Consider the following 56849-nt stretch of genomic DNA (forward strand, 5'->3'; position numbering starts at 1 on the left):
ACAAGCGGTTAAAAGCTTACCCAGCAAAAACGGGCACATCAAAACCCGCCACAGGCCAAGCGTTTAAAAGTCCAGTCCACTCCAGCAACACATCAACATCAAACCCCACCACCCACCCCCTCCCCCTCCCTCCGGCCCCTCCCCTCGCCCAAATCCCTCATTTACCAGTAGAATCCTGCGGTTTAATACCAAGCCCGCTGCCGGGAAATACGCAATGCTGACCTTCCAGGAAATACTGCTCAAGCTGCAAAACTATTGGGGCCAACAGGGCTGCGCGCTGCTGCAACCCTACGATATGGAAATGGGCGCGGGCACTTCGCATACCGCCACCTTTCTGCGCTCGATCGGCCCGGAACCATGGAACGCCGCATATGTGCAGCCGTCGCGCCGCCCCAAAGACGGCCGTTATGGCGAAAACCCCAACCGGCTGCAGCACTACTATCAATTTCAGGTGGTGCTTAAACCCAACCCCGACAACATCCTCGAACTGTACCTGGGCTCGCTGAAAGAACTCGGCATTGATCCCACCGTGCACGACGTCCGCTTTGTGGAAGACGACTGGGAAAACCCGACGCTGGGCGCGTGGGGTATGGGTTGGGAAGTGTGGCTTAACGGCATGGAAGTCACGCAGTTCACTTATTTCCAGCAAGTCGGCGGCCTTGATTGCAAACCGGTGCTGGGCGAAATCACCTACGGCACCGAACGCCTGGCGATGTATCTGCAAGGCGTGGAAAACGTCTACGACCTGGTCTGGACGCAATTCCCCAACGGCCAGAAAGTCACCTACGGCGACATCTACCATCAAAACGAAGTCGAACAATCCACCTACAACTTCGAGCATTCCAATGTCGAGTTGCTGCTGAGCCTGTTCAACAGTTTTGAAGGCGAAGCGCGCAAGCTGATCGAAGCCGGTCTGCCGTTGCCCGGCTACGAAATGATTCTGAAGTCGGCCCACACCTTTAACCTGCTGGACGCGCGTGGCGCCATCTCGGTGACCGAACGCGCCGCATACATCGGCCGCATCCGCACGCTGGCACGCATGGTGGCGCAGGCTTATTACGATTCGCGCGAGGCACTCGGCTTTCCGATGTGCCGGACCCAGGACTAAGCCCGATGAGCCGGCTGCGCCTGACGCTGATATTGACCGCCGCGCTGTGCCTGGGCGCGTGCGGCAAATACGACGACGGCACGCGCGGGCCCGATCCGGTGCCCAAAGACGCGCAATGGCGCAGCTATGGCGATATGCCGGATTTTGAAGTACTGGCCGATATCGACTCCATCACGCACAACGTGCGCGATGCCGACGACGAATACACCTATGTCTGGATGCTGCAGCACTTCAAGCAAGACCAGATTGATGGCGTTTCCAAAGGCAAGTACCGCAAAAAATACATGCGCCAGGCCATCCACTGCCCCAGCGGCCGCATGGCGGGCACGGCAGTGGAAATGCGCGACGAAGAAGACGTACAGGTCGCGCGCTACGACGTTCCTGGATATCAGTGGGAATTCGAAACGCCGTCCCCCGACACCTATGGTGCCGACTTTGTGCGCCAGGTCTGCAAGATCATGGCCGACAAAGAGGCCAAACAAGCACAAGAGTCTGGCAAACGCTGAAGGCGCACGCTGCGCCCAGATGAACCCATCACGAGTAAAAAACGATGTCGCAAACCCTGTTGATTGAACTGTTTACCGAAGAACTGCCGCCTAAGGCGCTGCCTAAGCTGGGTGCCAGCTTTGCACAAACGTTGTTTGATGAACTGGCCAAGCTGGGCTTCGTCGACAAGAGCGTCGAATACTTTACCTTTGCCAGCCCGCGCCGCCTGGCCGTGTCGATTCCGGACGTGGTGCGCGTGCAGCCCGATCAGCAGATCGAAAAGAAAGGCCCGGCTGTGGCCGCCGGTTTCAAGGATGGCCAACCGACGCCCGCACTGGCCGGTTTTGCCCGTTCTTGCGGCGTAACGCCCGAGCAGCTGGAAAAAACCCACGACGGCAAGCAAGACATTTTTGTGTTTCGCAGCACCAAAGCCGGGGAAGAACTGGCTGCCGTGTTGGCCGGTTTGATTGAACTGGCGCTCAAAAAACTGCCCGCGCCGCGCATGATGCGTTGGGGCGATCGCGATGGCGCGTTTATCCGCCCGATCCACGGCCTGCTGGCTATGCATGGCGCGGATGTGATCCCGGCGCACGCGCTGCATCTCAAATCCGGCCGCGTTACGCAAGGCCACCGCTTTTTGAGCAAAGGCCCGATCGAACTGGCGCACGCCGATGAATATGCGCGCGCCTTGTACGAAGCCGGTTGCGTGGTCGCCAATTTCACCGCGCGCCGCAACCTGATCGAAGACCGCCTGACCACGGCCGCCAAAGACGTCAACGCCACCATCGCGCCGTCGGCCGGTTTGCTGGACGAAGTAACGGCACTGGTGGAATGGCCGGTGGTGTACACCGGCGAATTCAGCGCTGACTTCCTTAAGGTGCCGCAGGAATGTCTGATCCTGTCGATGCAGCAGCATCAAAAATACTTTCCGCTGCTGGATAGCAACGGCAAGCTGCTGCCCAAGTTCCTTGTGGTGTCCAATCTGGAAACCAACGACCCGTCGCACATCATCCACGGCAACGAACGCGTGCTGCGCGCACGTTTGTCCGATGCCCAGTTCTTCTTTGAGCAAGACCAGAAGACCAGACTGGAAAGCCGCGTCGGCAAGCTGCGTAATGTGGTTTATCACAACAAGATCGGCAGCCTTTTCGAGCGCATCGAGCGCCTGGTCAAACTGGCGGGCGAGATCGCTCATAGTCTGGGCGCCGATCGTGCGCTGGCCGAGCGCGCTGCCTACCTGGCCAAGGCCGATCTGGTCAGCGATATGGTCGGCGAATTCCCTGAGCTGCAAGGCATTATGGGCATGTACTACGCCCGTCACGACGGCGAAAACGAAGTGGTGGCGCAAGCCATCGAAGGCCATTACCACCCGCGTTTTGCTGGTGACACCTTGCCGGAAGGCCCGGTGGCGCAAGCGGTATCGCTGGCTGACAAGCTGGAAGCCATAGTCGGCATCTACGGCATCGGCCTGATCCCGACCGGCGATAAAGATCCGTTTGCCCTGCGCCGCGCTGCCTTGGGCGTGCTGCGCATGTTGCTGCAATTGCCGCTGGATTTGACCGCGCTGCTGAACGCCACCGCCGCCACCTTCCCGCAAGGCGTGGTGTCGGACAACGTGGCCGCAGGCGTGGCGGACTTTATGCAAGAGCGGCTGAAAAACTATCTGCAGGCCGAATACCCGGCCGCCGATATCGAAGCCGTGCTGGCCTTGCGCCTGAACCGTTTCGATGACGTGTCCAAGCGTCTGGACGCGGTCGCAACCTTCCGCGCCCTGCCGGAAGCCGCCGCACTAGCCGCCGCCAACAAGCGGATTCGCAACATCCTGAAGAAAGTCGAAGGCGAAATCCCCGCGCTGAACCCGGCGCTGCTGGTGGAAGACGCGGAAAAAGCACTGCACGCCGCGTTCGTCAGTGTGGCCCCGTCGGTGCAAACCGCGCTGGCGGCACAAGACTTTACCGGCGCGCTGAAGCAACTGGCCGCACTCAAGGCGCCGGTCGATGCCTTCTTTGATGGCGTAATGGTGATGGCAGATGATCTGGCCGTGCGTGGTAACCGTCTGGCCTTGTTGTCCGGCCTGGCCGGCATCATGAACCAGGTGGCCGAATTGTCGTTGCTGGCGGAATAAACACAGTGCCGGACTGGATGGTGACCAACATGAAACTGCTGATTCTGGATCGTGACGGTGTCATCAACGAGGACAGCCCGGACTACATCAAGTCGCCGGATGAATGGATACCCATACCCGGCAGCCTTGAGGCCATGGGCGAGTTGTCACGCGCGGGCTGGTCGCTGGTGGTCGCCACCAACCAGTCCGGTGTGGCGCGCGGTTATTACGATGTGCAGATGCTTAACCGCATCCATGCCCGCATGTATAAAGCCGCCAACGAAGCGGGCGGGCATATCGACGCGGTGTTTTTCTGTCCGCACGGGCCGGAAGACGGCTGTGATTGTCGCAAGCCGTTGCCCGGCATGATTATCGATATCGCGCGGCGTTATCACATGCAGGCTGGCGACTGCATCATGGTCGGCGACAGCTTGCGCGATCTGCAGGCCATTGCTGCAGCGGGCGGCCATCCCATCCTGGTCCGCACCGGCAACGGTGTAAGCACCGAAGCCGCTGGCAATCTGCCCGCGGGTACGCTTGTTTTTGATAACCTGGCCGCAGTTGCGCGCCATCTGCTGACGCATGAAACCGTGCGCAGCGCCTCTACCGCTGAGTAAAGATTCCATGGTTCTGTTGCGTTCTTTGATCTACTGGCTGGGCTTTGTGCTGATCACGCCGGTGTACGCCATTCTGTCGCTGATGGCGCTGCCATTTCCGCGTGTGCCGCGTTATCGCTTTGTAACCGGCTGGTGCAAGATCATGGTGTTTTTGCTGCGCGTGGTGTGCGGCCTTCACTACAAGGTCATCGGCCGCGAAAACATCCTGAAGCAGCCCGCCATGCTGATGAGCAAACACCAGTCCGCCTGGGAAACCATGGCGCTGACGCAGTTTTTTCCGCCGCTGGTGTATGTGTTAAAGCGCGAACTGTTCAAGATTCCGTTCTTTGGTTGGGGCCTGCGTGTGGTGTCGCCGATTGCGATTGACCGCAGCAACCGCGCCGAAGCGCAACGTTTGCTGATGGAACAAGGCCACGAGCGCCTGCGCGATGGTTTCTGGATCGGCATCTTTCCGGAAGGCACGCGGGTGGCGCCGGGCAAACGCGCGCAATACAAGCAAGGCGGCGCACGTCTGGCCATCAGCCTGGGCGTACCCATCGTGCCGGTGGCGCTGAACTCGGGCGAATACTGGCCCAAGAATTCGCTTAAAAAATATCCGGGCACCATCACCGTTTCGATCGGCCCGGCCATCCAGACTGCGGGCCGCAGCGCCGACGAGATCACGCGCGAAGTCGAAAACTGGATCGAAACCGAGCTGGCCCGCATCGGCGGCACCGGCCCCTGCTATCCGCGCGCATGACCCTGCTCCGCTACGCCGCCGGTGCCGCCAGTTTTGACTGGAAGCTGGCGCGCAGTGCGCGCCGCCGCTCCATCGGCCTGAAGATTGATCGCGAAGGTCTGACCGTCGTGATCCCCGCGCGCGGCACCCAGGCCGACGCTGAAACCGCCATCCGCAACAAGCTGGGCTGGATACTCAAGCATCTGGCCCAGCGCGAAACGCTGACGCAAACCGCACCGCCGCAGCTGGAAAACGGCAGCGAAGTGCTGTGGCTGGGCGTGCCACACGCCATAGCCAGCCACGCCCCGCGCAGCCGCGTGGAAGAACCGTGGCTGCATCTGCGCGGTGAAAACCCCGAGCAATTGCTGGCCGCGTTTATCCGCTTTAGCCAGGCCACGGCGCGCGGCTACTTTGCCCTGCGCACGCAAGAATTTGCGCCACGTCTGGGCGTTAATCCGCGCCGCATTCTGCTGACTTCAGCACGATCACGCTGGGGCTCTTGCACCAGCCGCGGCGATATCCGCCTTAACTGGCGCCTGATGCAAGCACCCGCCAGCGTGATCGATTACGTCATCGTGCATGAGCTATGCCATTTGCTGGAGATGAACCACTCCGCCCGTTTCTGGGCGCATGTGGCCAGCATCTTTCCGCATTGGCAACGTGAGCGCGACTGGCTCAAGGCACACGGCCACCGTTTGATCGGCCCGGATTAAGGCCGGACGGCGCTAAGGCAGCAAGCGGATCGCCAGCGAAGCCGAGCCCGATTTCTGCCAGCAATCCGCCGCGGCGTCATACGCGTGCGCACCCTCGCCTGCGCTAACGCCGCTACGGATTTGCCCGCTATGCGGCAAGCCATCATCAAACTGCTGATCCAGCGCGCAGACGTAACGAATATCCACCGCCGCCGTCCCCGCTTGTTGCGCCACCAGCCAACTGCTATCGGCATCGGTGCCACCCACGCCTGTCTCACCCGGGGCCACCGCCCATGCGGTACCGGTGGGCATTTTGCGATCGCTGCTGACCAGCATGCCGCTTTGCTCACTCAACATGCGCCAGAAACTGCTGGCCTCAGCAGCGTTATCGATCAGGCCATTGCGGCCCCCGCCCGCGCTGCCTTCGCATTGCGTCGGCGTGCTGGCCTCGGCAGCGCAGCCGTCGCCTGGCCACGCGCCATAACGCTCGAAGTAAACCTGCATTGCGTTCTGTATTTTGTTGGCACTGGCATAAATGCTTTTGACGCGCGCGCCGTCGATCAAGGCGCGGCCTTTGAAGGCCATGCCCAGCAGCAGGCCAACAATCACCAGCACGGTCGCCATTTCGACCAGGGTAAAGCCGCCGGCGCGACGGTAAGGGGTGGGACGGACATGCATAAGGCGTTCTCCAGGTTAGGGGCAAACACCGATGCGGTAGCTCGTGGATGCGGGCGCTCGTCATGGCAAGCGTCCTGCGCGCAAGGCGATTTCGACCAGGCGCTCGTTATTGATCCAGAACAGCAGATCGTCAAAGGGCTCGTCGGGCGCTGCGCCGACGATAAATTCGCTGCCAACGCGGGCGTTGCGGGCCTGCCCGCCGTCGCCACCGCCGGACAAAGCACCCGGCCCGTGCGCGCCGTGTGCAATCAGCAAAAGCGGTATGCGCTGGGCAATGACATTGCCCGCCGCCACGTTATCCAGCAGCGTGATGTCCCCGCTGGAACACAACATAAAGCTCATCCCGGCGGGCGGTTTGGCATTGGGCGCGCAACTATCGCCCGGCGAGCGCGGTGCCAGATCGGCAAAGCTGGCGCTGACGCGATAGGTATAAGGGCGCTGCCACGCATCGACGCGCGCCACGGCCAGCGTCCGCCATGGCAGCGTGCCTTGTAAGGCGCTGCAGCGACCATCGGCATCGCGCGCTTCCAGCCCTTGCCGCCCCAGCGACACGGCCAGGGCGGCCGGGCAAGGCAAATGGCCATTGCGTACGGCAAAGGCCAGCAAGGTCTGGCCGATCTGATCTTGCTGGCGTCGCTCGGCCCGGCGCAGTTCGCCCTGGCGCAGCGTCTGCACCGCGCCAAGCATGCCCTGCAGCATCAGTCCGATGATCACCAGCACGATGGCCAGTTCAACGAGTGAGTAGCCATTGCGGCGCATCGCGGCTGCCCTCCGGTGTGGTCCAGCGATAAACCACGCGGTCTGCGCCAGCGGCGAAGGTATAAGCGCCTGCGCGCACATCCGCGGCCAGCGGGGGATGCGTGCTGAGGATGGCGGCCGCATCCCACTGGCGGCTACCGATGCGCAAGCGCAATGTGCGGGCGCAAGTGGCCAGCCCCGCAGTGGCGCTGGTGGCGTAATACAGATGGGCGTGCCAGCGGTTGCGATAGAGCCAGGCGCTGTCGACCAGCAGGGACGCGGGCACACGCCCGGTCAGGCGTTCAACCAGCAGATTCGACGCCAGCGGCGCACCGGCGCAAGCGTCGTCACCCGGCGTGGGCAAGCGGCCAAAGGCGCTGTGCCATGCACTGAGCAATTGCATGCTGTGACGCACGGCCCTGGCGTGCAAAGGTGGCATCAGGTCGCTGCGGCGGATGACGGCGATGCGGTCGTTCAAAAGCACCCGCCCGCGCGCATCGACCACGTCGCCCTGGGTGAAGGGTGCGGCCGTCAGCTCGATATTGCTGTACCTACGCCCGGACTGGGCAAGTGCTTCCAGATAGTTAGCCGGTTTGAGCAAGGCGGCCGCAGCATGACGCGTTTGCCCGGCGAGCGCATGGCCCGGGGCCAGCAGCACCGCCACCACCGGATCATCGCGGCTGGCCAGTGCCACCCCCGCCACCAGGTCATAGGCATCAAGCCATACGCCCGCGGTTGCCGGATTAAGCGGTGTGTTGTTGCCGTCCTGGTAGGGCTCGGCCAGCGCCAGCCATAAGGTCTCGCCCGCACTATCCGGACGCGCTTGCTGTTGCAGGCTGCGCCACGGCACCCGGCCCAGTCTGGACCCGGCACTGTTGCAGCTGGCGGTTTTGTCATTGCCCACGTACCCCGCCGCGGCGCTGCCCGGAATATGCAAATCCGGGCAGGGCAATGCCCCGGGACGAGCCAGATTGCTGACGCCGTTGCCACTTACACCGCGCCGTTGCACCGCCCAGTCGATCAGAATCTGACGCGCTTGCTGCAGCGCTTTACGCGTGGTGGCTTCGCGCGCCGCCACCGGCGTTTGCCGGGGCAGGCCCGCCACCTGCCATCCTGCCAACAGACTGAGCAGCAGCAAGGCCAGTAGCGCTACCGCACCGCGCTGATACCTCGGCGCTTGCGTCATGGTTGCAAGCTCCAGCTTTCGCCCACGCGCACCTCGATGGGCGCGCTGGCCACCGCCGTGCCATCCACCCAGCAGCGACGCAAGCGCGGCGCGTGCACGCAGGCACTAAGGCGCCAGCGTTGCTGTAGCGGCGCTTCGGCCTGCTGGCGCTGGGCCTCATCCGAAAACAGGCGTCCCCACGGCAGCGACTGGCTGGCCGTGGGCATCGCCACGAGCAGCAAGATCAACAAGACGGGCTTCATGATTTGGCCTCCAGCCGGGTGACGCCGTGCCAGTTCACTACGCAGCGCACTTGCAGTGCATAGGGAGTCGGCTCCATCGCACAATCCGACCAATGCAGCGCGCCGGGCCATTGCTTGAGCCAGGGCTCAAGTTGATCGAGCGCGGTTTCATCGTGTAATTCCAGCGCGAGCGTGGCTTCGATGTGCTGGGCGACCCAACCTTGCGTGGGCTGGCCGCGCACCTCGCGCAGCGCGACTTCAGTCAGCCGCCAGCTTGAGCCAGCCTGCGCAGTGAGTTCGCGCTGCCAACGCTGCAGATCGAGAACCTGCAACGCCTGGCGCTGCGCCAGGTAGTGCAGCCAGTTTTGCTGTTGCAGCGTTAGCCTGGCGGGTGTGCGCGCCAGCAGCGTGCCTGGCGGGTCCGGTCGGGTCGCCACGGCAATCGCCAATAACAAGGCCGCGCCGTGTAGCAACAGGTGGCTGGCCAGATCAAGCCGGCCGTTCATGGCGTGGCCTCCGCGCGTATCTGCAATTGCCACAGCGCCCGGTTGGAGGCTGGCAGCAATTGCCATGGCGTTTCGGCAAACCATGCGGCATCGGGCTCGAGCGCCCCGGTCATGCCGTTATCCACATCGGTGCTGAAGCTGAGCTGCACATGGGCCTGCCTGCCCCAGCTCTGCTGCCATTCCAGCCGCTGTACCGCCTGGCCTGGATGTTGTGCCAGCACCAGCGAAAGCTGGCGCAAGCGCTCCGGCAGCGCGCTGTCCTGGGGTGGCAACTGTTGTAGCACCGCGCGCGCAATGTCGGTTTCAGTCCAGTCCGGCATCGTGCTGAGCGGCGCTGGCCGGTGGGTGTGCCAGGACGCGCCCGCGTAGAGCAATGCCAGCAAGCCCAGCGTGGGTGAGGCCCATGCAGCCAGGCGCCGCGTGCGCGTCAGCCAGCAATGGCGCGCGACAGCGCTGGGGCGCGGGTACTCGCTGGCATCATCGCGCCATGCTTGCACGCGCGCGGGCGTGGCAGCTTGCCATTGCAGCTGGGGATAGCGCGCCAGCAAGGCCGGTTCAAGCGGCACTTCGCTGCGGCATGGCAGCGGATCGCGGCCGTTCCACCAATGCTGTTCCTGCAAATGCTGCAGGGTGGCTTCGAGGTCGATATGGGCTTGCGCGCTATCGGCCGCGCCTGGGCACAAGCGGGTAAAGCGCAGCACATCGGTGGACAACCACAGGTGGCGGGTGCCGTCGATCAAACCCGCTGCGATATATAACTGCGCACCGCGCGCAGCGGCCGCCAGCGCCAGCGTGTGGCTGTGACATGCCTGCACCGCGTGCCCCGCCGCCAGCAAGGCGGCCACCAGTTGATTAAGCAGCGCCGGACTCTGCAATTGCAGCAGCAAAGCCGGCGCGTCCGCCCCATCGCCCGGATTGAGCCAGCGGCCCCAGCCCGCTTCTTGCGCGCCCGGGGGTTGAATCCGCGCGGCCATCAGCTTGCGCTGGTCGCGCACGCGTTGGGCGCGCAGCGGGCTGGCCACCACTTGTTCGTCGGGCCGATCCAGCCATACCGCCACCGGCCCCGGCGGCAGGCTGCGCAACAGGCCATCAATCGTGGCGACCGTGGCGACGGCCTCATGCAGCAAATGCGGGCCGGACCACGCTTGCCAGCGCTGGGCGCCGATCAGGATGCGCGTGCGTTGTTTCATCGCAATCCACCCAGGCTGTCAAACACCGGCCCCAGCACCGCCAGCATGACCCACGCCAACAATCCGCCCAGCACCAAGGTGAGCAGCGGCTCGATCATTGCTTGCATGCGTTCGGTTTGCTGCCGCACCGCTTGCTCGCAACTGCTGGCCAGCTGCTGCAACGCGCTGCCGAGCTGGCCCGTGGTTTCGCCAGTCCGCAGCAAACCGGCCAACAAAGGCGGTGCCGGCTGGATCTGGCCCAGCGCCGCGGCGAGGGTCTGGCCTTGTTCGATCTGCTGCCGCGCGCGGTGCAGGGCCAGGCGCAGATGCCGATTGCCGATGCCCGCTTCGGCCAGCGCCAGCGCCTGCAGCACGGGCACCCCGGCGTCATAGAGCAAGGCCAGGCTGCGGGCGTACTGTGACCATGCGTTGTGGCAGTGCAAACGACCGCTCACGGGCCAACGCAAGCGCGCCAGCGCGAGTGTGGTCTGGAGCGTGGGTGATACACGTCGCGCCAGCATCAATGCCGTCAGCGCCAGCGCGCCGCTGAGTAAAACCACCAGGCCCCAGCGCTGCACCCCATCGGCCAATATCAGTAAAGCGCGCGTCGCCAGCGGCAAGGGCGCGCCGGTGCTGGCGACAAAGTCGCGCACCTGCGGCAGCAAATAAACCAGCAGAAAAGACATCGCGCCCAACAGCACTGCCCCCGCGAACAGAGGGTAGGCCAAGGCTTTGCGGGTCTGGCGTTGCATTTGCTGGCGCCAGGCAAAGTGGCGCTGCAGATCGGCCAGCACTGCCAGCAACTGGCCGCTGGCTTCGCCCGCCGCCACGCCTTGCAATAGCAGCGGATCAAAACTGGCCGCGTTGGCTTGCATGGCCTGGGTCAGCGTTGCACCGCGCTGCAAGTGCTGGTGCAACTGGCGCAAGGGTGCGGCAAGCGCGGCATCGGTGCTGCCCGTACTCAGCTCGGCCAAGGCATCAAGCAGAGGCACGCCTGCGGCCAATAGTTGGTGCAGCTGAAAACACAGCACACCGTGCGCCGCCAGCGGCAGCTGCCGTGGCTTGCGCACCCGCACCGGCCGGGCCCGTAACAACACCAGTCGGGCATCCAGTAATTGCTGTTGCAGCTCGGCGACCGACCTTGCGTCTTGCTGGCCCTGGCATGCGACACCCGCAACGCTTAGCGCTTTATAGCGATAACGCATCGTCCACCTCCGTACCCAGCACGCGTTCGACCTCGATCTGGTCGGTGACGCCCGCCTCGACATAGGCCATGGCCTGTTGCTGCAGCGATAAATAGCCGCGTTGCTGCAGCACGGGCATGGCCAGTTGCAGCCGCGCGGGATCGAGCAAGGCGCAAACCATGGCCGGATTAAGCGGCAGCAAGGACATCACCGCGGCCCGCCCGCGATAGCCATAGCCGTGGCAGACCGGGCAACGCTCGGCCGGGCGTTGCGGCGACGGGCAAACCGGGCAGCCTTTGCGCAACAGACGCTGCGCCACCACGCCGATCAGGCATGCGCTGAGCATGGCGGCCGAGACGCCAAGGTCGAGCAAGCGCGGCAAGGCGCCGATGGCCGAATGCGCATGCAGGGTGGCCAGGACGCGGTGGCCAGTTAGCGCAGCGCGCACTGCCATGGCGGCGCTGGCGCTGTCGCGGATTTCGCCGATCAACAGAATGTCGGGGTCCTGCCGCATCAGCGCACGCACCCCTTCTGCAAAATCGAGTTTGACCGCCTCGCCCAGCGAACACTGGCGGATGCCCGGCAACCGGTATTCGACCGGGTCTTCCAGCGTCATGATGTTGACCCCGCTGGTATTCAGCTCGCTGAGGATGGAATACAGCGTGCTGGTCTTGCCGCAGCCCGTCGGCCCGGTCAGCAACAACAAACCGCCGGGTTGGCGCAGCATTTTGCGCAGCACCGCCAGCGATTGCGCGGGCAAGCCCAGTTGCGTCAGCGGCAGCACGCCGCGAGCGCGATCGAGCAGGCGTAACACCAGATTTTCGCCTGCCAGCACCGGCAGGCTGGCAGCACGGATATCGAGGATGCGATGGCCGCAAGTGCGGCTAAAGCGGCCATCCTGGGCGGCGCGGGTTTCCGCGATATCCATGCCGGCCAGCAATTTGAGCTGTACCAGCAGACCCGGCCAGACTTCGCGCTGCACCAGGCGGCGGGTGCGCAGCACGCCATCAATGCGATAACGCAGACGCAGATGCGCGCGCTCGGGCTCCAGATGGATATCCGATGCGCCGTTGGCGGCCGCGTCTTCCAGCAACAGATCAACCCATTGGGTTAGCGCTGCGCCGTCGGCCCCGGCGTGCAGGCGGTTGATCCATTCATCCAGATCGGCCGGGCGGTGGTAGTGCTGCTCGATGCCGGCCAGCAAGGCAGATTCGGCCACCACAAAGGTGACCACCGCGCAACCCGGCGGCAGGGTCCAGCGCAGATGATCGAGCAGGGGCAAGGGGTTGGCGCTGCTGACGGCCAGGGTGAGCTGTTTGCTGGCGGCGTCGTAACTGAGCGGCAGGATGCGATGTTCGCGCGCCAGTTGCTCCGGCACCAGCGACAGCGCCAACGGGTCCAGCGGCGCTTGCGGCAGATCGTGTACGGGTTGGCCGCAGCGCTCCAGCAGCACGCCATCCAGATCGGCCTGTGACAAAAAGCCAAGGCTACACAGCTGCTGCCCTAACAAGACGCCTGCACGTCGTTGCTCACGCAACGCAATCTGCAACTGATCGAGATCGATCAGACCGCGCGCCATCAAATCTTCGCCGAGACGGGTACGAGTACTATTCATTGCGGGCTACTCCTGCGGCCGAGCCGTCATCAAGCCGCCAATGCCACGGCGCGACTTGCTGCGCCCGAGGCACCAGCGTGATCAGCTGGACCGTTTGTGAAGAAGGGGTGGGTAAAACTGCGGGGGAACTTGCAGAAGCGGTCGCGCTGGCACGGGCATAGGCGCGATCCCGCCATGCCGACCAGCTGGCGGCGGCCAAGGGGGCGGCGTGGCGGGTTGGCGTGGTAGCCGTCGGCCAGTACATCTGCACGCCGACCACGGCCGCCAGCAGCAATGCGGCCAGGCAAAAACGCAAGACGGTGGCGATCATGGCCGGTCCTCCGGCGCATGCAGCAGGCCCGCATCGAAGGCCGGATGCCAGTCGCCACGCTGGGCAGCAAACACGGATTCGGGCGGGATGGGGGGATGGCTGGCAGGGGGCAAGGCGGCATCGGCATCAAGCGTCACCGGCCGCAAAAACACCACCAGCTCCACGCGCCGCACCTGGTCATCGCGATAACTGAACAGATCGCCCAGGCCCGGCAGGCGCGATAGTCCGGGCACGCCATTGCGTTGCAGTTGCTGGCTTTCCTGAATCAAGCCGCCCAGTACGGCCCATTGCCCGGAACGCACGCGCAAGGTGGCATCCAGTTCGCGCACTTGCAGCACCGGCACCTGGCTGCTGACCGGCGTGCTGCCTTCGCGCGCCAGCAGCTTGACCGCAGGGTCATCCACCCAGCTGCGGATATTGGTAATGGTGGGGCGCACGTTCAGCGCGATTACGCCATCGGTGGAAATCTGCGGCAGCACCTGCAGCACCAGGCCTATGGGCACGGTGTGCAGCTTGCTGGTGTATTGACGGCGGTTGATATCGCCGTCCTTGTTGCGGTCTTCGGCCAGCTCCAGCGTGAAGTAAACCTGCTCGTCCACCACTTTCATCACGGCAGTCTGATTGTTGAGCGCCATGATCTTGGGGCTGGAAAGCACGCGGATCTGGCCAAACTGCTCCAGCCAGCGCAACGCAAAATTGCTCCCCGCTGTCACGCCGCCGCTAAGTAAAGCCAGCGGCGCATCAAGCAAGGCGGCACCATTCAGGCTTTGCGCCAGTTGCCAACCGCCTGCGCCGCCGGTGAGCCAGCGCCAGTCTATGCCCGCCTGGTAGCGATCATTGAGCGCGACCTCCACAATGCTGGCCTCGATCAGCACCTGGCGCTGGGCATGGCTTTGCATTGCATTGAGCCAGTCGGCCACCTTGCGCTGCTCCGCCTGACTGGCCACGACCGCAACCAGACCGGTTTCGGGATGCACGATGACCTGGCGCGGCGCTTCTGGCTGATCCGGCAGCGTGGCAATGGCGGCAGTAGCGCTGGCCACCACGGGGGCGGGCGCCGGGGCCGGCGTGGTAACGGTTACGCCGATCAAGCGGCGCAGATGGCTTTCCAGCGCGCTCCAGAAGGCATGATCGGCGCTGCTATCGAGCAAGGTGGTCGAGGTATTCACCGGCCGCGCGCTGCCGGGGTCGCCCGTGGTCACCGAATTGGCCAGCGTTACGGTGGCGCGTACCTTGCGCGTCAGATTCAGATAATCGACCGGGTAGGTGACCAGATACGGTGTATCCGGCTCCACCCGTACCGTGCTGCCCTGCAACTGCCAGCGGATTGGTGCCTGCCTCGCAATGCGGTCGAGCAGTTGCGGCAGCGTCTGGTCGAGCGCATTCAGCGTGATCAGCCCGCTGACGCCGGGGTGTAGATCAAGATCGACGCGGGCATCACGCGCCAGGGTGAACAGCAGCGCGGCCAGCGGCTGCTGATACGCAATCACCGAAAAACGCCGGGGCCGGGACGCTACGGTGCTGGCCCTGGCGGGGGCAGCGGCGGCGCGGGGTTGCACTGCAGCAACAATCGGCAAGCCACTGGGCGGACTGGCAACCGGGTGCAAAGACAGAGGCCGCGGCCCGGCCGATGGCAGAGGCGCGCAGGCGGCCAGCAACAGCAGAATCAGCGTGCCGGGAAAAAGTGTGAATCCTACCAGGACTTGCATGGGTGCTCGGATCTGGCCGCAGCCAGGGCAATGGCGAAGCCCCAAAAATTAAATCCCTTCAGCCTGCGAAATATTGACGCGACACAGGCTGACAAATTCCTATATTTGTCTGAATTGCACCTGTCAAATGAGAATGGATTGGTGCCACTGATCTTCTATGACAATGTCTTGGACTGGCGGCGGGTCGGCTTTCCTCCTAAAATAGCCGTCTTTGTACTGACCAGTCTAAACCGGCAGATTCATGTCCACTCCGATCGTCCAGCTTGACCAGGTTCGCTTTGGCTACGGCGACCACGACATCCTTAGCGATCTTTCGCTGACGGTGCAGCGTGGTCAGGTGGTAGCCATCATGGGCGGCTCGGGTTCCGGCAAGACCACCCTGCTCCGCCTGATTGGCGGCCAGTTGCGCGCGCGCGCCGGCCGTGTGCTGGTGGATGGCGACGACGTGGGGGCGATGAGCGAGCGCACGCTGTATGGCATGCGCCGCAAGCTGGGCATGCTGTTTCAGTTTGGCGCGCTGTTTACTGATTTGTCGGTGTTCGACAACGTGGCGTTTCCGCTGCGGGAACGCGCCAATCTGCCCGAGTCCATCATCCGTGATCTGGTGATGATGAAGCTGCAGGCGGTGGGTTTGCGCGGCGCGGTCAATCTGATGCCGTTTGAATTATCGGGTGGTATGGCACGCCGCGTGGCCCTGGCCCGCGCCATTGCGCTGGACCCGATGCTGATGCTGTACGACGAGCCGTTTACCGGGCTCGACCCGATTTCGCTGGCCACCATCGGCCAGTTGATCCGCGAACTGAACGACGCCCTGGGCGCCGCTTCGATTGTGGTGACTCACGATGTGGCCGAGTCTTTGTCGCTGGTGGATTACGTTTATTTTATGGCCGACGGCAAGGTGATCGCCCAGGGCACCCCGGACGAAGTGCGCGCATCGGAACATCCGTTCGTGAAGCAATTCATTAATGGCGAGCCCGATGGCCCGCTGCCGTTCCATAAGCCAGCGGCGCCTTACGCTCAGGATCTGGGGCTGGAGATCGTCCGTGCGTGACCGGTTTATTGCTTTTTTCTCGTGGTTAGGCCATCCGTTTACCAATGCCCTGATCAAGCTGGGCTTTGCCAGCCGTTTTCTGGTGGCTTTGCTGCGGCATTCGCCAATGGCGTTTATCCGCTTTCGCCTGACCATGCGCGAGATCTGGTTTGCGGGCGTTTTGTCCGTGCTGATTATCGCGGTGTCCGGCCTGTTTATCGGCATGGTGCTGGCATTGCAGGGCTACGACACGCTGGTACGCTTTGGCGCATCGTCTTCACTGGGCATTCTGGTGGCGTTGTCGCTGGTGCGTGAACTCGGCCCGGTTGTGGGTGCCTTGCTGTTTGCCAGCCGCGCGGGTTCGGCCATCACCGCAGAAATCGGCCTGATGAAAGCAGCCGAGCAGTTGTCGGCCATGGAAATGATGGCGGTCAACCCGATGGCACGCGTGATTGCGCCGCGTTTCTGGGGTGGCGTGATCTCGATGCCCTTGCTGGCCGCGATGTTCAGCACCATGGGCATTTTTGGCGGCTATCTGGTGGGGGTGCAGTTGCTGGGGCTGGACCCCGGCAATTTCTGGTCACAGATGCAGGGCACGGTAGATTTGCGCTTTGACGTCATGAATGGCGTGATCAAAAGCGTATTTTTTGGTATCGCCGTGTCGCTGATCGCGGTGTTTGAAGGCTTTGACGCGCCGCCGACGCCTGAAGGGGTTTCGGGCGCCACTACCCGCACGGTGGTGACGTCGGCATTGGTTATTCTTGGTCTGGACGTAATCCTGACCGCATTCATGTTCCGGGGTATTTGATGAAACGTGGAATGATCGACTTCTGGGTCGGGTTGTTCGTTGCTGCGGGGATCGCAGCCATTCTGTTCCTGGCGCTGCGCGTCAGCAGCACCAGCAGCCTGCCGGCGCGCTCCACCTATACCTTGACGGCCAACTTTGAAAATATCGGCGGCCTTAAAGTACGTGCCCCGGTCAAAAGCGCGGGCGTGGTAGTGGGACGTGTCACGAGTATCGACCTGGACACACAGCGCTATGTGGCCCGTGTCACCATGGCCATGGACAAACACTATGAATTCAGCCGCGATTCTTCGGCTGAAATCCTGACTTCGGGCATCCTGGGTGAGCAGTACATCGGCATCACCCCGGGCGCGGACAACAAGATGCTGGTACAAGGCAGCACCTTCAAGCTGACTTCGTCCGCCATTGTTCTGGAACAACTGATCAGCCGCTTCTTGTTCAGCAAAGCAGAAGACGGCAGTAGTAACGAAAAATCGACGGAGAATGCTCAATGATGCAGTTCAAGAAATGGCTGGTGGCGCTGACTGCGGCCGCCCTGCTGCCGACCGCCTTTGCGGTCAACCCGACGACGGACGCGCCCGATGCCATCGTGCGCGGCGTCAGCAAAGACGTGCTGGATATCATCAACAAGAACGACAAAGACCCAGCCAAAGTGCGCGAGCAGGCCGATGCCCGCATGTTGCCGCTGGCCGACTTCAGCCGCATGACCACGCTGGCCGTGGGGCGTTACTGGAAAAGCGCCACGCCAGACCAACAAGCCGCGCTGACCAAAGAATTCCGCACCATGCTGGTCCGTACCTACCTGACCGCACTGACCGTGTATAAAGGCGCGCAAGTCAACGTCAAAGGCACGCGCCCGGGCGATTCGGCGGACGAACAAACCGTGCAGACCGAGGTAAGCCTGCCGGGCCAGAAGCCGGTGGCGCTGGACTTCTACTTTGAAAAGACCGATGCCGGCTGGAAAGTATTCGACATCGCGGTAGAAGGCATCAGCTTTATCAACAGCCATCGCAACCAGTTCGCCAGCGTCATCCGCAAAGACGGCATCGATGGTCTGATCAAGCAACTGGCCGCCGGTAACGCCGGCCAGTCCGGCGGCGCCGCCGCCAGCAAGGGCGCCAGCAAGTGAGTAGCGCCACCATGACCCCGCAAGGCGGCATCACCATGGATAACGCGGGCGGGCAACTGCAAGCCATCCAGTGGCCCGCCAGCGGCGACGTGGTGATTGATCTGGCCGAGGTCGGCGCTGTCGATTCAGCCGCGGTGTCGGTGCTGTTGCACTGGCAGCGCGAAGCCAACCGGCGGCAACTGCAGCTGCAACTGGCCAATGTGCCGTTGGCGCTGCAAGAACTGATCCGGTTGTATGGCGTGCAAACGCTGCTGCCAGCCGGTACCTGAACGTGCTCTGTAAACAAAACCCCGCAGCCCGGGGTTTTGTTTATTGGTTTTTATTGAAATTGCTCCACCTTGCTTTTTGCTCGTGCCTCACCCGATCTGGCGAGATAAGCCAGCGCTAAACCACATACAATCCAGATAACCAGTCTCCACCGAGAGCCGCACCGATGCGCCGCCTGATCCTGATTGCTGCCCTGTTACTGTCGGCTTGTGCCACGCCACAGAACAACTATGACCCGCTTGAGAAAGTAAACCGGGGTATTTTTGTTGTTAACAACGTGGTCGACCACACCCTGGTCCGCCCCGTCGCCGTGTTCTACAACGATTTCACCCCGCAGCCCATCAAGCAGGGCACCACCAACTTCTTTGGCAATATCGACGATCTGTTCTCCAGCGTCGGCTCTTTGCTGCAAGGCAAGTTCACTGAAACCGCCAGAACGCTGGGCCGCGTGGCAGTGAACTCCACCATCGGCGTGCTCGGCATCTTTGACTGGGCCTCGAACATGAATCTGCCCAAGCCGGATGAAGATATCGGCCAGGCCTTTGGTTCATGGGGCATAGGCACCGGCCCTTATCTGATGCTGCCTTTGCTGGGCCCGTCCGATCTGCGTGATGTGGTCGATCCGACTGTGCGCGCTTTTGCTGGCCCGATTACCTGGTTTGATGTCGATACCAGCTGGAAAATTGTCTACACCGTCATCGGTGGGGTAAACCTGCGCGCACAAGTGCTGCCGCTGGACGCGATGATCGAATCGCAACCCGATCCTTATGCCTATATCCGCGATGCTTATTTGCAACGTCGCTGGTACAAGGTGTACGACGGCAATGCGCCGCATCCACTGAAGATGGGTGAAGACGACGCCGATGACGCTGCCGATGATCCGGGCCCGACGCCAGCCGCCAAACCCGCGGCCGCTGCCAGCCAGCCCGCCGCCGCCATCGCCCCGGCGGACACCGTGAGCGACGCCGCCCCTGCCGCAGCCGTAGCCAGTGGCGCAGCCCCTGCCGCCGTCGCCAGCGCGGACGCGCCCCCTGTGGCTGCCGATGCGTCCGCCGCCGGAGTCACGCAGTGAGTGCCATCGAGTTCAACCAGGTCGTCAAACATTACGGCCAGTTCCAGGCGCTGAAGTCGGTCAGCTTTAATGTCGAAGAGGGCGATTTTTTTGCCCTGCTCGGCCCGAATGGCGCCGGCAAGACCACGTTGATCTCTATCCTGGGCGGCCTGGCGCATGCCACCTCGGGTTCGGTGCGCATCATGGGCCACGATGTGGCCACCGATTACCGCAATGCCCGGCGCGCCGTCGGCATCGTGCCGCAAGAACTGGTGTTCGATCCGTTCTTTAATGTGCGCGAGACCCTGCAGTTTCAGTCCGGCTATTTTGGCCTGAAAAAAAACGACGACTGGATCGATGAGATCCTCGCCAGCCTGGGCCTCACCGACAAAGCACACAGCAATATGCGCGCGCTGTCGGGCGGCATGAAGCGCCGCGTGATGGTGGCGCAGGCGCTGGTGCACAAGCCGCCCGTCATCGTGCTGGATGAGCCCACCGCGGGCGTCGATGTCGAATTACGGCAGACGCTGTGGCAGTTTATTCGTCGGCTGAATCAGCAAGGCTCCACCATCGTGCTGACCACGCACTATCTGGAAGAAGCCGAAGAATTGTGCAATCGCATCGCCATGCTCAAGCAAGGCCAGCTGATTGCGCTTGAAGACAAAGCCACGCTGCTGAACAAAGGCAAGTCGCGCACCTTGCGGCTCAAGTTGCAGCAAGGCACCCTGCCCGCCAGCCTGCAGCCGCTGGTGGTGTCGCAAGATGGCCAGCAATATGACCTCAAGCTCAGCGATGTAGCCGTGCTAGATGATTTGCTGGCCCAGATCAAACAAGCGGGCGTAACGCTGCGCGATATCGAAATCAACAAGCCCGATCTCGAAGATATCTTCGTCGAAACCATGCACGGCCCTGCCGCCTGAACCTTGATTGCGCCACTCACCGCGCCGGTGGGTGGCCAGCCAGGCTATCATTGCACGCCATACGCGCTACCCCGCGCCCACACCTGATCAGAACAAGCAGATCCGACCCCGATGCAAGGCTTTCAAACCCTTTTTTATAAAGAGCTACTGCGCTTCTGGAAAGTCAGTTTCCAGACCGTGCTGGCGCCGATCCTGACCGCGTCTTTGTATCTGCTGATTTTTGCGCATGTGCTGGACAGCCATGTGCAGCCGTATCCGGGCGTGCGCTATACCGCGTTCCTGATTCCTGGCCTGGCCATGATGTCGATGCTGCAGAACGCGTTTTCCAACACCAGCTCATCCATCATCCAGTCCAAGATCACCGGCAATCTGGTGTTTATCCTGCTGCCGCCGCTGTCGCATCTGGAGTTCTTTGCCGCCTATGTGCTAGCCGCCGTGGTGCGCGGCATCATCGTCGGCCTGGGCGTGCTGCTGGTGACGCTGGTGTTTGCAATTCCACCGGTGCAGCATCCGCTGTGGGTGCTGGTGTTTGCGCTGATGGGCTGTGCCGCCATGGCCATCCTGGGCCTGATCGCCGGCATCTGGGCCGACAAGTTCGATCAGCTGGCCGCGTTCCAGAACTTCCTGATCATGCCGCTGACGTTTTTGTCGGGCGTGTTCTACTCGATTCATAGCCTGCCGCCGTTCTGGCAGGCCGTGTCCAACTGGAACCCGGTGTTCTACATCATCGATGGTTTCCGCTACGGATTTTTTGGTGTGGCCGACGTTTCGCCCTGGCTGGCGCTGTCGGTCAGCGGTGCGGCGTTGTTTGCGCTCGCCTTGCTGGGCCATCACCTGATAAAATCCGGTTACAAATTAAGGCACTAGAGAAAGCTGCTTCGTCATGACCCCTGAGCAAGTACAAAACCTGATCACCGATCGCCTGTCCGCCACCGCCTGTGAAGTCAATGGCGACGGTGCGCATTTCTATGCCCGCATCGCTTCGCCGCGCTTTGACGGCCTGGGCTTGCTGGCCCGCCACCGCCTGGTTAAAGACGCCCTCAAGGACGTCATCGATTCCGGCGAACTGCACGCGCTTTCGCTGGAAAAAACCCTCACTCCCGCCGAATGGGCCGCACGGTGAGCGACAACAAACGCTTTAGCCTTGATGCCATCGACGACAACAAGGCAGCGCTGGAAGCGGCAAAACTCAACGACAAAGGCTCGCGCGATCCTGCGATACAGAAGATCGTGGCGTTAACCAATCTGCCGTTGTTGATTGCCGTGGTGGCGTATCTGCTGTGGAAATTTCTGTAAGTTCTTCGTTTTTCGCTGCGTAATTTCCCATCGGGGCCGATGGGCGCAGTGCTTGCCTTAACCGTTTTTTGCCGGGTCGCGACAGTAACATCATGGATAAACTCAAAATCACCGGTGGCCGCCCACTCAATGGCGAAATCACCATCTCTGGCGCCAAGAACGCCGCCCTGCCGATTCTGTGCGCCAGCCTGCTGACCGCCGATACGCTGCGCCTGACCAATGTGCCGCAACTGCGTGACGTCAAGACCACGCAAAAGCTGCTGCAAGGCATGGGCGTACGGGTCATGACCGACAACGTGCACGAGTTCGAAATCACCGCCAACGCGGTTAACGAACTGTGCGCGCCGTACGATCTGGTCAAGACCATGCGCGCTTCGATCCTGGTGCTGGGCCCCACGCTGGCCCGCTTTGGTGAAGCGCAGGTGTCGTTGCCCGGTGGCTGTGCCATTGGCGCGCGTCCGGTGGATCAGCACATCAAAGGTTTGCAAGCCATGGGCGCGCAGATCGTGATCGAGCATGGTTATGTGAAGGCCCAGGGCAAGCTCAAAGGCGCGCGCATCGTCACCGATATGGTCACCGTTACCGGTACCGAAAACCTGATGATGGCCGCCGTGCTGGCTGAAGGCGTCACCACCATCGAAAACGCGGCGCGCGAGCCCGAAGTGGTCGATCTGGCTGAATGCCTGATCGCCATGGGCGCAAAAATCAGCGGCCACGGCACCGATACCATCTCGATTGAAGGCGTTAAAGCACTGCATGGCGCCACGCACGCCGTGGTACCCGATCGCATCGAAACCGGCACCTTTTTGTGTGCCGCCGCCGCCGCGCAAGGCCGCGTGGTATTGCGCAATACCCGCGCCAATATCCTCGAAGCCGTGCTCGACAAGCTGCGCGAAGCCGGTGCCTATATCGAAGCCGGTGACGACTGGATTGCGCTGGACATGAAACAACGTGCCAAAGCCGTCAACGTGCGCACGCTGCCCTACCCGGCCTTCCCGACTGATATGCAGGCGCAGTTCATGATGTTGAACTGCATTGCGGAAGGCACCAGCGTGATGACCGAAACTATTTTTGAAAACCGCTTTATGCACGCGCCAGAACTGACGCGCATGGGCGCCAACATCGCCACCGAAGGCAACACCGCCGTGGTGCAAGGCGTCAGCAAATTGTCGGGCGCCACCGTAATGGCCACCGATTTGCGCGCATCGGCTTCGCTGGTGATCGCGGGCCTGGTGGCGGAAGGCGAAACCATCGTCGACCGCATCTACCATCTGGACCGTGGCTACGAACATATCGAAGCCAAGCTCGGTGGTGTGGGCGCACAGATCGAGCGCATCTCGTGAGTTTGTTTACGCTGAATCCCAAGCCAGCCAACGAGGACAGCGATGGCAAGTTGCCGCCGCCCTCGCAGCTGGAAATCGGCTTTGCCATCATTGCGCATCTGGCCGGCGTGTGCTGGTTGCCGGTGGTGCCGATGCAGGTGCTGGCACTGGTGATTCCGTTTGTGATTCTGCAATTTGCGCGCGTGCATTCCGAATTTGTGGAACAGCATGCGGCGCAGGCCGCCAACTTTCAGTTGCTGATGGCGTGCTTTTATATCGTGGCGCTGCTGCTCACCGCCGCCACGCATAGCCCGCTCCCCTTGTGGTGGGTGGGCATAGGCTCGACCTTGTTTGCATTGTGGGAAGGGGCCAAAGCCATCAATGGCTGGCCCTCGCGGTATCCGGTTTCAATCCGGCTGTTCAAGTAAACTCGCCAGACGCCGCTTCATTAACATTCCAGGCCCGCAGCAAGCGGGTGGACCCGAACATGATCACCATTGCGTTATCCAAAGGCCGCATTTTTGAAGAAACCCTGCCCTTGCTGGCCGCTGCGGGCATCGTGCCCAGCGAAGCGCCAGAAAGCTCGCGCAAGCTGATCATCGGCACCAACCGTGACGATGTGCGCCTGATTATCGTGCGCGCTACCGATGTGCCGACCTATGTGCAATATGGCGCGGCTGATCTGGGCGTGGCGGGCAAGGATGTGCTGCTGGAACACGGTGGCGCCGGCGTGTATCAACCGCTGGATCTGGAGATTGCCAAATGCAGCCTGATGGTGGCCGTGCAGCAAGGTTTTGATTATCTGGGCGCGGTGCAGCAAGGCGCGCGTCTGCGTGTGGCCACCAAATACACTGATTGCGCACGCGAACACTTTGCCGGCAAAGGCGTGCACATTGATCTGATCAAGCTGTATGGCTCAATGGAACTGGCCCCGCTGGTCGGTCTGGCCGATTGCATCGTTGATCTGGTTTCGACCGGCGGCACGCTCAAGGCCAACAATCTGGTGGCCGTCGAACACGTGCGCGATATCAGCTCGCGCCTGATCGTTAACCAGGCCGCGCTCAAGCTCAAGCATGACCAGCTGCAACCGATCATCGATACCTTTGCCGCCACAGTGGCGGCACGACACCATTCCTGACCTCATCCCCTGGCCCTGATTCCGCGTGATTCCACAATAAACGCGTGGTCGGGGCGCACAAAGAACCGTTACCCCGGCACTGTGCCGCATCGGTATAATCGTTTTCCCCAGGTATCTAACCGGACCTTCGAACATGCTCCGCCGTCTTGATTCCCGCGCCGCCGAATTCCGTAGCCAGCTGCAAGATCTGCTGGCGTTTGAAACCTCGCAAGACCCCGAAGTGGATGCGCGCGTCGCCGCCATCCTCGACGACGTCAAACACCGTGGCGATGCGGCGCTGATCGAGTACACGCAACGCTTTGATGGCGTTGACGCCAGCAGCATGGCGCAGCTGGAAATCACGCAAGAACAACTGCAAGAGGCGTTCGAGCGCCTGTTGCCGCAGCAAAAAGACGCGCTGCAAGCGGCCGCCGCCCGGGTGCGCCGTTATCACGAACATCAAAAAGCCAGCTCATGGCAATACACCGACGAAGACGGCACGCTGCTGGGGCAGCAGGTGACGCCGCTGGATCGCGTCGGCATTTATGTGCCGGGCGGCAAGGCTTCTTATCCGTCCTCGGTGCTGATGAACGCCATCCCCGCGCATGTGGCCGGTGTGCCCGAAATCATCATGGTGGTGCCCACTCCGCGCGGCGAACGCAATGATCTGGTGCTGGCCGCCGCCTATATCGCCGGTGTAACCCGCGTGTTTACGCTGGGTGGCGCGCAAGCGGTAGGCGCCTTGGCCCATGGCACGCAAACCGTGCCGCAAGTCGACAAGATTACCGGGCCGGGCAATGCCTATGTGGCCGCCGCCAAGCGCCGCGTATTCGGCATCGTCGGCATCGATATGGTGGCGGGCCCGTCCGAGATTCTGGTGATCTGTGATGGCAGCACCGACCCGGACTGGATTGCCATGGACTTGTTCTCGCAGGCCGAGCACGACGAAATCGCCCAGGCCATTCTGCTGTGCCCCGACGCCGCCTTTATCGAACAAGTAGCCGCCAGCATCGAGCGCCAACTGCCCGAAATGCCGCGTGCCGACATCATCCGCGCCAGCCTGACCGGCCGTGGCGCGCTGATCCAGGTAAAAGACCTGCAGGAAGCCTGCGATATCGCCAACTGGATTGCGCCGGAGCATCTGGAATTATCGGTAGAACATCCGCAAATCTGGTTGCCGGAACTCAAGCACGCTGGCGCCATCTTCCTTGGCAAGTTCACCTCTGAAGCGCTGGGCGATTATTGCGCCGGCCCCAACCATGTGTTGCCGACCGCACGCACGGCGCGTTTTGCCAGCCCGCTCGGTGTTTATGATTTCCAGAAGCGCACCAGCCTGATCCAGGTTTCGGCCGCAGGCGCGCAAACGCTGGGCCGCATCGCCAGCACGCTGGCGCATGGCGAAGGCTTGCAAGCGCATGCGCGCTCGGCCGAATATCGCCTCGACGAAAAATAACAATATCCAATCAACGACTGTATATCCCTGAAGAGACTCGCAATGCGGCAAGCCCAGGTCACGCGTAATACGCTCGAAACCCAGATCACCGTTTCCATCAATCTGGATGGCAGCGGCACATCGAAGTTCGATACCGGCGTTCCGTTTCTGGAACACATGATGGATCAGATCGCGCGCCATGGTCTGATCGATCTCGACATCGTGGCCAAGGGCGATCTGCATATCGATGCGCATCATACGGTCGAAGATGTGGGCATCACGCTGGGCCAGGCGCTGGCCAAGGCGCTGGGCGACAAAAAAGGCATCCGTCGCTACGGCCATGCCTATGTGCCGCTGGATGAAGCGCTGTCGCGCGTGGTGATTGATCTGTCCGGCCGTCCCGGTCTGGATTACGGCGTGACGTATACCCGCGCGGCCATCGGCGGCTTTGATGTCGATCTGTTTGGCGAGTTTTTCCGCGGCTTTGTTAACCACGCTGCCGTCACCTTGCATATCGACAATCTGAAAGGCCAGAATGCGCATCATCAGGCCGAGACCATTTTCAAAGCCTTTGGCCGCGCGCTGCGTATGGCCATTGAGCACGATGACCGTATGGCGGGCGTTACCCCGTCCACCAAAGGCACGCTGGTCGGCTAAGCCGCGCCAGCCTGCATAGCAACGGGAACAGTTATGCGAATCGCGATTGTGGATTACGGCATGGGCAACCTGCACTCCGTAACCAAAGCGTTGGAACACGTGGCCGGCGATGCCGATATCGTGCTGACCGATGACCCGCTGGTGGTCGAGGCCGCCGATAAAGTGGTGTTCCCCGGTCAGGGCGCCATGCCCGATTGCATGCATTATCTGCAGAACAGCGGCCTGGAAAGTGCGGTGCGCGATGCCGCCAGCCACAAGCCGTTTCTGGGTATCTGCGTTGGTGCGCAATTGCTGTTTGATCACAGCGAAGAAGGCGACACCAATGGCATGGGCATCTTTGCCGGTGACGTGGTGCGGTTTCCCAAAGCCGCCATGGTGGATGAGCACGGCCAGAAGCTGAAAGTGCCGCACATGGGCTGGAACCAGATGATGATCAAGCGCGAGCACCCGCTGTGGGCCGGTATTCCCGATCTGGATCGCTTTTATTTTGTGCACAGCTATCACTTTCGGCCCAGCGATGACATCACGGTGATCGAAAGCGCTTATCCTTACCGTTTTGCCGCGGCGGTGGCGCGCGATAATATTTTCGCCATCCAGTGCCATCCGGAGAAAAGCCACCACGCCGGACTGCAGCTGCTCAAAAATTTCGTACACTGGGATGGTCGTCCGTAAACCGACGCCGTCACGCCTAATAACCTGACTTCATTGAAGTTTTTGCATCATGCTGATTATTCCTGCTATTGATTTGAAAGACGGCCACTGCGTACGCCTGCGCCAGGGCTTGATGGAAGACGCCACCGTATTCTCGGAAGAACCCGCCGCAATGGCGCGCCACTGGCTGGATGCCGGCGGCCGTCGTCTGCATCTGGTTGATCTGAACGGTGCGTTTGCCGGCAAGCCCAAAAACCTGGACGCCATCAAAGGCATCCTGCGCGAAGTTGACGGTCAGGTGCCGGTGCAACTGGGCGGCGGTATCCGCGATCTGGACACCATCGAGCGTTATCTGGATGCCGGCATCGATTACGTCATCATCGGCACCGCCGCGGTCAAGATTCCGGGCTTTCTGCACGAAGCCTGTGATGCCTTCCCCGGCCATATCATCGTCGGTCTGGATGCCAAGGATGGCTTTGTGGCCACCGATGGCTGGTCCAAGATCACCGAGCACGATGTGATCGATCTGGCGCGCCGCTTTCAGGATTACGGTGTCGAGAGCGTCATCTACACCGATATCGGCCGCGACGGCATGCTCAGCGGCGTCAATATCGAAGCCACGGTCAAGCTGGCGCAAGCGCTCACCATCCCGGTGATTGCCTCGGGCGGCCTGACCAACCTCGACGACGTGCGCGCCTTGTGTGCGGTTGAGCCCGAAGGCATCGAAGGGGTGATTACCGGTCGCGCCATTTACGAAGGCACCATCGACTTTGCCGCCGCGCAACAAGTGGCAGACGAATCGATTGCAGCCTGAGCGCGTCGATCCGGTGCGTTGATCAAGTCTCAAAGCTGGACCGGGCCGTGTGCCCGGTTCAGTCCGTTTCGCGTGGCGCCCGCGCCCGCTTCATCCGCTGTCCAAGCCCAGGCCTGCCACACCATGCCCTTAGCCAAACGCATTATTCCTTGTCTTGATGTCACCGCTGGCCGCGTGGTCAAAGGTGTCAATTTTACGGAACTGCGCGACGCCGGTGACCCGGTGGAAATCGCCAAACGCTATGACGACCAGGGCGCGGACGAGCTGACGTTTCTGGATATCACCGCGTCGTCGGATGACCGCGATCTGATTCTGCATGTGATCGAAGCAGTGGCGTCGCAAGTGTTTATTCCGCTCACCGTCGGCGGTGGCGTGCGCAAGGTGGACGATGTGCGCCGTCTGCTCAACGCGGGCGCGGACAAAATCAGCATCAACACCACGGCCGTGCTTAACCCGCAGGTGGTTAAAGAGGCGGCCGACAAGTTTGGCAGCCAGGCCATTGTGGTGGCCATTGATGCCAAAGCCGTGACGCCGGACAACAGCCGCTGGGAAATCTTTACCCATGGCGGCCGCCAGGCCACCGGGCTGGATGCGGTGGAATGGGCCATCAAAATGCAAGAACTGGGCGCGGGCGAAATCCTGCTGACCAGCATGGACCGCGACGGCACCCGCATCGGCTTTAACCTGCCGCTGACGCGCGCGATCTCGGATGCGGTGGATATTCCGGTGATTGCCTCGGGCGGTGTGGGCAATCTGCAGCATCTGGTCGAAGGCGTGAGCGAAGGCCATGCCGATGCCGTGCTGGCGGCGTCGATTTTCCACTTTGGCGAGTACACGGTGCGCCAGGCTAAGGAAGCCATGCGTGCCGCTGGCATAGAGGTGCGCCTGTGAGCTGGCTTGATGAAATCCGTTTTGACGGCAACGGCCTGGTGCCGGTAATTGCACAAGACGCCGAAACCGGCCGCGTGCTGATGTTTGCTTTTGCCAACCGCGAGGCGGTCGAGCTCTCGGCCGCGAAGCACACGGCGCATTACTGGACGCGTTCGCGCCAGAAGCTGTGGCACAAGGGCGAAGAGTCGGGCCATGTGCAGCACATCAAGGAAATCCGCCTGGATTGCGATGGCGACGTGCTGATTTATCTGATCCATCAGGATGGCGGCATTGCGTGCCACACCGGCCGCGAAAGCTGTTTTTTCCGCCGCCTTGAGGGTGATCAATGGCAGACGGTCGACGCCGTGCTAAAAGACCCCAGCGAAATCTACCGCGCATAAACCCAGGAAATCATAGGGTGGGTCTAGACCCACCAACCAAAGCCGCCAGCAAGCCGCTTTGCCCGCGATTTGCCATTGCCGTTTGCTTGACACCTACAAGAACGTGGTTCGCCCGCTTTGCGTATTTTGTTTACGGCTTTGAGTGGTGGGTCCAGGCGCACCCCATGCACGGCATCAGTCACGCGCAAGCAACGATTTCCCCCCTATAATTCGCTTTTTGCTTTCTGGACCCGCCCTTATGGTCTCCGCCGATATTCTTGAACGCCTGGATCGCACGCTCAGCGAGCGCCGCAGCGCGGACCCGTCCACGTCGTATGTGGCCAAGCTGTTTCACAAGGGGCAAGAAGCAATCCTGAAAAAGGTGGGCGAAGAAGCCGTCGAAACCATCATGGCCGCCAAAGATAACGACCGGCTGCATCTGGTGCGCGAAGTGGCTGATCTGTGGTTTCACACGCTGGTTTTGCTCAAGCATGAAGGCCTGAGCCATGAAGACGTGCTGGCCGAACTGGCCCGGCGCGAAGGCATTTCGGGCATCGAAGAAAAAGCCTCTCGTCCGAAGGAAGATTGAGGCTGCAGGCCGCGTTGAACTTTGCCATTTATCTCTGCCGAACTACAGATAAAGCACAAGCTCAAGCGCGATGACCGGCGGCGCGTCTATAAACTGGAGAACACAATGAGCGATTGCCTGTTTTGCAAGCTCGCCAACGGCGAAATCCCGACGCAAAAACTGTATGAAGACGACGATATGGTCGCCTTTAACGATATTCATCCGGTCGCAGACGTACATTTTCTGATTGTGCCGAAAACGCATCTTGATTCGCTGGCGCACGCTGATGCCTCGCATCAGGCCCTGCTGGGCAAAATGCTTCTGCAAGCGCCTAAGCTGGCTGAACAACAAGGCTTGAAAGACGGTTTCCGCACCGTCATCAATACGGGCAAAGGCGGGGGGCAGACTTTCTTCCACCTGCATATCCATGTCTTTGGCGGCGCGGGCCTCAATCCGCATATCGCTGAAGTCACCACCCAATGAGCGACACAACGTCGCAGGGAGCACTGAAATGGGTTCTTTGAGTATCTGGCATTGGCTGATCGTCCTGGCCGTCGTGGTCTTGATCTTTGGCACCAAAAAACTGCGTAACGTCGGCAATGACCTTGGCTCGGCCGTTAAAGGCTTCAAGGAAGGCATGGCCAGCGAAGACAAACCGGCCGCCCCGCCGCAAGTGACCGCCACCAAAACCACCGAGCTCGAAAGCGGCCGCGTGATCGATACCGCCGAGCGCGACAAACGCTAACCCAGCAAGGATAGCCAAGCCGTGTTTGATATCAGCCTGGGCGAACTGGCCGTCATTGGTGCCGTGTCACTGGTGGTCATCGGCCCCGAGAAATTGCCGAAAGTGGCGCGTACCGTGGGTATGCTGATCGGCCGCGCCCAGCGCTTTACCGCCAACGTCAAAGCCGACCTGGATCGAGAAATCGCCCAGGGTGAACTGGCGAAACTGGAGGCGGAAATCCGCACGCATGGCGACGAACTGCGTAACAGCATCGCGCAACCGTTCAGCGATGCCAAAGCGTCGTTGATCGACAGTACCGCCGAAGCCCGTGCGACCCTGAGCAACAGCAGCGCCGATGCCAAAGCGGCGTTGCTCGAGCCCACGCCAGAGCCACAACGGGCAGCACTGGAACGCGCACCCGTCACGGCTATGCCGGTGGCTGCGGCTTTGTCGCCGGAAGAAGAAGAACGCAAGCATCAGGCCGAGGCCAATGGCCAGGTTTATGTGCCGCTGGCGCAAGGTCAGGCCCTGGTGCCGCCGCCCGCACCTGCCGCACCGGTGCATACTCCACCGCTGGCCGAGGCTTTACCGCAAGCGCATATCCCGGAATACGCCCCACCCGTGGATGAGCGCCAGCTCGACCTGTTTGCCGCCCCCTCCGCCGCGCCTGCCGCTGGCGCTAACTCGCGAGATCGCCGCTAAGCCATGCAGCAATCCGATTTTCAGCCACTTCTGGTCCATCTGATCGAGCTGCGTACGCGGCTTGTGCGTGCCGGCATCGGCTTTCTGCTGGCGTTTGCAGTCTGTTTTTATTTCTCGGGCCAGATCTACGACTTTATGGTCCACCCGCTGACCTCGGTGCTGCCAGGGCAGAAGCTGGTCTCGATCGGCATTGCCTCGCCGTTTCTGGTGCAGATGAAAATGGCGGCCATGGCCGCTTTTGTCGTGTCGCTGCCCTGCACGCTGTACCAGGCCTGGGCCTTTGTCGCGCCGGGCCTGTATGTGCATGAAAAGAAAATGGTGCTGCCGCTGGTGGTGTCGTCCACCGTGCTGTTTTTCTGTGGCATGGCTTTCGCTTATTACGTGGTGTTCCAGACCGTATTCGGCTTTTTGTCATCGCATGCCCCGGCTTCGATGACATGGCTACCCGATTCCGACCAGTACCTCAGCTTTATCCTCGGCATGTTCCTGTCGTTTGGCGTGACCTTTGAAGTGCCGGTGGCGATTGTGCTGCTGGTATGGATTGGCGTGGTTACGGTGGAAAAGCTGCGCAGCTGGCGCCCGTATGTGATTGTCGGCTCGTTTGTGGTGGCTGCCGTCATCACCCCGCCCGATGCGTTGTCGCAATGTATGCTGGCCATTCCCTTATGGCTGCTGTTTGAAGTGGGTTGCGTGGTGGCAGGCTGGACTGGCCGCCGCAAAGTACCCGATGCCCAATCTGACCCATTAGAAGAATGAAACATTACTCGCTGCGTGTTTATCAGGCCCTGCTGTTCTTGCTGGCCGCCGTGCCTTGCGGCATTCCCTACCGTTATCCTCCCAACCCGGTATTCCCGTCCGAACTGGCGGCCTACGGCTTCTGTGGCCTGCTGATTCTGGCTGCCGCTTTGCTGCCGGCGCAACCGGCGCAAAAGCGCACCGGCTTGCCCCTGATGAGCCTGCCGTGGTTCTTGCTGGCCGCTGTACTGGCCATCCAGGTGGTGGTGCTGCCGCTGTATTACTGGTCGGAGCGCACCATCCCGCTGGCTTATCTGATTGGTGCTGGCCTGACTGTATGGAGCCTGGCACGCGCTCGCGATGAGTTTGGTCTGCGCCCGCTGGCCGAAGCGCTGGCGTGGGGTTTGCTGGTGGGTGCACTGTTCAACTCCGGCACGGCCGTGCCGCAAGTGATACAGGTCATCAAGAATGGTTCGGGCCTGGTATTTGGCAATATCGGCCAGAAGAACATGTATGGCCATTACCTGGCATGGGGCATTGCCGCTGCCGCGTGGTTGATGGCGGATCGCAAGCTACCGCTGTGGGCCTGGGCGCTGCTGACCAGTTGGCTGGCCCTGTCGACGGCGTGGTGCGGTTCGCGCTCCATCCTGGTCTATATCGGCGCCTGGATTGTGTTTGGCGGCGTGTTATTTGCCACCACGCGTGATTTCAACCGGCGCTTTGCCGGCTTTCTGCTGGCGTCGGCGGTGTTGATGCTGGCGATGCAATTTATCGCGCCCCTGATCAGCGCCGTCATCCAGTCATTTGAACACGCCAAAAACGCGGTGCCGACCGGCTTGTCGCGGCTGGACTCCAACGGCGCACGACGCCTGGTTGAATGGCAAAAAGCCTGGACCGTATTTACCGAGCATCCGCTCCTGGGCATAGGCTGGGGCGCTTATGGCGCAGAAAGCGTGCGGCTGCAGGTGATCCCCGCCTTTGCCCGGGTCGAAGAAAGCGTGCTGTTTACCCATTGCCATAACTCGCTGCTTAATCTGATGGCCGAAACCGGCATCGTCGGCACCGGTGTGGTGGTCGTCCCCATCCTGATGGCGTTTGGCGCGCTGTGGCGGCGGCGGCATGATGCGGTGACGGCGTTTGCCGCCTCGCTGGTCATCGTGTCCATCCTGCACAGCCTGGTGGAATACCCGTTGTGGTACTTCCATTTCTTTGGCCCGTTTGCAGTGATGGGTTTCTTCTTGTTTGATGCCACGCCATTCGGCACAGACAGCACCTTGCTGCGCCGCACCGTCGCCCTCGGCGCAGGCGCTTTGGTGATTGCACTGGGCATCGCGGGCACGCACTACTATGTGCAGCTGTACCCGATCATGGATACCTCGGATCACCCTGGCGAAAACGCGCGCCGCATGAAGATTCTGGAAGACCTGCGCAGCAACCCGCTGGTGGACTATTTTGCCGAATTCGGTTTGTCCAACTTTGTGACTGCCTCGCGCTCCGATATCGGCTGGAAACTGGGCCTGGTCAGCCGGCTCAACGCCGTCCACCCCTACCCCGGTCAGTTGTCGGACGAATCCATCATGCTGGCGCTGCAAGGCAAAGATATGGCGTTGGCGCATACGCGCATGCGTCAGGCGGTGTTTGCCTTCCCGGAAAGCCTGGGATATTTCCGCAACGAAGTCGCCAAATACCCGCACGAAGCCAATGTGCAGTTGCTGATGCGCGACGTGGAAGACGGCGAAGTAATGTTCGGCAAGCGGCCCTACAACCCGAGCGACGATGAGGACTAATCCACTCGCATCGTTACTGGTCTGAGCCAAAAAAAGCGCGGCGCCCTGGCAGGGCCCCGCGCTTTTTTATTGAGCTCAAGCGGCCACGCAGTGCTTAGCCGCGTGTCTTCTGCGCGTAATCGGCCACGCGCGCGCCATAGATTTTTGCGGTTTCCAGATCGCCCGGCAGCGGGCCTTCTTCGGGCGAACCATCGGACGGTGATTGCGCCAGCGCACCGGCAAAGCCAGCCAGATAATTGACGTCGTTACGCGTGGCCGCCTTGGTATTGGCGGGCATCAGGCCGGTGCCGATCCAGACCATGCCTTGCTGTTGCGACAGCGTAAAGAAATAAGTCAGCGTGGAGCCTTTGTCGCCGTTCATGCTGGCCGAGTTGGTAAACCCACCTGCCACTTTGTCTTTCCATTTGCCGCCAAACCAGGGTTTGGAAGACGCGTCGGCAAATTTCTTGAACTGCCACGACGGGCCGCCCATATAGGTGGGCGAACCAAACAGGATGGCATCGGCGGCTTCCAGCGCGGTCCAGACTTCATCGCCCAGATTGCCCTCGGCATCGATGGCGTACAGCGTGGCTTCTACCCCCGCCACACTGGCTGCCCCGGCATGGATCGCCTCAGCCTGCTTTTTGGTATGCCCGTAACCACTGTGATAAACCACTGCCACTTTAGCCATGCTTGTTGTCCTCATTGGGTTGGATGATTGATCTGAATAAAGCGTGATGGCGGATCAGTCCGGGATGGCGCCCCAGCTGCAATAGTCGCAGACGCAAGCGGGCGGCAACGCGGTTCATTATGGCCGCTGCCGCCAGCCCGGCAAGTGCTGATTCTTGAGCGAGTCGTTCAGTACGTTTGAAGAAGCCCGGCGGATGCGGCCTCAGCAGGTTGTTTTTGCACCACAACCGACCAACGGTTTTTGTCTGCCAAGCGGCTTCAGGCGCGCTGTAAGGCGGCTCGAATCAGCTAATGCTGATAAATGCTGTGTTTGCGGGGCTTTGGTACATTTCACACGCCCACTCCAGCTTACAAACAGGCTGGGAGCGGCCCTGGTTATCTAAAAACCGCCCAGCTCCGACAATCTGCTCCGTGTTCAACAAACCAAGACCCCGGAGCCGTCATCATGAGCAAAACCATACTGGCAGTGGACGATTCGCCCTCCATCCGTCAACTGGTGGGCTTTACCCTGCGTAACGCGGGCTACACCGTGACTGAAGCGCCGGATGGCAAAGCCGCGCTCGAGCTGGCGCGTAAAGGCAAGTTCGATCTGATCTTTACCGACGTCAACATGCCGGGCCTGGATGGCATTGAGCTGACACGCAGTGTGCGTGCGCTGCCGGGCTGGGCGGGTACCCCGATTCTGATTCTGACCACCGAAGCCAGCGACGAAATGAAGCAAAAAGGCAAGGCCGCAGGCGCCACCGGCTGGTTGGTTAAACCGTTTGATCCGGCCAAGCTGCTGGCCGCTGTTAGCCGCGTGATCGGCTAAGACGATGGCCGCCTCGGGTCTCGATCAATTTCTTGGCGTCTTTCTCGACGAAGCCGATGAGCATTTGGCTACCGTCGAAACGCTGCTGCTCGGGCTGGAAAACCAGCAACCGGACGCAGAAGACCAGAACGCCATTTTCCGGGCCGCCCACTCCATCAAAGGTGGCGCGGCAACCTTTGGCTTGCCCGACGTGGCCGAGCTGATGCACGAAGTGGAGTCCTTGCTGGACGAAGTGCGTCATGGCGAGCGCGCGTTGGATCGCGTGTTGTTTGAACTGGTTCTAGAAGCGGTCGACGTTATCAAATTGATGCTGACCGATTACCGCCAGCATGGCCGCTGTCTGGCGCCGCATGGCGTGATGCTGTTGCCGCGCCTGCGTGATCTGCTGGGCAACGCCGTGGCCGATGCGCCGGTGGTGCGTGCCAGCGCGCAAGACGAAAGCCCGACCCGCTGCACCCTGGTGGCACCGGCCGGCGAAAGCGTCGACATCATTGCTTTACTCGAATTACTTGGGGATTTTCGCGACAGCCGTTTGCTGCCGCCGGATAACCCCGACCAGCCTATCGTGATTGATTGCGCCACCGCCGCCGACGCCAGCCGTCTGCAAGGCGTGCTGGCGCGTGAATTGCGCGGCTGCACCATCATCCTGACGCCGCTAACCGCCGCGCAGGTGGCTGATGATGAAGGCTTTGGCTTGTTTGATGACGAACCGGTACGCGACATCCTCGATGACGGTTTCGGCTTGTTCGACGACGAGCCCGCCGCGCCGGTCGATGTGTTGACCGACGCTGATTTCGGTCTGTTTGACAGCGAACCCGTGGTGGCCAGCAACGCCATGCCGGTGCCCGCAGCCGAAACCCCGTTTGCCGGCTTTGGCCTGTTTGAACCCGCACCGCCCAAACCGGTGGCGCAAAAAGTGACCGAGACCGTGCGTGCCGCTGAAACGCGTGCCGCCGAAACCATCCGCGTTAACGTCGACAAGGTCGACCAGTTGCTCAACCTGATTGGCGAGCTGGTGATTACCCAATCGATGCTGGCGCAGTATTCCAGCGAACTCGACCCGACTCGCCACGAGCGTTTGTTGGCCGGTGTCGAGCAACTGCAACGCAACAGCCGTGATCTGCAAGAGTCGGTGATGGCCATCCGCATGTTGCCGGTGTCGAATATTTTCAGTCGCTTTCCGCGGCTGGTGCGCGAAACCGCCACGCGTCTGGACAAGAAAGTAACGCTGAAGCTGGTGGGCGAAAGCACCGAAATCGATAAAGGCTTTATCGAGAAACTGGCCGACCCGCTGACGCATTTGATCCGCAACAGCCTCGACCATGGCGTGGAAACCCCGGCGCATCGCCTGCAATGCGGCAAGCCGGAAACCGCCACGCTGACTTTGCGCGCGTTCCACCAAGGTGGCCATATCGTCATTCAGGTGATCGACGACGGCGCCGGTCTGGACCGCGCCCGCATTCTGGCCAAGGCCAAAGAACGTGATTTACCAGCCCATGACGGCATGCACGACGAAGAAGTGTGGAACCTGATTTTTGAGCCGGGTTTCTCCACCGCCGCCACGGTTAACGATCTGTCCGGCCGCGGCGTGGGCATGGATGTGGTCCGTCGCAACATCCAGCAAATGGGTGGCCGCGTGGATATCCAGTCGTGCTCAGGCATCGGCACCACGATTTCGCTGTATCTGCCGCTGACGCTGGCGATTCTGGATGGCATGGCGGTTGAAGTGGCCGGCGAAACCTACATCGTGCCGCTGACCTATATCGCCGAATCGTTGCAACCGCGCGAACAAGACATCAAGCAGGTCAGCGGCAAAGGTTGCTTGCTGCAGATCCGCGAAAACTATGTGCCGCTGGCCAGTCTGGCCGAGCTGCTGGGCACCGTGCCAGGCAAGCCGCATGCGCATGAAGGCCTGTGCATGGTGCTGCAGAACGATGACCGCCAGCTGGCGGTATGTGTTGACGATTTGCTGGGCCAACACCAGGTGGTGATCAAAAGCCTGGAAGCCAATTACCGCAAAGTGCCTTATATCAGCGGCGCCACGATTATGGGCGACGGCCGCGTGGCACTGATTCTGGATGTTGAATCTTTATTCCGTACTGGTCGTTCGGTCAGCACGGACACTTATGCCAGCGCGCTGGCGGCTTGAGGACTGACCGAAATGACTAACGCAACCACCACTTATGGCGCCGCCTGGTCGGCCAGCGACGAATATCTGATCTTTGCGCTGGGCCAGGAAGAATACGGCCTGGATATCCACAAGGTGCAGGAAATCCGCGGCTACGACGCCGTTACCCGCATCGCCAACACGCCCGACTTTATTAAAGGCGTGATCAATCTGCGCGGCACCATCGCCCCCATTGTCGACTTGCGCATCAAGTTTGGCTTGGGCGAAGTGCGCTACGACGACTTTACCGTGGTCATCATCCTGAACGTGGCCGATCGGGTGATCGGCATCGTGGTGGATGGGGTGTCGGATGTCACCACCTTGCCGGAATCCAGTATCAGCGCCATGCCCTCGCTCGGCTCAAGTATCGACCAGCGTTTTCTGGTAGGCCTGGGCACGCTGGACGAGCGCATGGTCATCCTGCTGGATATCGAACGTTTGATGACCAGCGACGAAATGCAGTTAGTGGAACCGGCTGCTGCCTGATTCCCTTTTATCTATCTCAATCATTTTTAAATCTGAATCAGGAGCAGCCAACATGGGTCTGTTTAACCGCCAAGCCGAAGTCCGCGCCGACCAACTCGCTAACGTCATCATGGCCATGGCCGATGGCAATTTTGATCAACCGCTGAACGCGGGCACGGATGCCACCAACACCCGCGTTTATGATGCGCTGCGTCGCCTGCAAGGCACCCTGCGCGACCAACGCGCCGAAGCCCGCCAGACCGAAGAACTGGAAGGCGCACTGCGCGGCATGATCCAGAAGCATCAGGATGGCTGGATCGATGAAGTCATCGCCACCAACCGTTTTAGCGGTACCCACAGCCGCATTGCGGGCGATATCAACGATCTGGTCGCCGCGCATATCGCGGTCAAGATGAAAGTGGTGGACGTGGTCACCGCTTATGCCCAAGGCGACTTCAGCCGTTCGATGGACCGGCTGCCGGGCAAAAAAGCCCAGATCACCGACGCCATCGACCAGGTGCAACGTGGCCTGCAAGAAGCCGACCATGCCACCAAAGAAGCCAACGATATTCTGGCCAGCATGGCGCAAGGCGACCTGAGCCTGCGCATGCACGGCACCTATCACGGCCGTTTTCAGGATCTGACCAGCAGCATCAACGCGGTGGCAGACAGCATGAGCGACATCATCGACGAAATGCGGCATATGTCGGCCGAGCACGAGAAGGGCGATATCGACGTGCAAATCAACGCCGAACGCTTTGCTGGCGCGTATCGCACCATGGCGCAAGGCGTCAACGAAATGGTCGGTGCCCACATCTCGGTCAAGAAAAAAGCCATGGCGGTGATCAAAGCCTTTGGCGAAGGCGACTTTAGCGCGCCGATGGAACAACTGCCGGGCAAGAAAGCGTTTATCAATCAGACCATCGAACAAGTGCGCGCCAATCTGCAAGCCTTGAACGCCGATGTGGTGATGTTGAACGAAGCCGCCGCGGCCGGCCTGATCGAAACCCGCGCCGATGTCAGCCGGCATCAAGGCGACTTTGCCCGCATCGTGCAAGGCATGAACCAGACGCTGGAAACGCTGGTGGAACCCATCATCACCGTTAAGGGCGCGGCCGGTATGGTAAATAACGCGGCGCGTGAAATCGCCGCCGGCAACAACAATCTGTCGCGTCGTACCGAAGAACAAGCCGCCTCGCTGGAAGAAACCGCCGCCAGCGTGGAAGAACTGACCGCCACCGTGAAGCAGAACGCCGCCAATGCGCAACAAGCCAGCCATCTGGCCTCGGAAGCCAGCGTGGTGGCGGGCAAGGGTGGCGACGTGGTCAACAAAGTGGTGACCACCATGGCATCGATCGACGAAAGCTCACGCAAAGTGGTCGAAATTATCAGCGTGATTGACGGCATTGCCTTCCAGACCAACATCCTGGCGCTGAACGCCGCCGTCGAAGCAGCGCGTGCCGGTGAGCAAGGTCGTGGCTTTGCGGTGGTGGCCGGTGAAGTGCGCAACCTGGCGCAACGTTCCGCCGCCGCCGCCAAAGAAATCAAAGGTCTGATTTCGGATTCGGTGGGCAAGGTGTCGGATGGCACGCGTCTGGTGGAAGAAGCCGGTCACACCATGACCGAGATCGTGAGTTCGATCAATCGCGTCAACAGCATCATGACCTCGATTGCCGATGCCTCGGCCGAACAAAGCTGCGGCATTGATCAGATCAATGTGGCCGTCACGCAAATGGACAGCATGACCCAGCAAAACGCCGCGATGGTGGAACAAGCCGCCGCCGCTGCCGAAAGCCTGCAAGACCAGGCCGCCGCACTGGAAATGGCCGTCGCTTCGTTCAAGCTGGGCCGCGATGCCCAGACCGATGCCCCGCGCCGTGCTGAAGTGATTGCGCTGGGTGCACGTCGCGTCTCGGGGGGGCGTGGTACCGCAGTGCAGATGGCCGATGGTGAATGGCAGCAGTATTAATCCAGTGATACACAGCCGGGCCGCATTGCGGTCTGGCGTGAACTACGCTGAATGACATTCGGGTGCGTGCTCGCAGGGGCACGCACCGTTGTCATTGCGGAGCACGAATCATCGCCAAACCCGCGCCACCGCCAGCCACCACCGGCCCGACGCCGTTTCATGACAACCGCTTCAATATCGAGGCGGTCAAGCTGATGCCGGGCGAATTCTTTGTCACCCAACGCGACATGATGCTGGTCACCGTGTTGGGTTCGTGTGTGGCCGCCTGTGTACGCGACCGCGTGAGCGGCGTCGGCGGCATGAATCACTTTATGTTGCCGGACGTGGCGCGCTTTCCCAACAGCGCCGAAACCATGCCGGCGCGCTTTGGCGAATACGCCATGGATATCCTGATCCGCCGCATCTTGCGCAATGGCGGCCGCATCGAAAACCTTGAAGCCAAACTGTTTGGCGCTGGCAATGTGTTGCACCAGTTAACCCAGGCCGACATCGGGCGCAAGAACGCGCAATTTGTGCGCACCTGGCTGGCACGGGCCGAAATTCCGGTGGTGGCCGACGACTTGCTCGACCAATATCCGTGCCGCGTGCACTACTTTCCACACAGCGGCATCGCGCTGGTGAAAAAGCTCACACGGCTGGCCAACGACACCATTTTCGAGCGTGAACGCGAGCTGCATCAAAGACTGGGCCGGATCGGGCCAGAGGCACTCGACGCCACCCCCACGCCGCCCGCGCCATCGGGCAAGCAAAGCGGGTGACGCCCGCGCCATACCGGCTTATGATGGCCGCTTTTGGCCCTACAGAACGAGCGTTCTCTCGCGTACCCGTTCTGCCTATCTGATTGCGCACCATGAAGCCACGTTCCGCCCGCTCTGCTCGCCCCTCCCGCCGGCTACCCATCCTTGCCCCGCTGCCGCTTGCTCTGCTTGTGGCGGCTTTGTTATGCGCGCTGTTCCAGCTAGTGGGTCCGGCCGCTTGGCACGCCATTCCCGGCCTTGGCGGCTGGTGGCTGGCCGCGGTGCTGGCCACGGCGGGCTGGCAAAGCCGCCATGAACAACGGCTGCCCGACTGGACCGCCCGCGGCTGGGCGGGTGCCGGGGTGCTGGTGGCTTCGGGTTGTGCCGCTACCCAGTTATTTGGCCTGACTCCGTGGGGCGGCCTGCTCACGCTGATCGGTGGCGCGGCAGTGGGCGTGCCGCTATGGCTGGGCATGGGCTGGGGCACCATGGCCGAGAACGTCGGCGGTACGCTGGAAAATGCCGTGCGCCGCGTTGGCAAAGACTCGCCGTTCTTGCACGATGATCCGGTCAAGACCCATATCCCGGCGGATTTCCAGCCGGATGCGGACGAGGACGACCTCGCTGCAAGCGCGCGCTTCAGCCAGCCTGCCGCGGCCCCCCGCGCGGCGCAGCTGGATATCGACGAAGACGAGATTCTGGAAGAACTGGATTCCCTCGGCATTGCCCCCACCACGCCAGGCAGTCGTAATGTGGACCCGGCGCCCGTCCCCGGTGCCCCTGCGGCTGCCGCGCGTGCGGCACCGCCCCCGCGCCCCGCTGAAACCAGAGCAGCTGAGACGGCACGCCCGGTCGAAGCCAGCAAGCCGGTAACGCCGAGCAAGCCGCAACCTCCTGCCATTGCCGCCGCGCTGGCTGCTGCCTCCGCCCGCATGGAAACGCGGGCCCCACGCACGCCTTCTGCTGATTTGCCCGTGATTACGCTGCCCAAGGCCGCGCCGGTGCCGCCACCGGCCCCGCCCAAACCCTTGCCGGTGCTGGACCGTGACCAGGTGCTGCATCCGCCCCGTCGCGGTGCCGCCCCGCCGCGCCCGTCGGCACCCCGTGCTGAGCCGCTGCCCTTTCTGGAAGCCGATGAAGTGCGCGAACGCCTGCAATCGCTGCATGGTGCCCGTAGCCAGCGCGTGACCGGGCCGACCAAGGCCTCAGCCGCGCCAGTGCCCACGCCGCCGCAACCGCTGAAAGTACGCACCCGCCAGCCCGAAAAAGTCCGCGTCGAGCCAACCTTGGCAACGCAGCCGTCGCCTTCCAACAGCGCTTTATATATCAGCGCGCGCGCCACCCCGGGCGAGGCCACGCCGACGGCACAGCCCCCCGTCACGCCGACCGCAGCGGCGCTTGAGCCTACGCTGCGCACGCCCACGCCGCTGCAACTGGAACCGCTGGAGCCCTTGCCGCCGCAAGCGCCCCCGGCATGGCTGGACGATGTGATTGCGCCCCTGCCCGCGCTGACGCCACAGCCAGCGCCGTTGCCGCCCGCGTTCGCCATCCCCGCCCCGCGCGCGGTGGCGCCGTTGGCCCAGCCTGCGGCCGCCAGCGCCGACCCGGTGCCGCTGTATGAAGTGGAAGAAGTGGAAGAGACCGTAGCCACCCCGCTGGTACAACTGTCGGATGGCCTGGAAGTCACCGAGATCGAGGCCCCCGTCGCTGCCCCACCCGCTCCGCTGACGGCCGCACCGGTCGAAACCGCGCAGGTCCGTGCGCCCGTGCTCCCCGAATCCGCGCCGATTGCACCGATTGTGCTGCCCCAGGCGCCTGCGTCAGCAGCAGCCGACAGCCCTGCGCCCGCCGCATTTGTCCCGGCCATGCTGGCACCGGTTGCCCAGCTGGAAACGCCGCCCGCCGCCATCGACCCCGAAGTAGACGACACCGAAGTCGACGACGCCGAAACGGACGCCGCTGAAGTGGACGGCGCTGAAGTGGACGACCACGTAGCGGACCAGGCCGCAGCCACAAGCGACCTGGCCCCCGCCGCAAACGCCCCGGCACCGCAAACGCAAGCGCCTCCGGCATGGCAAGCGCCGAGCGTGCCGTGGCCAGCGGACTCCACGTCCGTTGCCACCGAGCCCGATGCCGCCACACTGGCGTGGCAAGCGGCCAGCAGCCGCCTCGCGGCGCAGGAACAAAGCAGCGTCGCCGCCGCTTTGCTGGCGCTGGAACAAGCCAATGCCGAGCTGACCGATACCTATCAGCCGTCCGATTGGGTCAAGCCGATGCTGGAACCCAAGCCCGCGCCGGTCGCTGCGCCGTGGCCGCGCTTCGATGCCTCGTGCTTGCCCTCGCTGGATTTGCTGTCGCCGCCCGATGAGCAGATCGAGACCGTCAGCCAGGACGAACTGATCGATCGCGGCATCATCATCGAACAGCGGCTGGCTGAGTTCCGCGTCAAGGTCAACGTACTGGATGCCTACGCTGGTCCGGTCATCACGCGGTATGAAGTCGAACCCGCCGTGGGCGTGCGCGGCGCGCAAATCGTTAACCTGATGAAGGATCTGGCGCGGGCGCTGGGCCTGGCCTCGATCCGCGTGGTCGAGACCATCCCCGGCAAAACCTGCATGGGCCTGGAATTGCCCAACCCCAAACGCCAGATGATCCGCCTGAGCGAAATCCTGTCGTCCGAGCAATTCGACGCCATGGGCTCGCGTCTGACCATCGCGCTGGGCAAAGACATTACCGGCAAGCCCGTGGTCACCGATCTGGGCCGCGCACCGCATATGCTGGTGGCCGGTACCACCGGTTCGGGCAAGTCGGTGGGCGTTAACGCAATGATTTTGTCGCTGCTGTACAAGGCCACGCCGGATGAAGTGCGCTTCATCATGGTCGACCCCAAGATGCTGGAATTGTCGGTGTATGACGGCATTCCGCATTTGCTGGCGCCGGTAGTTACCGATATGAAGCTGGCCGCCAATGCGCTGAACTGGTGTGTGGCGGAAATGGAAAAACGCTATCGGCTGATGAGCGCGCTCGGCGTGCGTAACCTGGCGGGCTACAACCAGAAGCTGAAAGACGCGCAACGCGCGGGCCAGGTGCTGACTGATCCGTTCTCGATCAACCCGGATGAGCCGAAGGCGCTGGAACACCTGCCGTTTATTGTGGTGGTGGTCGACGAGTTTGCTGACCTGATGATGGTGGCGGGCAAGAAGATTGAAGAATTGATCGCGCGGCTGGCGCAAAAAGCGCGGGCAGCCGGTATCCATCTGATCCTGGCCACCCAACGCCCCAGCGTCGATGTGATTACCGGCCTGATCAAGGCCAATATTCCGACGCGGATGGCCTTCCAGGTTTCGTCCAAGATTGATAGCCGCACGATTCTGGATCAGATGGGCGCTGAAGCCTTGCTCGGCCAGGGCGACATGTTGTTCCTGCCCCCGGGCACCGGCTATCCGCAACGCGTACATGGCGCGTTTGTGGCGGATGAAGAAGTGCACAAGGTGGTTGAGTTCCTCAAGTCGACCGGCGAGCCCGATTACGTCGATGGCATCCTCAATGCCGGGTTTGATGCCGAAGGCGCGGCCAGCACGCCGGGCTGGGCTGAGGCGGGTGGCAGCAATGCGGCCGCCGAGGAATCTGATCCGCTGTATGACGAAGCGGTGCAGTTTGTGCTGAAAAGCCGCCGCGCTTCAATTTCCTCGGTCCAGCGCCAGCTGCGCATCGGCTATAACCGTGCCGCACGCTTGATCGAGCAAATGGAAACCGCAGGACTGGTCAGCCCGATGGAAACTAATGGCTCGCGCACGGTGCTGGCGGCGCCAAGCGCGGACTTCAGCGAATAAATCAGCGACGGCCGGGGCGTGCTCCGGCTGTCACCGTGGGCGCTGACCTCAACTGGACTTTGTGCCGCTGCCTGACTAATATACGCACCGCGTATATTTCAGGGAGCCACCACGATGAGCCAACAAGTCTTTTTGCGCGATGCCATGCGCAAACTAAATATGACCCGCGATGCCTTTGCTGAGCGCATTGCCGTGCGTCGCCGCGCCCTCGATACCTGGTTGCTGCCCGAAGAATCGCAAGAATTCCGCACCATGCCCGAAGTGGTCGAGCGCTTTGTTACCGAAATCCTGGCGCGCGAAGCCATCCAGCCCGGCTCTACGCATAGCGCATATAAAGCCGATCTGCGCGACGTGATTGCCTCGGAAGGCCGTCACCATCTGCTTTCAGTCGAGCAATTTACGCGGGAGTCGGTCGGCGAGTTTTTCCGCGTCGCCGACATCATGCAGCCCATCGCGCGGCGGCAGAAAGTCTGTCGCGTGCTGGAAGGCGCGGTGCTGGCCAATCTTTTTTTTGAAGCCAGCACGCGTACCCGGGTCAGCTTTGGCGCCGCCTTTTGCCGCCTTGGTGGCAGCGTGTGTGATACCACCGGCTTTTCGTTCTCTTCGATGGCCAAGGGCGAATCGATTTACGACACCAGCCGCGTGATTGCCGGGTACGCCGATGCCATCGTGGTACGCCATCCGGAAAAAGGCTCGGTCGCTGAATTTGCCGCCGCCAGCAATATCCCGGTGATCAATGGCGGCGACGGCCCCGGCGAGCATCCCAGCCAGGCGCTGCTGGACCTGTACACCATCGAAACCGAATTTTCGCGCGTGGGCAAACTGGTCGATGGCGCGCATATCGCGCTGGTGGGCGACCTCAAATACGGTCGCACCGTGCATTCGCTGATCAAACTGCTGGCGCTGTATCGCGGCATGAAGTTCACGCTGATTTCGCCCACCGCGCTGGAAATGCCGGCGCATATCGTCGATCAGGTCAGCCGCAACGGCCATGTGGTGGTGCAGACCCAGTCGATGCATGAGGGCCTGCGCGGCGCTGATGTGGTTTACGCCACGCGCATCCAGAAAGAACGCTTTGTCGATGAATCGATGGAGGGTTATTCACCCGACTTCCAGATCAATGCCTCGCTGGTGGACGCCGTGTGCGGCAAGGACACCATCATCATGCATCCGCTGCCCCGCGACAGCCGCGAAGGGGCGAACGATCTGGCCACCGATCTGAACCACGATCCGCGCCTGGCCATCTTCCGCCAGACCGACAACGGCATTCCAATCCGCATGGCGATTTTTGCAGTGCTGATGGGTGTGGACACGCTGATCCAGCGCAATATGCGCGACGTCAGCTGGAAAACGCCGTCGCTGGTGGGGCCAGATGACGCGGCATTCTATGCGGTGGGCCAGGACAGCTAGATCAGCCGCTGGAGTTAGCCCGGCGCGGGGTGGGCGGCTTGAGCGTCGCCCCGCGCACTTCAAAATGTGCTTCACCGATAACGCGGCTGCCGTCGCGCATTTGCAGCACATGCCGCCCCGGCATGGGAAACCACGGCAGATGCGCGCCGCGTCCCAGCCACTTGCCATCCAGCCACCATTGCGGCTGCGCCACGCCGCTGCTGCGAAACACCACGCGCTGATGCTGGGGCGGGATGTCGGGGTCAAGCGCATACACCGAGCCATCCACCGGATTGGTAATGGCGCTGACCGCGCTGCGGCTATCGCTGGACGCGGCATACACCACGTCTTGCGCCGTGCCGGGCAAAAAGTATTCGCGCCGCGCGGCCTCGGTGTGCTGCTCAAAATTGATCTGGCGCGCCTCAACGCCCGCCGGTAACGGCGGCGGCAGCGAGGGCGTGGCCGCATGCAAGCGGTTCATCACACTCAGCCACACCGGCGCCGCACCGTGCATGCCCGAGACATCCCACATCGGCGCGCCGCTGGCGTTGCCCACCCAGACCCCCACCGTATATTTGCGCGAGTAGCCCATGGTCCAGTTATCGCGCATATCTTTGCTGGTACCGGTTTTGACAGCGGCCCAGAACGGCGTGGCCAGCGCGCTTTCCAGGCCAAAGGTACGGGCGCGCGCGGTGCGGTCAGACAAGATATCGCCGATGATAAAACTGCTTTGCACATCCAGCAGCCGCTGCGCTTTGGGCGCGGGCTCGGTCAACGTCCAGTGCGGCGGGCTGGCAAGACCTTGCGTTGCCAGGGCGCGATAGGCATTGGCCAGGTCCAGCAAACGCACATCGGCCGCGCCCAGCGCCAGGCTGTAACCGTAGTAATCGCCCGCTTCATTCAGACTGGTCAGACCCAGCGCGTACAGCCGTTCACGCAAGCGGTTGGGGGTGACGATGTCGATAGTGCGTACGGCCGGTGTGTTCAGCGATGAGGCCAGCGCGGTGCGCACTGATACCGGGCCTTTGAAATCCTTGTCGTAGTTCTGCGGCGCATACAGGCCGCTATTGGTGTTCAGGTCCAGTGGCCGGTCATCCAGCAAAGACGCGGCTGTCAGCCAGCGGCCTTGCAATGCCAGTTGGTAGAGAAAGGGCTTGAGGGTCGATCCGGCCTGGCGCAAGGCGGTGACGCCGTCCACCTCACTGGCTTGCGACAATTCGCCGCTTGAGCCCACCCACGCCAGGATGTCGCCGCTGGCGTTGTCGAGCACTACCACCGCGCCGTCTTCCACATTGCGATCACGCAATTCGGCCAGTTGCCGCTGCAATTGCTCCACGCAATAGCGCTGCAGGCGCGCATCGAGCGTCGTGCGGACGCGTTGCCCGGCGCGCAATTGCATATGCGCCTGCAGCTTGCGGGCGTAGTGCGGTGCCAGCGACACCGCGCCTGGATAGGCCGCGTTGCGCTGCGATAGGGCGCGTTGGGTTTCCACCGCCACCTGAGTGCAATCCGGCTTGCGCTGCATGCTGGTCAGAATTTCGCAGGCGCGGCGTGACACCCGGTCGACACTGGCGTTGGGGGCGCGGATCAGTGCGACTGTAATCGCCGATTCCCACGCGTCCAGCCCCGACGGCAGCTTGCCAAACAAGCTGGCCGACACAGCGCCGAGCCCCTTCAGTTCGCCGCGATAACCGACCAGGTTCAGATAAGCCTCAAGGATTTGGGCCTTGCTCCAGCTGCGTTCCAGCCGCGTGGCGCTGACCGTCTGGCCCAGTTTCTGGCTGAATGAGCGCTGGCCGCTGTTGCGCTTGAGGTCGGCGTCGAGCAAGCCCACCAGTTGCATCGTTAATGTGGAGGCGCCGCGCGTGCGCGAATTCCACAGATTGCCCCAACTGGCGGCGGCCACAGCGGACCAGTCCACCCCGCTATGGGCGTAGAAATTGCGGTCTTCCGACAGCACCAGCGCCTGGCGCAAAGCGGGGGAGATTTCAGGCAGCGTCACCCAATCCAGCTTGCGTGCGGTCATATCGACGCGCATGCGTTGTAGCGGCTGGCCGTTGCGGTCCAGCAGGATGGCGTCGGAGGGCGTCCATTGCGCTTTAACCGTGGCGAAGTCAGGCAGGGCCAGCGCGGGTGCGGCGGTCATGACCACACCCAGCGCCAGCAGCCCGCGACACAGCGTATTAATGCCCATCGCCAATCTTGTACAGCGGGTTAGGCGCAGCGCCGAAGACATCGGGGGCATACAGCGCTTCCACCCGCGTCGGCGGCAGTTTAAAGCTGCCGGCGTTGTTCAAACGCATGGTGTACTCGACGCTAAAGTCGCCGCGCGGCACGTATTCATAGAAAGCGCGATAACCGGCAAAGCGGCGTTCTACGTATGCCGACCACGCACTCCCTGCTTGCTGCTCACCTTGCGCGCTGATGGCTGAATCACGGCCCAAGCCATTGCCGAGGATGCTGGCGCCGGTTGGCACCGGGTCATCCACCACCACCCAGGTCATATCGGCTTGCGCAGTCACCTTCAACGTAACGCGCAATACATCGCCGCGCGAATACTGACCCGCCACCTTTTGCTGCACGGCGGTGATGGTTTTGCTGATGCGATAGCCCGCAGCCTGCGGCGCAGTCAGCGGCACGGCCGCGCTGACTTGCACCGTGGCCCACGGATTGCCGCTGCCCTGCTGGTTCAGCGTCAGCGTGCCTTTGCCACCGGTGGGCCACGGCAGACTGACCGCATCCGGCTTGGGCGTAGTCCATGCCGCGCTGCGCTGGGTATCGCCGAGCGCCATATCCACTTTGCCGGTGACCGGGTCTTTCTCGAACTGGCTGCTAAAGCGGCGGATCGCCAGCGAACCCCACGCGTTGGCGTTGGTGGTCATCCACACGCCTTTTTGCTGACGCGCCAACAAACCCGTAACCAGACGCGGCATATCGTCTTTCCAGTCCGGCAACTGGCTGGCCAGCAACACAATGCGCGCGGCGTTGACGTCGCCATTGCCCATCAGCCACCACCAGTAATCGTCCTTCTCGGTGGAGAACACCAGGCGCGTGCCTTGATACGTAAGGCGACCACGCAGGATTTGCTCGGCCTGCGCCAGACGGTTAGCGCGATCCGGCAACGACGGCGTGCGCTGCAGTATGCTGATCCAGTCCACCAGCATGCCGGTGTTCCAGCTATTGGGCTGCAGCGTCACCGTATCGATCTGGCGCGGTTGCAGCCGGCCGTAGCGCGCCAATGCGTCCAGCGCGGCCAGGCGACGAGCATCGCCCGAGTCACGCGCCATCCATAGATCACGCTTGATCTTGCCATCGACAAAATTGCTGAGGCCCACCAGCATGCGTTCTCGCAAATCATCGGGGATGGCGTAACCGGATTCGTTGGCCAGCGCCAGCACATAGGCGGTCAGCGTATCGCTGCCATGGCTCTCGATACCTTCGGCCGGCGGGAAGTAATACGCCAGGCCATCAGCATCCAGATACGCAGGCAGATCGCGCATGATGGCTTGCCAGCGGGTTTTGTCATCCAGGCCCGTGGCAATCGACGCGCGTTGTTCCAGGCACGAATACGGATAGGCCAGGAACCAGTCGCGCACGGCCGGCATATCGCCCGCCAGTCTGGCCTGCAGTTGCACCGAGACCCCGCCGCGGCCCGCTTCGGCCGTCGGCGGCAAGCCCACCGGGATGCTGACCGGGCCTTGCAACTGGCGCAGCGTGGCTTGTTGCACCGTCACCGGGATTGCGGGCTCGATGTCCTGCGTGATCGCCAGTTTATCCGCCGCCTGCTCGCCACCCACTTCACGCGCGGCAAAGGTCCACGCCAGCTTGTTGATCCCTTGCGGCAGCGTAACGGGCCAACTGACTTCACGTGCTTCGCCTGCGGGCAGGCTGATTGTTTGTTTGGACAGCTCGCCTAGCCCGGCCGCTTGGGCGCTCACTTCCAGCTTCATGGCGCGGCCGGAGCCGTTGCGCAGATTGATGCCTGCGGCAATCTGGTCGCCGTTGCGCGCCAGCGGCGGAATGCCGGAGGTGATTTGCACATCCTGCGTCACGGTAATCGAGGTGCTGCCGCTGCCAAACAGGCTGGTGCCGCTATCGGCCACGGCCACCAGCTTGAAGCGCGTCAGCGCGTCGTTCAGCGGCACGCTGAGCGTGGCACTGCCATTGGCGTCGAGCACCACATGCGCTTGCCACAGCAGCAACGTATCCAGCAGTTCGCGCGTCGGGGCAAAGCCGCCGCCGCCGCCCGGGGCCAACGATTTGCGGCCAAAGTGGCGCTTGCCCACCACCTGCAATTGCGCGGTGGCGGTCTCGATGCCGTAGCTGCGTCGTTGCAACATTGCGCCGAGCAAATCCCAGCTGTTATTGGGCTGCAATTCCAGCAGGGCTTCATCCACGGCCGCAAAGGCAACTTCGGTGCCAACAGGCGCCGGTTGGCCATTCGGCAATTTGACCTGCACTTTGACTTGCGCGGTTTTGCGGATCGAATAAATGGCTTTGTCGGCGCTCACACTGACTTTTAGCTGGTGCGCCGCGGTGCCCACGGTCAGTTCGGCCACGCCAAACTTGAAGGCCGGGCGCGATAAATCGACGGTGGCGGTGGGCGCTTGATAGTCGCGGCCCTCATGCCAATAGGCATCCCACCAGTCCATCGGCGTGCGCCAACCCCAGGTAAAGAAGGAATACCACGGTACTTCGCGCACGCGACCGCGCACGGCCAGCACCGAGACATAGACGTTAGGCGCCCAGTCCTGGCTGATCTTGACGTCGATGGTCGGGTTTTTGCCGCTCAGTTGCACCACACGGTTTTCGATAATGCCTTCGCGCTCGATAGCCAACCAGGCGGTGGCTTTGCGGAACGGCATGCGCACTTGCAGGCGCGCGGTTTCGCCCGGCTGATAGCTGGTTTTTTCCGGCAGGATATCGATGCGGTCGTTGTTGTCGACGTCAAACCAGATTTCGTTCTGGTTGGTCACCCACATGCTTTGCGCGCCCTGCGCGACGTGGCCCGCCTTGTCTTTGACTTCGGCCACCAGCTCGATGCTGCCCTCTTGCTTGAGCGTGACATCGCAGAACACCATGCCGTGCGCATCCGAGGTATCGCTACAGACTTCGCCCAGGTCTTTGCTGGTTTCCTGATGGTCATAGGCGTAAAAGCCGCCCACCAGACGTTTGCGACTGGATTCGTAATCATGCTGCGTGGCGTGGATGCTGACTTTCTGGCCCGCCTGCGGCTTGCCCTCGTTATCCAGCACCACCGCTTTAACGCCGACCGATTTGCCCGCTACCGCCATCCAGCGATCAACCGCCAGCCCCACCTTGAGCGCGCCGGGATACAGCGGCACGGTGCGTGACAGGGTTTGCACTTCACCATTGGGGTCGGCGTAAGTGGCTTCGAGTACCAGATCATAGGGCCGGTCGAGCGCGGGCATGTTGGCGACGCTGGTTTTGCCATTGCCGTTGGCGTCCAGCGTCAGCGGCGTTTTATCCAGTACCACCTTGCCATTGAGAGACCGCTGGGTTTCGCCGCGCCGCGATTCGGGCGCGCCAAAGGCAAAGCCGTCGTAGCCGCTCACGCGATCGTAATGTTCGTTAAGCATGCCGCTGACCTGCACCGGCAAGCCTTTGGCCGGGCCACCGCTGCCATACGACATCGACAGCGCCACCGGTACCGCCTTGGGCGCAATCGTTGCAGCGGGCGCGACGCTGAGCTGGCCCCGCATCACCGGCAACCGGAATTCTTCGACGCGGAAGCTGCCCGCATCCAGCGTAATGCCATCGCGTTCGATACTGTGCTCGCCGCGATCGCCGCCCTGGCGCGTGCCTTTGCGCACCATGCGCAAGCTATATGTACCCAGCTTGGCGCTCTTCGGTAGCGCAAAAGTTGATTCAGCATAACGGCCAGCACGCCATTGCAGCGGCTGGTGGAATTCCTGGCCGCTGCCGTCGTGGGTAATCACCAGATCATCCGGCAACTGGTTGTTCTTGAGCATGGCAAAGCCCTGGCGCGTCTGCACGCGGATCAGGTGCTTCATCGACACGGTTTCGCCCGCGCGGAACAGCGTGCGGTCAAAAATGGTGTGGCCGATGATATTCGGGCGTGTGCTGGTGTCTGTCGGCACGGCAAAGCGCCACGGCTCGATGCCTTCATCCCAAGCCGAGCGCACAAACGACACATCGTTACGGCCCTGCGCATCCTGTTTGCGCGCGGTGATAAACAAGCCGTTGAGCGCTGGTTCGCCGTTGCAATAGCGCATTTCTGGCAGGGCGTGGTCTATCTGCGCGATGCCGTTGGCGTCGGTTTTGCCTTCCCATAATTGTTGCTGCGCGCAGTCATACACGCGCACATCCGCGCCCGGCACCGGCTTGGCCTGGTCCAGCGTGGTCACCCAGACGGCGGCATTGTCGCGGCCGCGTTTGAAGTGCACGCCCATATTGGTGACCAGCATGGCGGTGCGGACATACATCGGCTTGTTGGCGCCCAGCAAGGCGCTGCCGAGCATCTTCGACTGGATTTCCACCACATGCAGGCCGGCTTCTTTGGCCGGAATGCCCACCACCGAGAACGGCCATTTGCCGGCTTTGTCGGGCGCAGCGGGAATGTCGGCGCGCTTAACGCCCGCTTCATGCGCCAACAGGCTCAGGCGGCGGGTTTCGGTCTTGCCGACGTAGCTTTCGTGATAAGCCTGCACCTTCGCCAGCCAGGTCATCATGGCGCGGTCATCTTGCACGGTCAGGCTATCGGCGCTGACCTGGACCTGCTTGACGCCCAGATTGGCTTCAACATCACGCAGGGTGACGGCGATGTTCGGGTCGGCATTGAGTTCAAGAATGCCGAACGGTGCGGCAGTGAACTTGGCCAGCGGAGGTGCGGTGCCGGTGCGGAATTTGAGTGGAAACGCATTGGCGTTAACCAGCGGGCGGCCGCTGTCGTCCACAAAGTCTTTGGGTAGGGTGATGCCGGGCTCGGCATTCTCGGCAAACGGCGGGGCAAACTGGATCGAGCGCACGGTGGGGCCGGTTTCGCGCTGCAGATCGGGCTTGCGCTCACCCTCGGGTGTCTGCAGGCGAATCTGCTCGGCCAGCTTGCGCGGCACATCGCCGGTGAACGACAGCGTAACCGGCCGCAGCGGAATACACGGCGCCTTGGCGGCCTGGCGTTCACAGCTGAAGCTGGCGCTGAACTCCTCCCGCACCTGGAATTGCAGCGTCTGGGTCTCGGCGCTGCCAGGACGGGTCAGCACCAGCTTGACCGATTTGCCAGCAGGCAGGCGCCGCGCGCATTGCACTGCTTCGACTGTGCTGGCTTGTTTCTCCCAGCCCAGATGTTTGATCAGCGTGGCCTTGTCGGCCTCACTCAGGCGGCGCGTGGGGATGCGTTCGGGGGCATCTTCCACCTGGCAAAACATCGGCACCGGGCCATGCACCACCCCGTTCATGCGCAAGATAAAGGCCTGATCTTCATCGACCTGATCACCCTCATAGGGCTGCGCTTCTTCGACCGCCAGCGGGCCAGTGCTAAAGCTGTAGCTGGCCGGACCGGTATAAGCGCCCCCATCCAGTGCCTTCAGATTCTTGCCAACCGTAAAGGTGCAGCGGGTGGCCGCCGGTATGCCCTTGGGAAAGTCCATCACCCAGCTACGATCATCAATCCAGTGGGCGTCGCCTTGCTGCGGGCAACTGACGCTGAAAGGCGCCGGGGCATTGACCGTGCCCATGCGCAGCATCGGCGCGGAGAAGGTGGCGCGGACTTGCTGCACCTCACGCACTTCGTTCTGCGGCGAGAACGTGCTGATCGAAACAGCGTGGGCGTAAGTCGTCAACGCGGACAGACACAGTAAAAGAACGGAGCGAAACGCAGTCATGAAATCAGCCGCAGGCAGTCGAAGGCGGCATAGATTTCAACACACTTCGATACATCAGTGTGTGATCGTGTCAGGTCCAACTAATACCGGGTCAGTCTGGTCTCAGCGTTTGCGAGCGTAGATGAAAAATTCGTGGTTGCCGTCGCCGCCGGTAATCGGGCTGGCAAAGTAGTCGAGTACGTCGAAATCCAGCGCCAGCGCGGCATTGCGGATTTTGCGTTCAACTTCGGCATAGCAATCGGCATTGCGCACGATGCCGCCTTTGCCGATGTGCTGCGGCCCGACTTCAAATTGTGGTTTGACCAGGAACAATAAAAGTCCACCCGGCGCCAGCAGTGCCGCCAGTTGCGGCAGCACCAGCGTGAGCGAGATAAAAGAGACGTCGCCCACGATCAGCTCGATCTCTCCATCGAGCGCGCTGGCAATGTGCTCGCGTTGCAGATGGCGCGCGTTGATGCCTTCAAATTGCTGCACGCGCGGATCGGCCAGCAAACGCGGATGCAACTGGTCGTGGCCCACTTCCACCCCGACCACCCGGCGCGCGCCGGCTTGCAACAGACAATCGCTGAAGCCGCCGGTGGATATCCCCACGTCCAGGGCTTGCCAGCCGCTCACATCCAGCCGGGCATGTGCCAGCGCACCGGCCAGCTTGAGGCCACCGCGCGAGACGTAACGGTCGCTCTCATCCGGCACGATTGCGATGCGGGCGTCCGCATCCAGCTTGACGCTGGGCTTGTTCACCGGCTTGCCATCAGCCGAAACGCGCCCGGCTTCGATCAGACCTTGCGCCGCAGTGCGCGACGCCGCCAGACCCAGCTGCACCAGCAAAAGATCAGCACGCTGCATGGGGCTTAATCAAAGGTCTCGTTGCTGGCCAGGTAGCGCCATTTGCCGGTGGGCAATTGGCCCAGCCGCACATTGCCGATGCGGATGCGCTTGAGGCCGACCACTTGCAGGCCGACCATTTCGCACATGCGGCGAATCTGGCGCTTTTTGCCTTCTTTCAGGATGAATCGCAGCTGGTCGGCGTTTTGCCATACCACTTGCGCCGGGCGCAGCGCTTCACCGTCCAGTTCCAGGCCATGGTTGAGCAAACGCAGGCCTTCATCGGACAAACGCCCGCTGACGCGCACCAGATATTCTTTTTCGACGTTGGAGTTTTCGCCGATCAGGGTTTTGGCCACGCGGCCATCCTGCGTCAAGACCAGCAAACCGACCGAATCGATATCGAGACGACCGGCCGGGGCGAGGCCACGCAGATGTTGCGGATGAAAGCGCTGGCCGGACAGATCGCCGTCCCAGTGGTTTTCCGGCACGATCAGCACCGAGGCGGGTTTATAGCCTTTTTCGGCCTGGGCGCTGACATAGCTGACTGGCTTGTTGAGCAGGATGGTGACGCGCGCGGCCTGGGCGGCTTGCGCGGGGGCTTCCAGCGTAACGGTCTGGCCCGGGCGCACGCGGCTGCCCAGCACATTGACCACCACGCCATCGACCTTGACCCAGCCGCGCTCGATGTATTCATCGGCCTCGCGGCGCGAGCACATGCCCAGTTCGGTCATACGTTTGGACAGGCGGATGGAATCGCTGGAATCGCTGGATTGGTCAGACATGGCGGGGAGAACCTCGAAGACGCCGGAAAACCGCGCAGTTTACCAGATCTACCCCACCCCCGCCCCGCCGCCCGGCTTGAATAAAACCGCATAGGGTGGGACTCGGCGTCCCCGTCGGACCCACCAAACAAAGCAATGAAGAAGAACGCAATGATTGCGTTTTGGGATACGGCTTTGAGTGGTGGGTCTAGACCCACCCTATGAGGGGGGGGCTTAGTACGGTGCTTGTTCGCCTTCGGGCCGGGTTTTGAAGCGGCGGTGTAGCCAGTAGTATTGCGCCGGAATTTCGCGCACGCGGTCTTCGATAAACTGGTTCATGCGGTTGGTATCGGCTTGCACGTCGTCGGACGGAAAGTCGAATAAAAACGCATAGGGTGGGTCGTGACCCACCGAGCAAAGCCGCGCGAAAAATTGCAACGCTTGCGTTTTGGGATACGGCTTTGAGTGGTGGGTCTAGACCCACCCTATGGGATAGTGGCTTAGTACGGTGCTTGTTCGCCTTCGGGCCGGGTTTTGAAGCGGCGGTGTAGCCAGTAGTATTGCGCCGGGATTTCGCGCACGCGGTCTTCGATAAACTGGTTCATGCGGTTGGTATCGGCTTGCACGTCGTCGGACGGAAAGTCGTGCCACGCCGGGTAGTAGCGCGTAACAAAGCCGTCTTTTTCCAGCCGCGTAATCATCGGCACCACAATCGCGCGGCCCATCGACGACAAGCGCGACAGCGCCGGGATGGTGGCAGCCGGGATGCCAAAGAACGGCGCAAAGATCGATTCGCGCGGGCCCATATCCTGATCCGGCAAGTAGTAGAACGGAATCACGTTCTGCCGCAGCGCACGCACAATGGCGCGGATGCCGTCGTTGCGTTTGATCAGCAGCGGCTCGCCAAAGCGGCTGCGGCCCATCAATAACAATTCATCAAACGGATTCTGGTGCGAGGCCGAATACATGCTCGCGCCCCAATGATCGATGGTGTGGCGGATGCCGCCGTAATCCAGCCCGATAAAATGCGGCGCCAGCAGGATGATCGAGCGGTCTTGCACCGCCAGATAATGTTCATAGCCTTCGCGCCGCACCAGCCGCTCCACGCGCGCCTTGCTGCCAAACCACAGCACGCCGTAGCAGGTGGCCACGGTCGCCATCAGGCGAAAATGCTCGCGCAGCGTGGCGCGGCGTTGCGCCTCGGTCCATTCGGGAAAGCACAATTGCAGATTGATCAGGCCGATCTTGCGCCGCCGCCCCGCCACGGCGTACAGCACGCTGCCCAGCACTGAGCCCATGCCGCGCAATACGGCAAAAGGCAGCAAATGCAGCAGCCAGAAAAACGCGGCCAACAGGCGGGCGGGAATACTCATTCAGACTCCGGGGCCGGCGCACCGGCCGGACGTTTGTAACGGTTATAGCTCCACAGGTACTGCTTGGGCGCCTGCAGGATGGTTAATTCCAGATTGCGGTTGAGCACGGTGGCGTCAGCCAGCGCGTCGCCAGTAAATTCGCCCTGCATCGGGCGGATATGCATGGCGTAGCCACGACCCCAGCTCAGACGTTCGGCAAAGCAGAACAGCACGATGGCGTCGCTATTGCGCGCAATGCGCGGCAACAAGGTCATGGTATAGGCCGATTTGCCAAAGAACGGCGCCCACACACCTTCGCCGCCGCCGGGGGCCTGGTCGGGCAGGATATAGACGCTTTGCTTTTCCTTGAGGGTTTTCAGCAGCAGACGCACGCCCTGGGCATTAGCTGGCGCGGCACGGCCGCGTTCGCGATCACGGCTGGCCAGCATCAGCGGCTCCAGCCATTTGAGCTTGGGCGGCCGATACAAGGCGGCCATGATGCGCGGCGTATTCATGCTGATATAAATGCCGCAGACTTCGATGGCGCCCAGATGCGGCGAAACATAAATCACCGGGCGCGGCTGGGCCAGCGCGGCTTCGACGTGTTCCCAGCCATCCACGTGTTTGACCATGGCGGCCACGTCTTTGGCGTGGCGCAGCCACGCGGCCAGCAGCTCCATGGCGCCTTTGCCATGCTCAGCAATA

55 protein-coding genes and 1 pseudogene (1 of these 56 running past the window's edge) are annotated in these 56849 nt (G+C 61.8%); 38 read left to right on the forward strand and 18 right to left on the reverse strand.

Annotation, left to right across the window (positions count from 1 at the left end; genetic code table 11):
- The first annotated feature begins 214 nt into the window (after positions 1 to 214).
- Genes glyQ through ACYQ1A_RS17975 form a run of 6 tightly spaced genes read left to right on the forward strand, consistent with a single transcriptional unit; the run spans position 215 to position 5746 of the window.
- Complete coding sequence (gene glyQ / locus ACYQ1A_RS17950) at positions 215 to 1108, forward strand: glycine--tRNA ligase subunit alpha (RefSeq protein WP_499364147.1); 894 nt, start codon at positions 215 to 217, stop codon at positions 1106 to 1108.
- 5 nt (positions 1109 to 1113) lie between these two features.
- Positions 1114 to 1614, forward strand: coding sequence for a hypothetical protein (locus tag ACYQ1A_RS17955; protein ID WP_499364149.1), 501 nt, complete (start codon positions 1114 to 1116; stop codon positions 1612 to 1614).
- Positions 1615 to 1658: 44 nt separating this feature from the next.
- Positions 1659 to 3719, forward strand: a complete 2061-nt coding sequence (glyS, locus tag ACYQ1A_RS17960) for a glycine--tRNA ligase subunit beta (RefSeq protein WP_499364152.1) — start codon at positions 1659 to 1661, stop codon at positions 3717 to 3719.
- Between the two features lie 29 nt (positions 3720 to 3748).
- Positions 3749 to 4315 carry a D-glycero-beta-D-manno-heptose 1,7-bisphosphate 7-phosphatase gene (gene gmhB / locus ACYQ1A_RS17965; RefSeq protein ID WP_062225128.1) on the forward strand — a complete coding sequence of 189 codons (567 nt, stop codon included), beginning with the start codon at positions 3749 to 3751 and terminating at the stop codon, positions 4313 to 4315.
- Between the two features lie 7 nt (positions 4316 to 4322).
- Positions 4323 to 5054, forward strand: a complete 732-nt coding sequence (locus tag ACYQ1A_RS17970) for a lysophospholipid acyltransferase family protein (RefSeq protein ID WP_499364154.1) — start codon at positions 4323 to 4325, stop codon at positions 5052 to 5054.
- Positions 5051 to 5746, forward strand: a complete 696-nt coding sequence (locus tag ACYQ1A_RS17975; RefSeq protein WP_499364157.1) for a M48 family metallopeptidase — start codon at positions 5051 to 5053, stop codon at positions 5744 to 5746. The genes ACYQ1A_RS17970 and ACYQ1A_RS17975 overlap by 4 nt, the downstream gene beginning before the upstream one ends.
- 12 nt (positions 5747 to 5758) lie before the next feature.
- Here the strand turns inward: ACYQ1A_RS17975 and ACYQ1A_RS17980 are convergent, their stop codons facing one another.
- From ACYQ1A_RS17980 to ACYQ1A_RS18025, 10 genes are read right to left on the reverse strand one after another with little or no spacing between them, the layout of a single operon-like run.
- Positions 5759 to 6403 carry a type II secretion system protein gene (locus tag ACYQ1A_RS17980; RefSeq protein ID WP_062225770.1) on the reverse strand — a complete coding sequence of 215 codons (645 nt, stop codon included), beginning with the start codon at positions 6401 to 6403 and terminating at the stop codon, positions 5759 to 5761.
- A 60-nt stretch (positions 6404 to 6463) separates the two neighbouring features.
- Positions 6464 to 7162, reverse strand: coding sequence for a type II secretion system protein (locus tag ACYQ1A_RS17985; protein ID WP_499364161.1), 699 nt, complete (start codon positions 7160 to 7162; stop codon positions 6464 to 6466).
- Positions 7134 to 8327: a hypothetical protein gene (locus ACYQ1A_RS17990; protein WP_499364163.1), complete on the reverse strand. Its 1194-nt coding sequence runs from the start codon at positions 8325 to 8327 to the stop codon at positions 7134 to 7136. Before ACYQ1A_RS17990 ends, ACYQ1A_RS17985 begins: the two co-directional genes overlap by 29 nt.
- On the reverse strand, positions 8324 to 8569 hold the full coding sequence (locus tag ACYQ1A_RS17995) for a hypothetical protein (protein ID WP_062225547.1): 246 nt from the start codon (positions 8567 to 8569) through the stop codon (positions 8324 to 8326). Before ACYQ1A_RS17995 ends, ACYQ1A_RS17990 begins: the two co-directional genes overlap by 4 nt.
- Positions 8566 to 9054 carry a hypothetical protein gene (locus ACYQ1A_RS18000; protein WP_062225548.1) on the reverse strand — a complete coding sequence of 163 codons (489 nt, stop codon included), beginning with the start codon at positions 9052 to 9054 and terminating at the stop codon, positions 8566 to 8568. Before ACYQ1A_RS18000 ends, ACYQ1A_RS17995 begins: the two co-directional genes overlap by 4 nt.
- Entirely contained in the window at positions 9051 to 10244 is a 1194-nt protein-coding gene (locus tag ACYQ1A_RS18005) for a hypothetical protein (RefSeq protein ID WP_499364166.1), read from the reverse strand. The genes ACYQ1A_RS18000 and ACYQ1A_RS18005 overlap by 4 nt, the downstream gene beginning before the upstream one ends.
- The gene (locus ACYQ1A_RS18010) at positions 10241 to 11428 is read right to left on the reverse strand and encodes a type II secretion system F family protein (RefSeq protein WP_499364168.1); all 1188 of its coding nucleotides are present in this window, start codon (positions 11426 to 11428) and stop codon (positions 10241 to 10243) included. The genes ACYQ1A_RS18005 and ACYQ1A_RS18010 overlap by 4 nt, the downstream gene beginning before the upstream one ends.
- On the reverse strand, positions 11412 to 13022 hold the full coding sequence (locus ACYQ1A_RS18015) for a GspE/PulE family protein (RefSeq protein WP_499364171.1): 1611 nt from the start codon (positions 13020 to 13022) through the stop codon (positions 11412 to 11414). Before ACYQ1A_RS18015 ends, ACYQ1A_RS18010 begins: the two co-directional genes overlap by 17 nt.
- Positions 13015 to 13332 carry a hypothetical protein gene (locus tag ACYQ1A_RS18020; protein WP_499364173.1) on the reverse strand — a complete coding sequence of 106 codons (318 nt, stop codon included), beginning with the start codon at positions 13330 to 13332 and terminating at the stop codon, positions 13015 to 13017. Before ACYQ1A_RS18020 ends, ACYQ1A_RS18015 begins: the two co-directional genes overlap by 8 nt.
- Complete coding sequence (locus ACYQ1A_RS18025) at positions 13329 to 14822, reverse strand: type II secretion system protein GspD (protein ID WP_499364174.1); 1494 nt, start codon at positions 14820 to 14822, stop codon at positions 13329 to 13331. Before ACYQ1A_RS18025 ends, ACYQ1A_RS18020 begins: the two co-directional genes overlap by 4 nt.
- A gap of 460 nt (positions 14823 to 15282) precedes the next feature.
- Between ACYQ1A_RS18025 and ACYQ1A_RS18030 the strand changes: the two genes are divergently transcribed.
- The 25 genes from ACYQ1A_RS18030 (at position 15283) to ACYQ1A_RS18150 (ending at position 33298) form a co-directional block, all read left to right on the forward strand.
- Entirely contained in the window at positions 15283 to 16092 is an 810-nt protein-coding gene (locus ACYQ1A_RS18030) for an ABC transporter ATP-binding protein (protein ID WP_499364176.1), read from the forward strand.
- A complete protein-coding gene (mlaE, locus tag ACYQ1A_RS18035) occupies positions 16085 to 16879 on the forward strand; it encodes a lipid asymmetry maintenance ABC transporter permease subunit MlaE (RefSeq protein ID WP_499364179.1) in 795 nt (264 codons plus the stop codon). Before ACYQ1A_RS18030 ends, mlaE begins: the two co-directional genes overlap by 8 nt.
- Positions 16879 to 17370, forward strand: coding sequence for an outer membrane lipid asymmetry maintenance protein MlaD (gene mlaD, locus ACYQ1A_RS18040; protein WP_499364182.1), 492 nt, complete (start codon positions 16879 to 16881; stop codon positions 17368 to 17370). Before mlaE ends, mlaD begins: the two co-directional genes overlap by 1 nt.
- A complete protein-coding gene (locus ACYQ1A_RS18045) occupies positions 17367 to 18005 on the forward strand; it encodes an MlaC/ttg2D family ABC transporter substrate-binding protein (protein WP_499364186.1) in 639 nt (212 codons plus the stop codon). The genes mlaD and ACYQ1A_RS18045 overlap by 4 nt, the downstream gene beginning before the upstream one ends.
- A complete protein-coding gene (locus tag ACYQ1A_RS18050; RefSeq protein ID WP_499364188.1) occupies positions 18002 to 18274 on the forward strand; it encodes an STAS domain-containing protein in 273 nt (90 codons plus the stop codon). Before ACYQ1A_RS18045 ends, ACYQ1A_RS18050 begins: the two co-directional genes overlap by 4 nt.
- 164 nt (positions 18275 to 18438) lie before the next feature.
- Complete coding sequence (locus ACYQ1A_RS18055) at positions 18439 to 19344, forward strand: MlaA family lipoprotein (protein WP_499364190.1); 906 nt, start codon at positions 18439 to 18441, stop codon at positions 19342 to 19344.
- Positions 19341 to 20243, forward strand: a complete 903-nt coding sequence (locus ACYQ1A_RS18060; protein WP_499364191.1) for an ABC transporter ATP-binding protein — start codon at positions 19341 to 19343, stop codon at positions 20241 to 20243. Before ACYQ1A_RS18055 ends, ACYQ1A_RS18060 begins: the two co-directional genes overlap by 4 nt.
- A 111-nt stretch (positions 20244 to 20354) precedes the next feature.
- Entirely contained in the window at positions 20355 to 21110 is a 756-nt protein-coding gene (locus ACYQ1A_RS18065) for an ABC transporter permease (RefSeq protein WP_499364193.1), read from the forward strand.
- A 16-nt stretch (positions 21111 to 21126) separates the two neighbouring features.
- The gene (locus tag ACYQ1A_RS18070; protein WP_499364195.1) at positions 21127 to 21366 is read left to right on the forward strand and encodes a BolA family protein; all 240 of its coding nucleotides are present in this window, start codon (positions 21127 to 21129) and stop codon (positions 21364 to 21366) included.
- Positions 21363 to 21539, forward strand: a complete 177-nt coding sequence (locus ACYQ1A_RS18075; protein ID WP_499364196.1) for a hypothetical protein — start codon at positions 21363 to 21365, stop codon at positions 21537 to 21539. The genes ACYQ1A_RS18070 and ACYQ1A_RS18075 overlap by 4 nt, the downstream gene beginning before the upstream one ends.
- A 92-nt stretch (positions 21540 to 21631) precedes the next feature.
- Complete coding sequence (murA, locus tag ACYQ1A_RS18080; protein WP_499364198.1) at positions 21632 to 22882, forward strand: UDP-N-acetylglucosamine 1-carboxyvinyltransferase; 1251 nt, start codon at positions 21632 to 21634, stop codon at positions 22880 to 22882.
- Positions 22879 to 23289 carry a DUF4870 domain-containing protein gene (locus tag ACYQ1A_RS18085; RefSeq protein ID WP_062222154.1) on the forward strand — a complete coding sequence of 137 codons (411 nt, stop codon included), beginning with the start codon at positions 22879 to 22881 and terminating at the stop codon, positions 23287 to 23289. The genes murA and ACYQ1A_RS18085 overlap by 4 nt, the downstream gene beginning before the upstream one ends.
- A 59-nt stretch (positions 23290 to 23348) precedes the next feature.
- On the forward strand, positions 23349 to 23999 hold the full coding sequence (gene hisG / locus ACYQ1A_RS18090) for an ATP phosphoribosyltransferase (protein WP_053936709.1): 651 nt from the start codon (positions 23349 to 23351) through the stop codon (positions 23997 to 23999).
- 133 nt (positions 24000 to 24132) lie between these two features.
- The gene (hisD, locus tag ACYQ1A_RS18095; RefSeq protein ID WP_499364202.1) at positions 24133 to 25431 is read left to right on the forward strand and encodes a histidinol dehydrogenase; all 1299 of its coding nucleotides are present in this window, start codon (positions 24133 to 24135) and stop codon (positions 25429 to 25431) included.
- Positions 25432 to 25473: 42 nt separating this feature from the next.
- Positions 25474 to 26067, forward strand: a complete 594-nt coding sequence (hisB, locus tag ACYQ1A_RS18100) for an imidazoleglycerol-phosphate dehydratase HisB (protein ID WP_499364203.1) — start codon at positions 25474 to 25476, stop codon at positions 26065 to 26067.
- 33 nt (positions 26068 to 26100) lie between these two features.
- Positions 26101 to 26739 (forward strand): imidazole glycerol phosphate synthase subunit HisH, encoded by a 639-nt coding sequence (gene hisH / locus ACYQ1A_RS18105; RefSeq protein ID WP_062222152.1) that lies wholly within the window; start codon positions 26101 to 26103, stop codon positions 26737 to 26739.
- Positions 26740 to 26788: 49 nt separating this feature from the next.
- Complete coding sequence (gene hisA / locus ACYQ1A_RS18110) at positions 26789 to 27532, forward strand: 1-(5-phosphoribosyl)-5-[(5-phosphoribosylamino)methylideneamino]imidazole-4-carboxamide isomerase (RefSeq protein ID WP_062222150.1); 744 nt, start codon at positions 26789 to 26791, stop codon at positions 27530 to 27532.
- Positions 27533 to 27655: 123 nt separating this feature from the next.
- Positions 27656 to 28423: an imidazole glycerol phosphate synthase subunit HisF gene (gene hisF / locus ACYQ1A_RS18115; RefSeq protein WP_499364206.1), complete on the forward strand. Its 768-nt coding sequence runs from the start codon at positions 27656 to 27658 to the stop codon at positions 28421 to 28423.
- Entirely contained in the window at positions 28420 to 28803 is a 384-nt protein-coding gene (gene hisI / locus ACYQ1A_RS18120) for a phosphoribosyl-AMP cyclohydrolase (RefSeq protein ID WP_499364207.1), read from the forward strand. The genes hisF and hisI overlap by 4 nt, the downstream gene beginning before the upstream one ends.
- Positions 28804 to 29041: 238 nt before the next feature.
- On the forward strand, positions 29042 to 29371 hold the full coding sequence (locus ACYQ1A_RS18125; protein WP_499364209.1) for a phosphoribosyl-ATP diphosphatase: 330 nt from the start codon (positions 29042 to 29044) through the stop codon (positions 29369 to 29371).
- Between the two features lie 105 nt (positions 29372 to 29476).
- A complete protein-coding gene (locus ACYQ1A_RS18130) occupies positions 29477 to 29833 on the forward strand; it encodes a histidine triad nucleotide-binding protein (protein ID WP_499364211.1) in 357 nt (118 codons plus the stop codon).
- 28 nt (positions 29834 to 29861) lie between these two features.
- Positions 29862 to 30095, forward strand: coding sequence for a Sec-independent protein translocase subunit TatA (gene tatA / locus ACYQ1A_RS18135; protein ID WP_062222148.1), 234 nt, complete (start codon positions 29862 to 29864; stop codon positions 30093 to 30095).
- Positions 30096 to 30116: 21 nt separating this feature from the next.
- Positions 30117 to 30776: a twin-arginine translocase TatA/TatE family subunit gene (locus ACYQ1A_RS18140; RefSeq protein ID WP_062222146.1), complete on the forward strand. Its 660-nt coding sequence runs from the start codon at positions 30117 to 30119 to the stop codon at positions 30774 to 30776.
- Between the two features lie 3 nt (positions 30777 to 30779).
- Positions 30780 to 31532, forward strand: a complete 753-nt coding sequence (tatC, locus tag ACYQ1A_RS18145) for a twin-arginine translocase subunit TatC (protein WP_499364213.1) — start codon at positions 30780 to 30782, stop codon at positions 31530 to 31532.
- Positions 31529 to 33298 carry a PglL family O-oligosaccharyltransferase gene (locus ACYQ1A_RS18150; RefSeq protein WP_499364215.1) on the forward strand — a complete coding sequence of 590 codons (1770 nt, stop codon included), beginning with the start codon at positions 31529 to 31531 and terminating at the stop codon, positions 33296 to 33298. Before tatC ends, ACYQ1A_RS18150 begins: the two co-directional genes overlap by 4 nt.
- A 94-nt stretch (positions 33299 to 33392) precedes the next feature.
- Here the strand turns inward: ACYQ1A_RS18150 and ACYQ1A_RS18155 are convergent, their stop codons facing one another.
- Positions 33393 to 33968 carry a flavodoxin family protein gene (locus ACYQ1A_RS18155; RefSeq protein ID WP_499364216.1) on the reverse strand — a complete coding sequence of 192 codons (576 nt, stop codon included), beginning with the start codon at positions 33966 to 33968 and terminating at the stop codon, positions 33393 to 33395.
- A gap of 444 nt (positions 33969 to 34412) precedes the next feature.
- On the opposite strand from ACYQ1A_RS18155, the gene ACYQ1A_RS18160 reads away from it, so the two are divergent.
- From ACYQ1A_RS18160 to ACYQ1A_RS18190, 7 genes are all read left to right on the forward strand, one after another.
- Positions 34413 to 34778: a response regulator gene (locus ACYQ1A_RS18160; protein WP_499364218.1), complete on the forward strand. Its 366-nt coding sequence runs from the start codon at positions 34413 to 34415 to the stop codon at positions 34776 to 34778.
- A 4-nt stretch (positions 34779 to 34782) separates the two neighbouring features.
- Positions 34783 to 36927 (forward strand): chemotaxis protein CheA, encoded by a 2145-nt coding sequence (locus ACYQ1A_RS18165; protein WP_499364219.1) that lies wholly within the window; start codon positions 34783 to 34785, stop codon positions 36925 to 36927.
- A 12-nt stretch (positions 36928 to 36939) separates the two neighbouring features.
- Positions 36940 to 37431, forward strand: a complete 492-nt coding sequence (locus tag ACYQ1A_RS18170) for a chemotaxis protein CheW (RefSeq protein WP_062222123.1) — start codon at positions 36940 to 36942, stop codon at positions 37429 to 37431.
- Positions 37432 to 37483: 52 nt separating this feature from the next.
- Complete coding sequence (locus ACYQ1A_RS18175) at positions 37484 to 39379, forward strand: methyl-accepting chemotaxis protein (RefSeq protein WP_499364222.1); 1896 nt, start codon at positions 37484 to 37486, stop codon at positions 39377 to 39379.
- A gap of 62 nt (positions 39380 to 39441) precedes the next feature.
- A complete protein-coding gene (cheD, locus tag ACYQ1A_RS18180) occupies positions 39442 to 40137 on the forward strand; it encodes a chemoreceptor glutamine deamidase CheD (protein ID WP_499364224.1) in 696 nt (231 codons plus the stop codon).
- A 92-nt stretch (positions 40138 to 40229) separates the two neighbouring features.
- The gene (locus ACYQ1A_RS18185; protein ID WP_499364226.1) at positions 40230 to 43949 is read left to right on the forward strand and encodes a DNA translocase FtsK; all 3720 of its coding nucleotides are present in this window, start codon (positions 40230 to 40232) and stop codon (positions 43947 to 43949) included.
- Positions 43950 to 44063: 114 nt separating this feature from the next.
- Positions 44064 to 45359 carry an aspartate carbamoyltransferase gene (locus ACYQ1A_RS18190; RefSeq protein ID WP_499364228.1) on the forward strand — a complete coding sequence of 432 codons (1296 nt, stop codon included), beginning with the start codon at positions 44064 to 44066 and terminating at the stop codon, positions 45357 to 45359.
- A 1-nt stretch (position 45360) separates the two neighbouring features.
- On the opposite strand, the gene pbpC is transcribed toward ACYQ1A_RS18190, so the two are convergent.
- From pbpC to ACYQ1A_RS18225, 7 genes and pseudogenes are all read right to left on the reverse strand, one after another.
- Positions 45361 to 47532, reverse strand: a complete 2172-nt coding sequence (gene pbpC, locus ACYQ1A_RS18195) for a penicillin-binding protein 1C (protein ID WP_499364232.1) — start codon at positions 47530 to 47532, stop codon at positions 45361 to 45363.
- Entirely contained in the window at positions 47522 to 53203 is a 5682-nt protein-coding gene (locus ACYQ1A_RS18200; RefSeq protein WP_499364234.1) for an alpha-2-macroglobulin family protein, read from the reverse strand. Before ACYQ1A_RS18200 ends, pbpC begins: the two co-directional genes overlap by 11 nt.
- Before the next feature lie 102 nt (positions 53204 to 53305).
- A complete protein-coding gene (locus tag ACYQ1A_RS18205) occupies positions 53306 to 54049 on the reverse strand; it encodes a TlyA family RNA methyltransferase (protein ID WP_499364236.1) in 744 nt (247 codons plus the stop codon).
- A gap of 5 nt (positions 54050 to 54054) precedes the next feature.
- A complete protein-coding gene (locus ACYQ1A_RS18210; RefSeq protein ID WP_499364238.1) occupies positions 54055 to 54813 on the reverse strand; it encodes a pseudouridine synthase in 759 nt (252 codons plus the stop codon).
- 213 nt (positions 54814 to 55026) lie between these two features.
- Positions 55027 to 55170, reverse strand: a pseudogene (locus ACYQ1A_RS18215) (LpxL/LpxP family acyltransferase); the annotation flags it as partial.
- Positions 55171 to 55292: 122 nt separating this feature from the next.
- Positions 55293 to 56165, reverse strand: coding sequence for an LpxL/LpxP family acyltransferase (locus ACYQ1A_RS18220; protein WP_499364241.1), 873 nt, complete (start codon positions 56163 to 56165; stop codon positions 55293 to 55295).
- Positions 56162 to 56849, reverse strand: the 3' portion of a protein-coding gene (locus ACYQ1A_RS18225) for a lysophospholipid acyltransferase family protein (protein ID WP_499364243.1). 170 nt of this gene lie beyond the right edge of the window; the window shows 688 of its 858 coding nt (coding positions 171-858); the start codon falls outside the window, past its right edge; its stop codon occupies positions 56162 to 56164. The genes ACYQ1A_RS18220 and ACYQ1A_RS18225 overlap by 4 nt, the downstream gene beginning before the upstream one ends.

Source organism: Silvimonas sp. JCM 19000 (assembly GCF_054652575.1).

Coding starts and splice junctions, on each gene's coding strand:
- ACYQ1A_RS18150 (WP_499364215.1), top strand. CDS start 31,529: ATGAAACATTACTCGCTGCGTGTTTATCAGGCCCTGCTGTTCTTGCTG.
- ACYQ1A_RS18190 (WP_499364228.1), top strand. CDS start 44,064: ATGAGCCAACAAGTCTTTTTGCGCGATGCCATGCGCAAACTAAATATG.
- ACYQ1A_RS18170 (WP_062222123.1), top strand. CDS start 36,940: ATGACTAACGCAACCACCACTTATGGCGCCGCCTGGTCGGCCAGCGAC.
- glyQ (WP_499364147.1), top strand. CDS start 215: ATGCTGACCTTCCAGGAAATACTGCTCAAGCTGCAAAACTATTGGGGC.
- ACYQ1A_RS18220 (WP_499364241.1), bottom strand. CDS start 56,165: ATGAGTATTCCCGCCCGCCTGTTGGCCGCGTTTTTCTGGCTGCTGCAT.
- ACYQ1A_RS18010 (WP_499364168.1), bottom strand. CDS start 11,428: ATGCGTTATCGCTATAAAGCGCTAAGCGTTGCGGGTGTCGCATGCCAG.
- ACYQ1A_RS17970 (WP_499364154.1), top strand. CDS start 4,323: ATGGTTCTGTTGCGTTCTTTGATCTACTGGCTGGGCTTTGTGCTGATC.
- ACYQ1A_RS18005 (WP_499364166.1), bottom strand. CDS start 10,244: ATGAAACAACGCACGCGCATCCTGATCGGCGCCCAGCGCTGGCAAGCG.
- ACYQ1A_RS18175 (WP_499364222.1), top strand. CDS start 37,484: ATGGGTCTGTTTAACCGCCAAGCCGAAGTCCGCGCCGACCAACTCGCT.
- tatA (WP_062222148.1), top strand. CDS start 29,862: ATGGGTTCTTTGAGTATCTGGCATTGGCTGATCGTCCTGGCCGTCGTG.
- ACYQ1A_RS18205 (WP_499364236.1), bottom strand. CDS start 54,049: ATGCAGCGTGCTGATCTTTTGCTGGTGCAGCTGGGTCTGGCGGCGTCG.
- ACYQ1A_RS18015 (WP_499364171.1), bottom strand. CDS start 13,022: ATGAATAGTACTCGTACCCGTCTCGGCGAAGATTTGATGGCGCGCGGT.
- hisG (WP_053936709.1), top strand. CDS start 23,349: ATGATCACCATTGCGTTATCCAAAGGCCGCATTTTTGAAGAAACCCTG.
- gmhB (WP_062225128.1), top strand. CDS start 3,749: ATGAAACTGCTGATTCTGGATCGTGACGGTGTCATCAACGAGGACAGC.
- hisF (WP_499364206.1), top strand. CDS start 27,656: ATGCCCTTAGCCAAACGCATTATTCCTTGTCTTGATGTCACCGCTGGC.
- tatC (WP_499364213.1), top strand. CDS start 30,780: ATGCAGCAATCCGATTTTCAGCCACTTCTGGTCCATCTGATCGAGCTG.
- pbpC (WP_499364232.1), bottom strand. CDS start 47,532: ATGGGCATTAATACGCTGTGTCGCGGGCTGCTGGCGCTGGGTGTGGTC.
- ACYQ1A_RS17955 (WP_499364149.1), top strand. CDS start 1,114: ATGAGCCGGCTGCGCCTGACGCTGATATTGACCGCCGCGCTGTGCCTG.
- ACYQ1A_RS18125 (WP_499364209.1), top strand. CDS start 29,042: ATGGTCTCCGCCGATATTCTTGAACGCCTGGATCGCACGCTCAGCGAG.
- ACYQ1A_RS17990 (WP_499364163.1), bottom strand. CDS start 8,327: ATGACGCAAGCGCCGAGGTATCAGCGCGGTGCGGTAGCGCTACTGGCC.
- ACYQ1A_RS18055 (WP_499364190.1), top strand. CDS start 18,439: ATGCGCCGCCTGATCCTGATTGCTGCCCTGTTACTGTCGGCTTGTGCC.
- ACYQ1A_RS17980 (WP_062225770.1), bottom strand. CDS start 6,403: ATGCATGTCCGTCCCACCCCTTACCGTCGCGCCGGCGGCTTTACCCTG.
- mlaD (WP_499364182.1), top strand. CDS start 16,879: ATGAAACGTGGAATGATCGACTTCTGGGTCGGGTTGTTCGTTGCTGCG.
- ACYQ1A_RS17985 (WP_499364161.1), bottom strand. CDS start 7,162: ATGCGCCGCAATGGCTACTCACTCGTTGAACTGGCCATCGTGCTGGTG.
- ACYQ1A_RS18210 (WP_499364238.1), bottom strand. CDS start 54,813: ATGTCTGACCAATCCAGCGATTCCAGCGATTCCATCCGCCTGTCCAAA.
- ACYQ1A_RS18045 (WP_499364186.1), top strand. CDS start 17,367: ATGATGCAGTTCAAGAAATGGCTGGTGGCGCTGACTGCGGCCGCCCTG.
- hisA (WP_062222150.1), top strand. CDS start 26,789: ATGCTGATTATTCCTGCTATTGATTTGAAAGACGGCCACTGCGTACGC.
- ACYQ1A_RS18185 (WP_499364226.1), top strand. CDS start 40,230: ATGAAGCCACGTTCCGCCCGCTCTGCTCGCCCCTCCCGCCGGCTACCC.
- ACYQ1A_RS17995 (WP_062225547.1), bottom strand. CDS start 8,569: ATGAAGCCCGTCTTGTTGATCTTGCTGCTCGTGGCGATGCCCACGGCC.
- ACYQ1A_RS17975 (WP_499364157.1), top strand. CDS start 5,051: ATGACCCTGCTCCGCTACGCCGCCGGTGCCGCCAGTTTTGACTGGAAG.
- ACYQ1A_RS18065 (WP_499364193.1), top strand. CDS start 20,355: ATGCAAGGCTTTCAAACCCTTTTTTATAAAGAGCTACTGCGCTTCTGG.
- glyS (WP_499364152.1), top strand. CDS start 1,659: ATGTCGCAAACCCTGTTGATTGAACTGTTTACCGAAGAACTGCCGCCT.
- ACYQ1A_RS18155 (WP_499364216.1), bottom strand. CDS start 33,968: ATGGCTAAAGTGGCAGTGGTTTATCACAGTGGTTACGGGCATACCAAA.
- ACYQ1A_RS18030 (WP_499364176.1), top strand. CDS start 15,283: ATGTCCACTCCGATCGTCCAGCTTGACCAGGTTCGCTTTGGCTACGGC.
- hisH (WP_062222152.1), top strand. CDS start 26,101: ATGCGAATCGCGATTGTGGATTACGGCATGGGCAACCTGCACTCCGTA.
- hisD (WP_499364202.1), top strand. CDS start 24,133: ATGCTCCGCCGTCTTGATTCCCGCGCCGCCGAATTCCGTAGCCAGCTG.
- ACYQ1A_RS18000 (WP_062225548.1), bottom strand. CDS start 9,054: ATGAACGGCCGGCTTGATCTGGCCAGCCACCTGTTGCTACACGGCGCG.
- ACYQ1A_RS18200 (WP_499364234.1), bottom strand. CDS start 53,203: ATGACTGCGTTTCGCTCCGTTCTTTTACTGTGTCTGTCCGCGTTGACG.
- ACYQ1A_RS18130 (WP_499364211.1), top strand. CDS start 29,477: ATGAGCGATTGCCTGTTTTGCAAGCTCGCCAACGGCGAAATCCCGACG.
- ACYQ1A_RS18160 (WP_499364218.1), top strand. CDS start 34,413: ATGAGCAAAACCATACTGGCAGTGGACGATTCGCCCTCCATCCGTCAA.
- ACYQ1A_RS18165 (WP_499364219.1), top strand. CDS start 34,783: ATGGCCGCCTCGGGTCTCGATCAATTTCTTGGCGTCTTTCTCGACGAA.
- hisB (WP_499364203.1), top strand. CDS start 25,474: ATGCGGCAAGCCCAGGTCACGCGTAATACGCTCGAAACCCAGATCACC.
- ACYQ1A_RS18020 (WP_499364173.1), bottom strand. CDS start 13,332: ATGATCGCCACCGTCTTGCGTTTTTGCCTGGCCGCATTGCTGCTGGCG.
- murA (WP_499364198.1), top strand. CDS start 21,632: ATGGATAAACTCAAAATCACCGGTGGCCGCCCACTCAATGGCGAAATC.
- ACYQ1A_RS18070 (WP_499364195.1), top strand. CDS start 21,127: ATGACCCCTGAGCAAGTACAAAACCTGATCACCGATCGCCTGTCCGCC.